Source organism: Rhizobium sp. BK049 (assembly GCF_014193135.1).
In the GTDB taxonomy this organism is placed as follows: domain Bacteria; phylum Pseudomonadota; class Alphaproteobacteria; order Rhizobiales; family Rhizobiaceae; genus Rhizobium.
Window position 1 is genome coordinate 111808 of the sequence record NZ_JACHYV010000009.1, and the last position, 57222, is coordinate 169029.

Below are 57222 nucleotides of genomic sequence, written 5' to 3' on the forward strand. Positions count from 1 at the left end.
AGGGCAGCATGTAGGCGGTGTTCTTGACGTCGCGGCCGAGCTCGAGCGCGCGCGGCGTCAGCTCCTTGGTGTGCTCCCATTTTTCGAGATAGGGCTCGAGGCTTTCGAGCATGCCGTTATTGGCATAGAGCGACAGCCAGGTATCGGGCATCTCCATCACATCGGGCACGTCACCGGCCGAGACCATGGTTGCGAATTTCTGGAAGGCTTCGTTCCAGGGCAGCGAGATGATATCGACCTTGGTGCCGGGATTGGCGGCCTCGAACTTGCCGACGATTGATTTCAGCGTTTCGGTGCGCTCCGGGCTGGTGATGACTTCGACAAGCTTGAGCGTCGTATCGGCAAAGGCCGTGCCGGCCATCATCGAAGCAAAGAACGTCGAGATTATTAGTTTTTTCATGGCTCAGTTCCCCCTTGTTAGGTTTCTCTCGGGTTTCAGGATTGTGAGGCGGCGGCGAGCGCCTCCTCGATGTCCCTCCACAGAGCCTCGGTTCCTTCGAGGCCGACATGGAGGCGTACGGATCGCGCATGGATGCCGAAGGTTTGCGCGGAGTTCGGCTGTGCCTTCTGCTGAAGCACGACCTCGCCTGGTACGATCAGGCTTTCATGCCCACCCCAGCTTACACCCAGTTTGAACAGCTTGAGATGGTCGGCGAAGGCGCGGATATCGACGCCGTCGCGGAAGATGAACGAGAACAGGCCCGAGGTGCCGTTGAGCCCCGCGGGCAGGCGGTTGGCAAGCCCGGGATGGCAGACCGTCTCCACCACCTCGAGCTTCTGCAGGCGTCTGGCGATTTCAAGCGCCGATGCCTCATGCGCCTTCATGCGCAGCGGAAGCGTGCGCAGGCCGCGGATCAGCAGCCAGGCATCGAACGGCGAAAGCTTGCCGCCGAGATAGGGATAGGCCTCGGCCTTGATGCGCGCGATCATTTCCTTCGAGCCGGCGACGACGCCCGCCACCACATCGCTGTGGCCGCCGAGATATTTCGAGGCGGAATGGATGACGAGCTCGACGCCGAGCGTCAGCGGCCGCTGGAAGAACGGGCTCGCCCAGCTGTTGTCGATCATCGAGACGACGCCGTGCCGCTTGGCGAGGGCGGCCAGCGCACCGACGTCGTGCGCCTCCATCACCCAGCTCGTCGGGCTTTCCAGGTAGAGGAGCTTGGCGCCGGGCAGCGCCCTCGCGACGGCTTCCTCGTCGCGCCCGTCGACATAGGTCACCTCGATCTTCATCCGCTTGAGGATGGTGCCGAACAGGCGGAAGGCATCCGGATAGACATGCTTCACGGCGACGATGCGGTCGCCCGGTTCGACGAAGCTCAGCACCGCCGAGGAGATCGCCGCCATGCCGCTCGCAAATCCCAGCGCATCCTCCGCACCTTCGAGCTTGGCCAGCATTTCCTCAAAGGCGCGCACCGTCGGGTTCAGCCCCCGCGTATAGGTCGGCCGCACCTTCTCGCCGCGATAGACGGTGATCATCTCGTCGTAATCGGAAAAGGTGAAAAGCGAGGTCTGGAAGATCGGCGGCACGACGGCGTCGGCGAAGTTGCCGTCGTCATGGGCGGTGATGAGGGAAGCAAGATCGAACGGATCTGCGCCGTTGCTCATTTGGACATTTCCTTGATGTCTTCCTCGACGATATCGAGAATTTTCAATGTCTCCGCGCGCGCCGCCTCCGGATCGCGGGACGCGATCGCGTTGAAAAGCGTGCGGTGAAAGGGAAAGGACCGGCGGGCGAAATCCTGCCGGTCGAACGGATGCTCCCAGAAGCGCTCGAATGTCTCGCGCATCTGCTCGAGCAGCTGGCGAAACAGCGGGTTGTGGGTGGCGTCGTAGACGGCGAGATGGAAGGCGAGATCCTCCGGCCCGGATGTGCCCTTCTCCAGGTGCACCCGCTCCATCTCGTTGAGCTTCTCCTCGATGACGACGAGGTCTCTTGTCGTGCGCCGCCGGGCGGCGACCATGCCCGCCTCGCATTCGATGCCGCGGCGAACCTCCAGCGTCTGCAGCAGCGCATCGCGCAGATGCGCCGCGTCGAAGGACAGCGGCATATGGATCGTCGCCCGGGATACCGGCTTCAGCAGATAGGTGCCGCTGCCCTTGCGCGTCTCGATGACGCCGAGCGCCTGGAAATGCCGAATGGCCTCGCGAATGGTCGAACGGCCGACGGCAAGGGCCGCCATCAGCTCCCGCTCGGCCGGCAGCCGATCACCCGCCTGCAACCGCGCTTCCTCCACATAATCCGCCAGCGCATCGGTCACCTGGCGCGCGCGGTCCATGACCGGAAGCGGCCGGATCACCGGCCTGTCGCTACGATTTGCCTTCATGGTTCCCCATTTTTTCTACCAGGCAGCCAGATCTGAATTGGTCTGACATCTTAGCATTTCGCAAACGGGGCAAGACGTCAAGCCGAGTTGTCTTTATAATAAGGCCGATCTTGCTGCGTCGCTCTCTGGGCAGAAGCGGTTCTACGGTTTGCCATTTTGCGTCGGTAGGTCACCACGTACCAGGGCAGCCTCCTGAAAGGCACCTTGAATTAAAACTCAGCTGATTTGGCCAAGCACATTATCAACAGGACCTAGGCAATGATTGCCCCGTCACCGGGAGCGCCTAAAGCGTCGGCGCCTGCGACCTGCCCGAACCGCGATTTTCACAATCTCGCGCTCCGGTTTCACGAAGTCGCAACGAACGCTGCGAAGTACGGAGCACTCTTCGTTGGCGACGGGCACGGACGGATGAATGCAGATCCGACCCAGCCCTCTTCGGCTTTGAACGCATCCTGGAGCAAAGGATAGCGCAAAACCTTGACATCCATATCGAGCGATCATGGACGCCTGATGAGTCAATTCGGCTTTCGCTTCTCCGTCTCGTGATCACGTAAGCCTTCCGGCTCGACCGGGGCTTACAAGGGAGATGCATGGCATGGCCATCGCCATACCGAATGACACCCGCAATTCGGCAGCCTCCGTTTCGCGATTTGGCCGGTGTCGTTCTCCGCGCGGCAACAGAGGCGACGCCTAGTCCCTTCATCGGTCCTTAAGAAAAGGATGGCAGCTTTACCTCAAATTTGGGGGGTGCATATGGTACATGGGTTGATGTGGCGGGCTCGCATTCAGACGAAGGTGCTCGCGCTTTTGGCGCCATTCGTCATTAGCCTATGCGCAGTAGGGTTGACGGGATACTACGCGTCGAGCCTTCTCGAAGGTCGGATGGAGATCTCCAACCATATTTTGCAGTCTCTGAACGGGTTCAAGCTTGTTTCTTCAAGCATGACCGGCTTTCTGATGAAGCCGTCGCAGGAAGCTCGTGACACCGCGCTTGCGGACGCCCGAGAGCAATTGGCAAACCTGAAGCAGACGATCGAGACTCTAAGGCCGACGACCGATGTGGGGCTTCTCGACCGGGCGCTCGATCAGTCGCAAATCATCCCGCAAAAGATCGAAGCGATCTGGCAAATCGAAACGGGACAGCAGAAAATTCTCAGCGACGTGGACGCTGCTTCCGCGGCGCTTCTTGACTTGCAAGGGCAGGTTGGCAAGCGCTCGTTCATGCTGATGGCGAGTGCGAAAAAGATGGAAAATGCCAACAAGAGCGGCCTCAGCAACGCCGTCTCCATCAGCGCGGCCGCCAGTGTTGCGACAAAACTTAGCAATGATTATACGAACGCTACAACGTCGGCTGACAAGCTTAGCCTTCTAGCGAAATATGCGCCCGATTTGCAGAAGACAAGGGAGCAGCTTTCGCCTGCGATAGGGACCGACAGAGAAGCCCTCGCGACGCAGTATTCCGCTGCGGTAGATGCCCTCCTTAACGCTTCGAAGGCGTCGCCAGACACTTTGGACGTCCCGATAATGGATACCGCCATCGCTAATCTTGCTGCTATTGGGGACAGTCTCAAGACAATTGGCGACGACCTGATGCGGACCTCCGTACTCGCGCTTGCCGCGTCGGACAAGGATATCTCTCAGGCGACGAATGTCGGCAACCAACTGCGTGCTATCGTTAACAGCAATAACGAGATCCGCGTCGGCTTCGCCGAACTTGCAGGCAAGCCAGACGACGCGCGAGTGAAGAAAGTCCAGCAATCAATCTACATGTATCAGACCGAGCTCGGCCGTCTCGCCGGCGTGGTGACCGACGATCCGGTTTTTGCCGAGATTCCGAAGAAGGCTCAACCCGTTCTCGATCTGCTTGCGGCGAACGCGGCAGCGCTCTCCGACGGTGCGCTCCGCAAGCTTGCTGAGTTCGACCGCGCCGCGGAGCAGATCGACAACACCTGGAACCTGCTTGCGCAGTTCGCCGAGACGCAGAAACAGAATGCTGGGCAGGATCGTCAACAGGCCAACAGGATATCCGGCGGCGCGATTGTCATCGGCATCCTAATTGCCATGGCCGCAGGTGCCGCGCTGGTCTTCACGCTGAAGGGACCTATCGCCCAGATTACCGCAGCGATGCGCAAGATCGCCGAGGGAAGGCTCGACACCACAATAACCGGCGAGACACGGGCCGACGAAATCGGAGAAATGGCCCGTGCGCTTTCGGTCTTCAAACAAAATGCGCTGTCGAAAGTCGAAATGGAACAACAGGCCGAGATCGCGCGTCGTGAGGCAGAATCTGAGCGCGCCCGCAACGAACTCGAGCGACGTAACGCACAGGTTCAGGTTGATGCCGCAATCGAGGCGTTGGCGGAAGGGCTCACGCGGCTGTCGCGCGGGCAGTTGAATTTTGCGATCGATACGCCCTTTGCCCCTGAGCTCGATCGGATCCGCACCGATTTCAACATGTCGGTGGCGGGTCTCAGAGAGACCCTCTGCGAGATCCGTGAGACGTCTTCCCTCATTAGCAATAATGGCCGCCAGATGGCGGAAGCTGTCGATGACTTGGCCAGTCGAACTGAAAAGCAGGCGGCTGCTCTTGAAGAAACCGCAGCGGCTGTGGAGGAGATTTCTTCCGCCGTCAACACCTCTTCAGGACGGGCAGCAGCAGCGCTGGCGCTTGTCCAACGCGCCAAACAGGGCGCCGACGCCTCGGCTTCGGTGGTCCAAAACGCAGTATCGGCTATGGGACGGATCGAGGACGCGTCGGGCAAGATCGTACAGATTGTCAGCGCCATCGATTCTATCGCTTTCCAGACCAATCTCTTGGCCCTGAATGCGGGAGTCGAAGCGGCGAGAGCGGGTGAGGCCGGCAAGGGCTTTGCAGTCGTGGCGCAGGAAGTGCGTGAGCTGGCGCAGCGATCGGCTCGCGCAGCCAAGGAAATCGGCGAGCTCATCAACAATTCTGTCCGAGAGGTTGCGTCGGGCTCCGAGTTCGTCGGCCGCACTGGCGACGCGCTGATGGAGATTTCCAGCGAGATCGTCCACATCGTCGGCCATATTGAACTGATCGCCGCGTCAAGCCGCGATCAAGCGACGACACTCAATTCGATCAATGCGTCGGTGAACGATATTGATCGTATGACGCAGCAAAATGCGGCGATGGTGGAAGAGACCAATGCCGCCACGCAACAGCTATCGTCAGAGGCGCTCGCACTTACCGAGATGATCGCACGCTTTCAGCTTGAAGGACCTGAGAGCCCGGCTTCTAAAGGCTACGAGGCCGCCGCATGATGGCAGCGTGTACGCAGACCCTGTGACCTGCCTTGAAATGTGAATCATCAGCGCCTCTGCACGTCGTCATCAGCGTGAGCTCGGTATGCCACAAAGTCCCGACGATCACGATTTGTGGCCAACGGCTATTGGTCAGGACTGAGCCAGTTAGGCGCATAAGGAGCATTGACGGTTCTGAACGCCGTCGGCATCGCTGCGGACGTGATTGTCACAGACTCATGGCCCAGTGACGCAGAAGAAGGCGAATTGGCCGCCTTATAGGTGTCGGCATCGCTCCTCGACCAAGGGCGCCGCAACACAATCCTTTTGCCTTGTCCACCAGTGGCGAGAGGCAGGAAGTGGCGCAGACGCGACATCACATCCGACATGTCGTTTCCGCGAGGCAAAGGCTTTCTTGCTTCACGCCCAGAACGCATTGATGGAGTGGGCGACCTCTTAAGCGCAGTCGAGGCAGTTATCAAAGGAGTGTCAGACGCATCATACTCGTCGGGAGCTTTCGAAACATCAGCTTAGAGATGCTACCCACCCACCGGCTTCAGATCGACAAGCGCCTTGATCGGCAGGTGGTCCGAAGCGATCCGGGCGAGCGGTGTATCATGCGCCTCCACCTCCGAAATGATCCCCTTGCGGTTGGCGATGATGCGGTCGAGCGCCAGAAGCGGCAGGCCGGCGGGAAAACTCGGCACGGCGGGCGGCAGCTCGCCGAAGGCGGATTGGAATGTGTTCAGCGACGAGCGGTCGCCGAGCCGCCATTCGTTGAGGTCGCCGAGCAGGATGGTCGGCATCTCATGCCTGTCGTTGATCAGTTCGACGAGGGTACGGGCCTGCTGGGCTCTGCTGTGGCGCAAAAGGCCGAAATGCGCGGCGATGATCCGCAGCGCGCCGCCCTCTTCCAGCTCAATTTCGACGACGAGGGCGCCGCGCGGCTCCAGCCCCGGCAGTTTCACCTGGTGCACATCATGCACCAGCCCCTTCTTGAACAGCACGACATTGCCGTGCCAGCCATGCGCCTTCGCCATGCCGGCGACCGGCACAGGGATCAGCCCCGTCTCCCGCTCCAGCCGGCCGAGATCGAGAATGCCCGTGCGCTCGCCGAAACGTGTGTCGGCCTCCTGCAGCGCGATCACGTCGGCGCCGATTTCATGGATCACCCGGCTGGTCCGCTCCGGATCGAAGCGGCGATCGGTACCGACACACTTGTGGACATTGTAGGAAGCGATCAACGTTCCGGCGCTACGCGGCCTTGCCTCAATATGCGCTGCGTCAAGCCGCTTTTTCCTGCTCCTGATCGAGGCGAGAATGCTGGCGGGAAGACTGTCTTTCCTGGCGTGCATTGGGAAGCGCACTTGTTCCGTTGATCAACGAGGCTACTCACTCGGCAGTATAGGCGGCCGCGCGGAACTTGCCATGTCGGAATGCAAAAAATCCGTCAGAGATAGGGCGAACCAAGCCACAGCACCTTCTCGATCAGCCGCACCGGGAAGGGCCGCGCGCGTAAGCCGTCCAGCGTCACCAGCGTTGCCGATTTCAGGGTTTCTTCGATATGCTCGTCGATCTCGGCGGCAAAGCCCTCATTCAGCACTTCGAGGTCGACCTCGAAATTCAGCCTGAGCGAACGTGGATCGAGGTTGGAGGAGCCGACATAGGCCCAGGTGCCGTCGATCGTCAAAAGCTTCGAATGGCTGAAGCTGCCGGTCGAGCGCCAGATGCGGCAATAATTTTTGAGAATCTGATCGAATTGCGCCGTCATCGCCCGATCGACCAGCATGAGATTGTTGAGAGCCGGTACGACGATATCGACTTCAACGCCGCGCCGCGCCGCCGTCACCAGGGCGCTGATGAGTTCGCGGTCCGGCAGGAAATAGGGCGACATGATGCGGATCGATTGACGCGCAACAGAAAAGGCGCCCATCAGCATCTTATGGTTGGTTTCCAGGCTGCGGTCCGGTCCCGAAGCGACGACGCGCATCAGGATGGGGTCGCCGGGGCTGCGCTGCGGCGGTTCGATACGCCAGGCCTCGTCGTTCAACAGTTCGTCGGTGGTGAACCGCCAGTCTTCGGCGGCAAGATCGAAGAGATCGGCGACAACGGGGCCGGTGACGCTGAAATGCGTATCACGGGCAAAAGTCTCCCCCGTCGCCTCCTCGCTAAAACCCGCCCTGATATTCATGCCGCCTGTCAGCGCAATGCGTCCGTCGACGATCAGGATCTTGCGGTGGGTGCGCAGATTGGCATAGGGCAGCCGCAAACCCATGATGACATTGCCGTTGAAGACAGCGACGGTGACGCCGCCCTCCTTGAGATGGCCAAGTATGCTCGGCACCGAATAACGCGCGCCGACGGCGTCGATCAGCACCCGGACCGTCACACCCCGTTTCACCGCGGCAATCAGCGCATCGGCGATGCGCAGGCCGATGACATCACGGTCGAAGATGTAGGTTTCGAGCAGGATGCTGCGCTCCGCTTCATCGATGGCGGATTTCATCGCGGCATAGGCCTCGTCGCCAGTCTCCAGCATGTCGATTGTATTGCCTGAGGTCAGCGGGTTGCGTGTGACGCGGTCGCCAAGCGTCTGCAGCGCCGCAAAGCGGCGGCCGAACTGACTGATCACGGTCTCGGCGTCGGCGTCGAACGTCTCCAGTTCGTCGGTCCCGGGCGCGAGCAGCAGAGCGTCGCGGCGAATGCTCAGCGATTTGCGGCGGATGCGATTGATGCCGGCAATCGCATAAAGCAGCGCACCGACAACAGGCGAGAGGATGATGACGCCGACCCAGCCGATTGCCGCGCGCACCTCCTCCTTGGTCATGGCGGCATGGATCGCCGCCGCGGCTCCCATGGCGATCGAAACGACAAAGAGGATATGCGGCCAGTAAGTCGACAGGAGATAGAACATCGCTGGCCAATATAGCCGCGAAACGGCGGCGTTCAATTATGCCGCCGCTCCCCCATGGCGCGAATTTCTCCTCGGGATTATTTTGCCGGAAGTGGCGGCCATTCGATCGCCGGAACAATCCTGGTTGAGATCGATTCCTCCTCAGAAGATAAGGATCGCCATCATGAACATCGCCGCAAGCGTCGGTCCTGCCTTGGCGCTCGAAGTCGCGGATGCCGAAAGCATTGCCGAACTCCGGCGTCAGGCCGAGGACTGCACCCGCTGTGACCTCTATCGCAATGCGACGCAGATCGTCTTCGGTGAAGGTCCGGGAAAGGCAGAGATCGTCCTTGTCGGCGAGCAGCCGGGTGACCGGGAAGATATCACCGGCAGGCCCTTTGTCGGCCCGGCAGGCCATCTGCTCGACCTCTGTCTCGATGAGGCCGGTCTGGATCGTCAACGCTGCTACGTCACCAATGCCGTCAAGCACTTCAAGTTCACGCCGCGCGGCAAACGGCGGCTGCATGCGAAACCCAATGCCGGCGAGATAAGGCGTTGCGCCTGGTGGCTCGGCGCGGAGCTCAACATCCTGCAGCCGAAACTCGTGGTGGCGCTGGGCGCAAGCGCGCTTTACGCGCTGCTTGGGCCGAAGGCGAAATTGACGCCCGAGCGCGGTCATGTCCTGCAGCCTGCAAACCACCCGCCGGTTCTGGTGACCATCCACCCCTCCTATCTCCTGAGAATCCGTGATGAGGCCGAGCAGCAAAGGCAGCGCCAGGCATTCGTGTCAGATCTGCACAGGGCGGCGGAATTTCAACTTCGATGAATGCCGATTCTCAACCTTGATATGCTGCAATGCGAAATATTTGCGGTTGCGTTCCGATTTCGCTTGAAACCGCGCCCCTCCTCTGGAACCATCCTGACAGTATCGCGTTCGAACGACGGCAAAATGTGACTGGAGATCAGCGATGGCAGAAACTCGGGAAGAGTGGATCAAAAAACGTGCATACGCCCTCTGGGAAGAAGAGGGCTATCCGACAGGACGGGATTCCATCCATTGGGAACAGGCACGCCACGAGCGCGACGCGCTCGAAGGCTCCTCTTCCAACGGCAAAGAGGCCAAACCCCGGGCCAAGCGCGCCGCAACGACCACGAAGGCCGCCCCAGGAGCCAAGACGAACGGCGTCGTCACGCCGGCGCCCAAGCGGACTGCAAGCCGCAAGACGGCGACCTGAATATTGGAATCCCGATTACATCGTTGAAAGGGCGTCAGCGTGGCGCCCTTCGGCCTTTCTTTGTCATATGTCTGAATTAGTTGTGTTTTATAGAAGCTTGCAGACGGGTTTTCCGCGCTGGGGGCGAACAATGGCCGGATGACGCTGCAAGCTTTGAAGCTTCCAAAGAATTTGAGGCTTCGCCCGCAAGCCGGGAACAAGACCGTACAAAGACTGTTTATGGCGAAACGAGGGAGGCAGCCATGAACGATCGTATCCAAATGCTCTTCGTCACGGCTCTTGCCGCCCGCAGCCACGCTTCCAACGTAATCGTGTGAGCCATGGAAATATCGCTCCTGCTCATCGCCGCTCTGCTTTATCTCGGTCTGGCGCTCGGCTTCATCCTCGTCATCGATAACCTCGTCGGACTGGTTTTCCGCGAGTCCCATACCCCGCTGCAACTGCCGTCCTTCGACATTGGCCGCGCCTTCGCAGCGTCGCAGAAATTCAAGCGGAAATAACGGTTCCCGGCTGGCGCCCACGCACGGTTAAAAAGTAGGGTGGCCTGGCGCATCGGCCCGAAAATCGGAATTGATTTTCGGAAAGCAGGATGAGATCGAGGACAATGGGACAGGCGCGAAGCGTTCAGCCGGCGACTTGGCTTTTTGCGGCGCGCTCGTTACGCGACTTCGGCGACGGTTTCGTGGCCATCCTGTTGCCGGTCTACCTCCTTGCTCTTGGATTTTCGCCCCTGCAGGTCGGTGTCATTGCAACGGCATCCCTCTTCGGATCCGCGCTTTTGACGATCATCATCGGATTTCTCGGCGCGCATCATGATCTCCGCCGCCTGCTTTTGGCAGCCGCCGGCCTGATGGTCGCCACCGGTGTCGCCATGCCCATGATCAACGACTATACCTGGCTGCTCGCCGTCGCCTTTGCCGGCACGATCAACCCGTCGGCAGGCAGCGTGAGCATCTTCGTGCCGCTTGAACATGCGGTCCTTGCCCGGGAGGCGACCAACGCCGATCGAACGAGAATGTTTGCGCGCTACAGCCTGGTCGGAGCGCTCGCAAGCGCCGGCGGCGCGCTTGCCGCGGCGCTGCCCGACGTCATGACGCGGTTCGGGATGACGCAACTGAGTTCGATCAGGCTGATGTTCGTTCTCTATGCACTCGTTGGCATTCTTGGCGGCCTTCTTTATGCCCGCATACCGCCTCGCCCGGTGACGCACGAAGACCACAAGCCGGCGGCATTCGGACCTTCGCGCGCCATCGTCATGAAGCTCGCAGCCCTCTTCAGTCTCGACGCCTTCGCCGGAGGTTTCGTGGTCCAGTCCTTGCTCGCGCTGTGGCTGTTCGAACGATTCGATCTTTCGCTGTCCGAGGCTGGAGTGTTTTTCTTCTGGACCGGAGTGCTGTCGGCGTTTTCGTTTCCTGTCGCCGCCCGGCTATCGAAGCGGATTGGTCTCGTGAACACCATGGTGTTCACCCACATTCCATCAAGCATAGCTCTCGGCCTTGCCGCATTCGCTCCCACCTTGCCGTTGGTGCTCGCCTTGCTGCTGGTTCGGGCCGCGCTTTCGCAGATGGATGTGCCAACCCGGTCTTCTTACGTGATGGCTGTTGTCACCGAGGCGGAGCGAGCCGCCGCCGCAAGTTTCACATCGATGCCGCGCAGCCTCGCATCGGCTGCCAGCCCTGCGCTGGCCGGCGCTCTTTTCGCCGCGTCTTATCGGGCCTGGCCGCTTGTCATCTGCGCCGGCCTAAAGATCATATACGACCTCTTGCTGTTGCTGCAGTTCCGCCACCTCAAGCCGCCCGAGGAATCCTGAAGTGCATTGCCTGCCTCCGGCGGAAGTTCATCGGCTACCGCCTGCGGACGCAGCGCTGACGCTGCGCCGGCGGGCGCGGGCAGCGTCAGCTGCAGCGGGCGCATGCCCCCTCAGGTCCGTACTCTGAGAGCTCGTTCCGTTCTGTCGGCGATTTGGGTCACGGCATAGGCAATCACCATGTAGATCACCACGGCGACCAGGAAGGCTTCGAGGTAGTAGAAGTTCAGCGCCGCGGTCAACTGCGACTGTGCGAATATGTCGACCACCTCGATGGCGAAGCCGAGCGACAGCGCCTTCATGATGACCATGAAGGAGTTGGCGAGATCCGGGATGGCGGCAACGATCACCTGCGGCAGCATGACCCGGCGGAAGAGCTGGCTCTTCTTGTAGCCTAGCGAATAGGCGGCGTCCGCCTGCCCCGTGTCGAAAGAATTTAGGGCGCCCTTCACGACTTCGGCCTGGAAGGCTGCGACGCAGGCGGTGAGAGCGACGATCAAGGTCACCCAGTTGGGCGTGGAGTGGCCGTTATAGTCGATGCCGACGAGCGACGTCGTGAACTGCAGAAACGACGGCAGGCCGTAGTAGGCAAGGAAGATAACGATCACCATGGGCACGCCTTTGAAGGCGACCTTGTAGGCGACGACGAGCTGGCGGAGCACCGGGATCTTCCGATACTCGACCATGGCAAACAGGCTGCCGACGATCGTCGATAGGACGAAGATTGCGAGCGCCATGGCAAGCGTCAGCGGCACAGCGCCGAGGATCTCATAAAGGTCGGGGAGAAGAACTTCGCTGTCGAAAATCATGCCTTCCCTCCTCGATCAGACGCTGGCCATCAGCGGGGCACGGATCGTCGCGTCGCCGGGCACATATCTTCCCGACCGACGCTCGAAGGACCTCACGACCGCCCAGGCGATGAGGCAAAGGACCGAGTACAGCACCGCCAGTACGAGGTAGGTCTCGAACTGGTATTGGTTGTAGTCCCGCTCCATCACGAGGTGGGCGGTGGCCATGACGTCGGCCGCGCCGATGTACATGACAAGCGCCACGTTGTGGATCAGGTAGATGATGGAGTTGCCATACCCCGGCAGCGCAATGTGGACGGCCTGCGGAGCGATGACGCGCAGTAGCTTTTGGCGGAAGGTGTAGCCCAGGCTGTCCGCCGCATCGTGCTGGCCTCGCTCGACTGCGAGGTAGGCCGGACGCATGACCTCCGAAAGATAGCCGCCATGGTAGAGGCTGAGGCCCAGCATGGCGGCTATCGTCGGCGAGACGAAGTCGCCGATACCGAACAGGCCGACGAGCACGGGAAGCCCATAGAAGGCGACGAACAACTGAAGGACGACGGGAACGCTGCGGGCATAGGAGACGTAGAGGTCGGCCAACTGGCTGATCACCGGGATCCTGCGCACCCGGAACGTCGTCGCGATCAATGCCAGCACGAAGCCGGCGGCCATGGCCGTGAATGTGATCGCAAGCGTCAGCGGCAATGCCGAGAGCAACTCGGGGATCATTATGGAAAGGTCCACTTGGGAACGCTCCTTCTTTCAGTCTTTGCCTGGTCGCCGGCTTCGAAGCCTGGGGTTACTTCATGTATGTGGTGATGTCCTCGCCGAACCACTTCTGCGAGAGCTTGGCGAGCGTGCCGTCGGCCTTGAGCTCCTTCAGTGCCTTATCGAAGCCGTCGGCGAGCGCCTTGTTCTCTTCCGAGCGGTGGATCAGCACGAAGGTGTTGTTGATCGCGACCGGCTCGCTCGCCTGAAGGTTCAGCTTCTGCTCGTCGATCACCGTCTGCTCGCCAAGATTGGACGGAAGGACGAGCGCATCGTACTTGCCGTTCTCGACTTCCTTCAGACGGTCCGGATAAGGGATGCCTGCGCTCGAAGCGGTGATCTCGATCTTGTATTCGGGATTCTTTTCCTGCCAGGCGGTCGCGAACTTGTAGATGCCGCCGCCTGCCGTCACCGGAACGATCTTCTTGCCGACCAGGTCCTTCATTTCCTTGATGCCGCTGTCCTTGCGGCTGTAGATCTTGATCAGGCTGGCGCCGATTGGAGCTTCCGGGATGAGAAACTGCTTCTCACGAGCCGGAGCACGGTAGTAGCCGCCAGTCGCGACGTCGTACTTGCCCGTCGCAAGACCGGTTTCCTGCGCGATGTCGGCCGCGCCTTCCATCACGAACTTGTACTGGGGAAGCTTGGCGTTGACGGCCTTCAGCACGTCCGGCTCGTAGCCCTGCGGCTCCACGCCGATCGCGCCCCAGGACAGCGGCTTGGATTCGGCCGCGGTGGCGATCTTGATCGTGCGGACGTCCTCTGCGAACGAGGCGGTTGCGAATGCGATCGCGACGCCTGCTACGGCGAGACCGAGACCACGGCGAGAGATTGAACTCATAGAAGTCATGTCAGGCATCCTTTCTTACTGGATCGCGCGTTCGGAATTGAGGAACTGAGCGAGGCGCGGGTTGGAAGGGCTATCGAAGATTTCGGACGGACTGCCGTCGGCTGCGACGACACCCCGGTCCATGAAGACGATGCGGTTCGAGATGTTCTTCGCAAACTGCATCTCGTGGGTGACGAGAAGTGAAGTGATGCCCGAGGACGTTACATCCTTGATCACCTTCAGCACCTCGTTCACGAGCTCGGGATCAAGCGAGGATGTAGGCTCGTCGAAGAGCATCACGTCCGGCTTGACCGCGAGTGCTCGGGCAATACCCGTTCTCTGGAGCTGTCCGCCGGAAAGCTGGGACGGATAGTTGTCGAGCTTGTCGGAAAGCCCTACCCGCTCGAGTTCCTGCAGCGCGACGCTGCGAGCCTCTTCCTTCGACTTGCCCTGCACGACGATTAGCGGATCCATGACGTTCTGGATGACCGTCATGTTCTTGAAGACATTGAACTGCTGGAACACCATCGCGGTGCGCAGGCGGATCGCCTGTACGGCCGCCTTGTCCGGGCGTGCGAAGTCCATCCTGATGTCGTCGAAGTCGATCTTCCCGGACTGCGGCTTGACGAGGTGATTTATGCACTTCAAGAGCGTCGTCTTGCCGGTCCCGCTCGGACCGATGATCGAAACTACGTCGCCTCGTTTCACCGAGAGATCGACGCCGTTCAGGATCTGGGTGCTGCCGTAGGACAGCTTCAGGTTCTTGATCTCAAGCATTTCGGGTCTCAGGTCCTTTCGGAGGATAGTTTGGGAAGCGCTTCGGTATCGTCATCGGCCCACTCGTCGCCGAGCAGTTCCGGCGTGTCGAACGCCTGGAGGTTTGCAAAGTGCTTTTCGCGGTCTTCGACGAAGAGTGATCTGACGATCCCGCGTGCCAGGCGGTCTGCACCTTCGCTGATTGCCGGGATGTCGCCCGTCAGCTTGCCGTGGCTGAGCGTTGCCGGGAAATTGAAGCAATGGATCTTCGCCAAGGTCGGGCACGAACCCGGCTCCCTCTCAAGGAACTCGAACGTGTCTCCGAGATCGGGCGACCCTTCGAGCTCTCCATTTTCCATTCCTGATGGCGTCGGGAAACGGTCCCGCCAGAGACGGATGTGTGGTTCGAAGGCCGCCAGTTCTGGCCGATTGGCCAAGTCAATCTTGAAGCCAGTACCGAAGATGAGGAAGTCGAGCGGATAGCTGCCGCGCGGCGTGGTCACGACGACGTGGTCGCCGTCCTGCCGCAGGGCGGTGATCGGGCTCTCGAGATGAAGGTGAGCCTGCTCGAACGAACTCACCCGCAGGACGCTCGGCCGCGGCGGAGGCGTCTGCTGGCCCATGGCATAGTTCAGGAAGCGCCACTTCCATTCGTCTGGCAGCCCGGCAAATCCATGTACCACGCCCTGGCTGCCGATGCCGGTGAACTTGTTGATCCGCGGCAGTTCCTTGCGCCGTACAAACATCTCGAGACGATCGGCCCCGGCTTCGAGAGCGGTCGCGGCATTGTCCATGGCCGATGCACCAGCGCCGATCACCCCTACCCGCTTGCCGCGGAGCGCCGAGAAATCGACTTCGTCGGCGGTATGCGCCCAGAACTTGCGGTCGACTTGGTCCGCGATATCAGGAACGAACGGACCGCCGAGACCATCGCGCCCGGTCGCCAGCACCACATGGCGCGCAATAATCGTGTCCTTAGCACCATCTTGACTGCACACGAGATCAAGCATGCCGTCCTCGCGGGGGAGGATCGCGTGAACCGAAACGCCGTTCCTTACGGGCAGCTCGAGCACCTTCCGGTACCAGATGAGATACTCCATCCAGATTTCACGCGGCGCCCGGTCTAGCGCGTCCCACGCCTCGCGGCCGAAGCGCGCTTCGTAGTAGGCGCGGAACGTGAGAGCTGGCAGTCCCATCGCGGGACCGGTGAGCTGCTTGGGAGACCGAAGCGTCCGCATCCGGGCGAATGTGACCCACGGCCCTTCCTGCCCTGCGGCCGCTTTGTCGAGGACAAGATGGTTGGCAACCCCGAGGCGCTTCAGCATTCCGGAGGCGACGAGGCCCGCCATGCCGCCGCCGATGATGACAACGTCGACAACATCCTGGCCATCGGCTTCACGAGCAGGAACCCAGGCCTTGGCGGGCAATTCCAACCATGAGAGGTCCTGGCGCAGGCGCTCCTCGAGGGCATCGAGGGTATCCGGGAATATGGAGAGGTCGCTCATGCCGACGCTCCTTCATCAATGGCGGCCTGCCCGTAGATGGTGTCTGCCAGCGCATCCGAGCCGTTCGCCTCCAGCAGACGGCAGCCGGGCATCGCCAGCGCTTCCGCTCGCGCCGCATCGATCACCGCAGAGACCGTCGGTGTGAGCGGCAGTGCTGCAGCGGAGATCGCGCCAAACAGGAATGGTATGGTCTGGTCAATCGCGCGCATCATGATGCCATCCAATGGCACGCCGCAGACAGTCGCAGGCTCGACGATTGCGACGCCTAGTCCTGCGCGGACGAGGGAAAGCGCTGTCAGCGAAGCATTCACGTCGATGATGCGCTCCGGCGCGACTCCTACCCGATCGAGCGCTTCGTCGATGCGATGACGGAGACGATAGGGATTGGCGAGCGTGATGATCCGTCGATCTGCGAGATCCGCCAAACGAACGACTTCGTCCGCGGCTAAAGGATCGCCAGCACTGATGGCGATGACGCAGGGCGCTTCCGCGATCCAGTGGATGTCGAGGCCGGGATGTTCGAGCGGAAGGCTCGATATCCCGAGATCCGCCGAACGGGCGACCACCGCCTGAACCACATTCTCCGCCGCGAGCGCCTGGACGTGGAGATGACGGGGAATGAGATCGCCTGGGACGGCTGCCAGCGCCTGCGGCAAGATCCCTGCGGCAAGCGACGGCGTCGCGGCGACTGTCAGCGTCGCCGGCTCGTCCCGGCCGATCGCCTCCGCCCGTTCACGGATATGGATGAGGCTGGCAAGATGACGCTCCACCTCAGCATGAAAGCGCAGACCGCGCGATGTCGGCTGGATACGGCCGCTGCTTCTGTGAAGAAGCGCGTAGCCGAGATCGGCCTCGAGGTCCTGGATCAGTCGCGAAACTGCTGGCTGGGAACGCCCGAGCAGGCGAGCCGCGCCGGTTACGCTCCCTGCGGACATTACCGCCGCGAAGGCTTCAAGCTGTCGGATGTCGATCGAGTTTCCATGCATATATGACATCAACCATTGTCCTTCATGTTATTAAAGCATGAGTTTTCTATAAAATCACTGGAGAATAGATAATTATTTCACATAGAATTCCACCGGCCATGCTAATTTGACATGGACAATGGCGAGGCCTATCTGGTGCTCTCCGCGAGATGCAAAGGAGCCTCTTTTGACACTCATCGAAACCCTCGCCGCCGTCAGACCTGGTTCGGCCCTTGCCGAAGCGATGGAGAAGCGTGCCGAGATTCTGCGCCTGAGCGAGGCCGCCCACGACGCGGTGCTTCTTCCCCGCGATCCGGGCGGACTGTCGCATGGGCTGCGAGCCGCTCTCGCCGCGCGGATGGCCCGGCACAACGGCAACGAAGCGCTTGCCGATCACTATGACGGACTGGTGAAACGGGCTGCAGAAAAGTCAACTGCGTTGCTCGCGCAACCCGGCACGAACGTTGATGACGGCCGGACGGCCGAGATCGTCCGTCACGCCGACCGACTGACCCTGGCGCCGCGCGATTCAACCCATGGCCACATCGAAGCATTGCGAAGCGTCGGCGTTGGCGACGCCGACATCGTCCGCCTTTCGGAGCTGGCCGCCTTCGTGAACTACCAGGTGCGCGTCATCGCCGGATTGGCGCTGATCGGAGCAAGACAATGAGCAACGTCGTACACAGCTTCACCACCACGGTTCCGCGCTGGCAGCCTTATGTTGTTCCAGTCGATCTTGAGACCGCCACCGAGGAACAGCGCGAAGCGATGCAGGTTACGCCGTCCAACAAGGGCATCTCGACCTATGTCCTGACACTCGCACACGACCCGGAATCGCTTGCGGTCCGCTCCCCACTGTTCAATCTGATCATGTACGGGAAGGACGGGCTTTCATTGGGCGAGCGCGAGTTGGGAGCCACGGCCGCGTCTGTCGTCAATCGCTGTGTCTACTGCGCCGCCGTCCACGCGTCCCGGTTCATCAACTATACCAAGCGGACCGACGTGATCGACGCGATCTTCGCCGATGAACTCGGTGCGGAACTCGACGAGCACCTGCAGGCGATCTTCGACTTCTCTGCACATCTGTCGACGACGCCCCCGAGAGCTACGCAGGCGGATGCCCAGGATCTAGCCAACGTCGGCCTTTCCGAGCTTGAATCCCTGGACCTTGTCCTATCGTCTGCGATCTTTGGCTGGGCGAACCGCCTGATGCATACACTTGGCGAACCCGTCAAGGATTGAGCGCTGGCGGGTCCACCCGGTTGCGTGCCGCTAATCGCGGAATAGCCCCGGGCGTTCCAAATTGACGTATCCCCTCCAGGAGGATAGGTAGGCAACTATCCCCTGGAGGTCTGCAATGTTCGCCAACGTCAAGCAATGGTTCGGCTTCGGCCACTCCGATCACGCCCACGGCCATAACCACGGCTCGCATTCTCACTCGCATGGAGACGAGGGTGGCCATGGCCACACGCACGGCGTCATCGATCCGAGCATCGCATCTTCGGAGCGGGGTATCTGGGCGATCAAATGGTCCTTCGTCATCCTGGCGATCACCGCGTTGCTGCAGCTCGTCGTCGTCTTCACTTCGGGAAGCGTCGCTCTGTTGGCAGATACCATCCACAACATCGGCGACGCCGCCACCGCCATCCCGCTCTGGATCGCCTTCACGCTCGTCCGCCGGAAGCCGACCAGGACTTTCAACTATGGCCTTGGCAGGGTCGAGGACCTTGCCGGGATGGTGATCGTTCTGATCATCCTGTTGAGCGCCATCGTCGCCGGATACGAGGCGATCGACCGCCTTATGAACCCGCAGCCCATCACGCAGCTTCTGGCGGTGGCCCTCGCCGGGGTGATCGGCTTCATCGGCAATGAGGCCGTGGCGGTGTTCCGCATCCGCGTGGGCAGACAGATGAACAGCGCCGCCCTGATCGCCGACGGCTACCACGCCCGCACAGACGGCCTCACGAGCCTGGCGGTAGTGCTCGGCGCCGTCGGGGTCTGGATGGGCTTCCCGCTCGCCGATCCGATCATCGGCCTGCTGATCACCATCGCGATCTTCGGCATCGTTTGGCAGTCGGCGCGGTCCGTCATCACCCGCAGCCTCGACGGCGTGGAGCCGGGAACGGCGGAGGAAGTCCGTCACACTGCGGAGCACGTCAATGGAATCGACCGGGTCGTCGACGTGAAGGCACGGTGGCTGGGCCACAAGCTGCATGCCGACGTCACGATCTCCGTCGACCCGTCCAAGACGGTCGCCGAGGCGAATGCGGTGGTCACCGCTCTCCGGAACGAGATGACCGCCCACCTGCCTGCGCTCGCCACGGCGACCATCCAGCTCGATTCGCCGGCGTTCCTGCCGCGGCTGATCACGGACACGGACATCACCATGCCCCGGCTCCGTTCACGGTAAGTTCCCGTTTGGCGACCGGACTGCTGGAGATTATCGATACGCCCGGGGGTGAGCGCATGCGGCTTTCGATCTCGAAGCACGCGCATGGACTGGAGGCGGTCGTCGAAATCGCCCGCGAAAGCGGCGTGGAACGGTTGCCGCTTCTTCCCTCGTGCGTGGATCATCATGCGTTGATCAGCACGCTCACACCCGCCGAACCTCACGAGTTCGACGCTGTGCTGAAGCTGATGGCGGGCATCGAGGTCGATGACCTTCCGTTCCGAATGGAAGAACCGGAAGGGCACCATCATTGACCTTCCCACGGCGGCTCCGGCGGCGTAACGTCCGGCGGGCCGCGAGGCAATGGAGCTTTCCGGACCGGAAATGGACACGATGACCGAACCGCACACGCATGCCACCCATCCCGAAATCGTCAAGCGCCTCAAGCGTGCAGAAGGCCACCTTCGCAGCGTCATCGCCATGATCGAGGGGGGCAAGCCGTGCCTCGACATCGCCCAGCAGCTCTCTGCCGTGGAGAAGGCGATCGTGAACGCCAAGCGGACGCTGATCCAGGACCATCTCGACCACTGCCTCGAGGAGACGGTCGGCGCCCTGCCGCTCGACAAGCGGCAGTCGATCGACGAGTTCAAGACGATCACGAAATACCTATAGGCCGATGCTTGATGTCGCCGCATATGGCGGACTGTTCCTCGCCGCATTCGCGGCCGCGACCATCCTGCCGATGCAGTCTGAGGCGGCCCTCGTCGGCCTCATTCTCACGGAACGGCATTCGACGATCCTGCTCGTCACCGTCGCCAGCTTCGGCAACGTCTCTGGATCGGTGGCCAACTGGTTCCTCGGGCGCTGGATCGAACGTTTCAAGGACCGCCGCTGGTTTCCCGTCTCCCCCGCCGCGCTGCAGCGGGCGCAGGAATGGTATCGGCGCTATGGCAAGTGGTCGCTGCTTGCGAGCTGGCTGCCGATAGTCGGCCATCCGATCACCGTCGTCGCCGGTGTCCTCGGGAGCCTCTCCGGACGTTCGTCCTGCTGGTGGCCGTTGCGAAGGTGGGACGCTATATCGTGCTGGCGGCCGCAACCATAGGGCTGGCCTGATGCCCTGGCAGCAGATCGTCGAATTCCAGCGGGAGATTTACCTCGCCTTTGCGGACCACATAAAGTCGTTCGCGGGCGGAGGTGGATGGCTCGCATTCCTCGCATTCCTGCCGATGGGAATTGCCTTCGGGGCAGTCCATGCCCTGACGCCGGGGCATAGCAAGTCCGTCCTCGCCACCTATCTGACAGGCTCGTCGATGAAGGCGCATCGCGCCCTCTTCGTGTCCATGGCGCTCTCCTTCACCCACGTTGCGATGGCCGTCCTCATCGCTCTGCTTGCCTTGCCGCTGGTCTCGCACTCCTTCGTTGACACGGGTTCGGCCCCCGCCCTCCAGGCGCTCAGCCGAGGACTGCTGGGCGTGATCGGTCTGTGGATGCTGGGGAGCGCGCTGTTCCGGCGTGCCCACACCCATTCGAGCGGAGAAGGCATCCTCGTCGGATTCATGGCCGGGCTGATCCCCTGCCCTTTGACGCTCTTCGTCATGACCTTCGCGATGATCCATCAGGTGGTGGTCACGGGCATCCTTTTCGCCGTCTCCATGATGATCGGCGTCGGCGTGACGCTCTCCGCGGTGGCGCTCCTCTCCGTGGCGTTCCGGGAGCAGCTCGCAAGGCTGTTGAGGACGCGTCCCAGACTGTTGGCTGTGACCTCCAAGACCATCGAGGCAGCCGCCGGCGCGATTCTGCTCGCGGTGGCTATCCATGAAATCTTCTTCTAAGAGCGCATCTCACAAGCGAGGGGCGGCTCGGACCGGCGCGGCTGATGCGGAGAGGCTTTCTGGTTGCTGGTCGATCGAAGTGCCCTAAATACGTTGTGAGGACAGATGAAGACGGCGATCCTCGCGGACGCCAAGTGAAGTCCGACGACACGGACACCCAATCCCGGTTCAGATACGCCGCAATCAGACGAAGATGGCACGCGCCACAGCAATCATGGAGTTGGCTTTCCTCTGCCTCGCGTCAGGTTCGCAGGCGGAGGACGGCGGTTCCGTGTTTCGTTTTTTCGATCGCTTCTGCTTGTCGCGCGGACCTGATTATCAGCGCACGGTCGCGATCGCCGAGACGAACCGCTGGTTGCCGCTTCCCACGGAGATGCTTGTCGGGCTTGTTCCTCTCGCTAATCTGGAAGCCGTCGAGGGATGGGCTGTATCTGGCAACGGCCTGCCGCAGCAAATGATCTTGGAGATCAGCAAGCACACCCTGAACGGCAAATCTGTGCATGCCTGCACCATGGTCGCGTTCGGTACCGACAGCATCGAATTCGAGAAGGCCTTCTTCCAACGGACGGATGGCGAGGCGATCCAACAAGTTCACAGCGCGACGCATGTTCACAAGCTTTATGATTTGGAGTTGAGCGGCCGCAGCGAACTTGTCACCCTAACTGTGCCTGCGGAATCGAATGGCGCGGATAATCTGATGGCGAGTTCGATCGCGGAAGCGGAATGGGAGAACTGACAGGAGCAAGGCCGAGTGCGCGATTGCCTGCCGGCCAGCGGTGAAGGCCTGCCAATAGAATTTGCCGCCGGCCTGGTGCCATGCCCGCTTACGTTGTTCGTGATGACCTTCGCGATGATCCACTAGGTTGTCGTCACCGGGTTGGTGTTCGTCGCCACGAGAGTTGCCCTGCCTTATCCGCCGTTGCTCTTGTGGCGGTGGTTTTCCGGGACGGGATCTTCTATCTGATGAGAAGGCATCCGCAATTGCTTGCCTCCGTCTCGCGCGCGACGGCCGGCCTGGCCGGCCTCGTGCTCGAGATAGCGAATTGGTTGAACGCGCGATGAGGATCAAAGCGATGCGAAGACTTCAGAGTATACTTGCTTCGGCAGCAATCGCGTTCGTGCCTTTCACCACCGCGCTTGCGGACGATAGCCTGCCCGCGTTCGACCGTTTCGTCGATCGCTGCCTCGACCGCGGACCGCAGTATGATCGCGCGACCGCTCTCGCGCACCGAAACAAGTGGCCGGCGCTTGCTGCCGACATGGTGTTGAGCATTCTTCCTCTTTCGGAGCCCGTGGCATTCGACGGCTGGATCACCGGGGCGGGCAGCGCGGCACCCTTCGAAGCCCTCGTCGTTGGAAGGGGTATGGTTGGCGAGAAGGCTGTCGAGAGCTGCACGATGGCCTTCGCCGGGACCGACGCCGCGGGCTTCGAGCACAGTCTTGTTTCGACAAAAGAGGCAAAACCGTCCGGCGAGCAGAACGGTGAAGGACGTATCCGGAAGTTCTTCACGATCGAGCGCGAGGGGTTGAAAGAGGCGGTGACGCTCGATCTTCCCATCTACCCTAACGGCAGCGACGAGGTGCTCGCGAGCGTCGTCGCCGAGCAGCAGACCGAGCACTGAACTTGCCCCGATGACAAAGCGCTGAATACCGAGCGGCAACCATATTTCAACCGAACCCTTTCCCCGCCATTGCAAGCCTCTATGTTGACGGTGGACGAGCTGAATCCTTACGGCGCCGCGCATCTTTTCAGGCGCCCAAGAAATGCTGTAGAACTTTGAATCGCTGCCGCTCGCACCGGCGCGGTGGCGATAGGGAAGCGGTTTTGAATGCGAAGCGTCGGCAACGGCTGGCCGAGAGGCGGCGGGAAAATCGGCGAATTGTTGCGGCATCCGGCCTTTGACGCCGCCGGTCTCGGACCGGCCGAAAGCTGGCCTGCGTCTCTCAAGCATATCGCCGAAATGGTGTTGAATTCGCGCCAGCCGAAATTCGTCGCCTGGGGTCCGGATCTCGCCTTTCTCTACAACGATGCCTACGTGCCGGTTTTCCCCGACCGGCATCCTGGCGCACTCGGAAGACCCTTTCGCGAAGTTTGGGCGGATATCTGGGAACAGTTCTCGCCGATCGTCGCCAGCACGCTTGAAGGCAGGCCGCAGCTCTTCAAGGAGCTGCTCATCCCGATGCGCCGGGACGGCCGCACCGAGGATACCTGGTTTACCTTCTCCTATACGCCGCTGCGCGACGATGACGGCGCCATCGCCGGCATCCTTTGCGCGACCCTCGACGTCACCGACCAAGTGGCGGCCAAGCGGGGCGAGAAGCTGGCGCTGGAAGAACTGCGCGCCAAATCGGAGGCGCTTGCCGTCGTCAACCAGGCGGGCGCCGCTATCACCGTCGAGCCCGATGTCGAACGCCTCACCCAGATTGTCGTCGATGCGGGTGTGACGCTGACAGGCGCCGAATTCGGCGCCTTCTTCTACAATGTCGATGATGGCGAGGGCGGCAGCTACATGCTTTATGCCCTCTCCGGCGTAGAACGGAAGAACTTCGAGAAATTCCCGATGCCACGCAATACGAAGGTCTTTGAGCCGACCTTCAGCGGTGAAGGCATCGTGCGCTCCGACGACATTCTGCTCGACCCGCGCTACGGCCAGAATCCGCCGCATGCCGGCATGCCGAAAGGGCATTTGCCGGTCAGAAGCTATCTTGCCGTGCCGGTGAAATCGCGCGACGGCAGCGTCATCGGCGGCTTGTTTTTCGGCCACGGCGAACCCGGCCGCTTCTCTCAAGCCGCCGAGGCGAGCCTCGTCAGCCTTGCCGGCCAATCGGCGGTCGCAATCGACAATATCCGGCTGTTCCGTGCCGCCAAAATCGAAATCGACCAGCGCCGCCACATGGAAGATCAGCTGCGCAAACTCAACGATATGCTCGAGGTCCGGGTCGCGGCCGAGATCGCGGATCGCCAACAGGCTGAAGCAGCGCTCCGGCAATCGCAGAAGATGGAATCGATCGGCAAGCTCACCGGCGGCGTTGCCCATGACTTCAATAATCTGCTGCAGGTTATCTCGGGCAATCTGCAGCTTCTCGGCAAGGACGTGGCGGAAAATGGCCGGGCCAGAGAGCGCATTTCGAATGCGCTTGCCGCCGTCGAACGCGGCTCGCGACTGGCAAGCCAGCTGCTCGCCTTCGGCCGCCGCCAGGCGCTGGAACCGAAGGTCGTCAATATCGGCCGCCTGGTCACCGGCATGGATGACATGCTGCGTCGCGCGCTCGGCGAGGAAATCGAAGTGGAGACCATCGTCTCCGGCGGCCTCTGGAACACCTTCGCCGATCCTGCCCAGATCGAGAACGCCCTGCTCAACCTCGCGATCAACTCGCGCGACGCAATGGGTGGTGTCGGCAAGCTGACGATCGAGGTCGGCAACGCCTTCCTCGATGATTCCTACAGCCGCACCCATCCCGAGGTGAAGGCCGGCCAATATGTCGTGCTCGCCGTCACCGATACCGGCTCCGGCATGACGCAAGAGGTGATGGAGCAGGCCTTCGAGCCGTTCTTTTCGACAAAACCGGAAGGCAAGGGCACCGGTCTCGGCCTCTCCATGGTTTACGGTTTCGTCAAGCAGTCCGGCGGTCACGTGAAGATCTACAGCGAGATCGGCGAGGGTACGACCGTCAAACTCTACCTCGCCCGCTCGTTGCGCAGCGAGGATCGCGCCGCGGCGGCCGACAACCTTCCAGCAACCGGTGGGACCGAAACCATCCTCGTCGCCGAGGACGACGAGGGCGTTCGCGCCACGGTCGTCGAGATGCTCTCGGATCTCGGCTATTACGTGCTGAAGGCGAAGGATGCGCAAAGCGCCCTCACCGTCATCGAAAGCGGTGCCCACATCGACCTGCTCTTTACCGATGTCGTCATGCCCGGTCCGTTGCGCAGCCCGGAGCTTGCCCGCATGGCGCGACAGCGCCTGCCCGACATCGCCGTGCTCTACACCTCGGGCTATACGGAAAACTCAATCGTTCATGGCGGCAGGCTCGATCCAGGCCTGGAGCTGCTCTCCAAGCCCTATACGCGCGAGGAGCTCGCCCGCAAGATCCGCCAGGTGCTCGCCAACCGGCCGCAACGCCACCAGGCAGAGGCCAATGCGCCGGTGTCCAATGCAAAGCAACCCGATCCAAAGGTTCCCGGCACGGCCGGAAAGCTGAAGCTGCTGCTCGTGGAAGACGATGCATTCATCCGGATGGATACCGCCGAAATCCTGCAGGATCTCGGCTACGCCGTCATCGAGGCGGGCAGCGGCGAACAGGCCATTGATATCCTTGGTCACACGCTCATCAACGTGATCGTCGTCGACGTCGGCCTGCCCGGCATGTCGGGCTCGGCCTTCGCCGCCAAGGCGCGGGAAGCCTTTCCTTCCGTCGGCCTGGTCTTCGCCACGGGCGACAGCGACCCGCCCGACGCCGCTCGCTTCTCCGGCTCGGTGCTGCTGATGAAACCCTACACCAGCGCTGCGCTCGACCGGGCGGTCAAGAGAGCCGTCCAGCTTTCCCAAGCTGAACCGCCCTAACCGCACCGTCGAACTCGGGATATTTGCGCATCAGGTCGACCTCGCTGGTGCAGCTGTCGTCGCGCGCCGTCAATTCGATCGAGATCGTGTCGCCAGGATCGAGGCGGCCGTCGTCATGATGGTCGCCATCGTGATGGCTGCCGCCGTCGTAACGAGTACCGTCATTGTGATAGACGGGAATGCGGGCGCCGCTCTGGCTGACAAGCACGGCATCCCTCTTGAAACCCCTCCGCAGCAGCCAGTCGCGCGGCGCCATCAGGCGGATATCGACCTCGTAGGAATGTCCCTTCCCTTGCTTGAAGCTGACCGTGTAGGTGACCGGCGATACCTGGCCGTTCACGTCGATCGTGCCGTTTCCATCGGCTTTGACGATGTGTTTTTCCATGTTCTCGGTTCCTTGCTGCATGCGGGCTTAAGTAGGCTTGCCCATCGAAAACCCGACAAAATCGGCTTTTGTTCCGGAATCTGGGACAATGACCCTATAGGGAACTTTTCCCCTCCCCACCGGTTGGATTCTCTTACAAATCGCGCTCGAGCGCTTTGCAAACCACAGGAGGCGAAGGTGCCGCGAGGAGACAAATCCGACTATACCGACAAGCAGAAACGCAAGGCCGAACACATCGAGGAGAGCTACGAGGAGCGCGGCGTCTCTGAGCAGGAGGCCGAACGGCGCGCCTGGGCGACCGTCAACAAGGAAAGCGGCGGCGGCAACAAATCCGGTTCCGGCCGCGGCAAGAAGGATACGCACGAATCCTCCAAAAGGGGCGGCCGGGCCGGCGGCGCTGCATCCGCGGCACGCTCGAAGGAGGAACGCTCCGCTTCCGCCAAGAAGGCGGCCGCGACACGCAAGCGCAACGAGCACCATAGCCACCACTAAACATGTGCCGAAGGGTGTGAGCGGTCTCGGGCGGCACCATGCTCCAACCAATCGAGAAGAGGACGGCAGGCGCCAGTTTGTCGCCAGTCCGTCCGGCAAGGATTTTTGTCATGGCCAAATCGAAGAAGAAATGGTCGCAGGACGTTACCGAACACAGCAACGCGATGGACCTCAAGGAAGGCGTGTTCAAATCGGACGATCCGAAGGAGATCGCCCGCTCGATCAAGCGCTCCGCCGAGGAGAGCGATCGCCGCAAGTCCAGCCCGTTTCGCGCTGCCATGTCGATGCTGACCTTCTACATCAACCGCGCTGGCGAGCAGCTGTCGAAAAAGCGGCGCGGCACCCTTGAAAAGGCCAAGGATGAACTGCGAAAAGACTTCGGTCGTCAATCGAGGCGTTGAGCATGGCATATGAGCTTTATTATTGGGACGGCATCCAAGGCCGCGGCGAATTCGTACGCTTGGCGCTGGAGGAAGCCGGCGCCGACTATGTCGACGTCACGCGTCAGCCCGGCCGGGGAACGGGCGCCATGCTCGAGATCATGAAGAGCGAAGGCGAGCCGCACATTCCTTTCGCTCCGCCCTTCCTGAAGGACGGCGACCTCATTATCCCGCATGTCGCCAACATCCTGTTTTACCTCGGGCCGAAGCTCGGCCTTGCGCCGGAGGACGAAAGCCTTCGCTACGTCGCCAACGGCCTGCAGCTCACCATCACCGATTTCGTTGCCGAAGTGCACGATACCCACCATCCGATCGACGTGTCGCTTTATTATGAGGACCAGAGGCAGGAAGCCAAAGTCCGTTCGGCCGCATTCATCCGCGACCGCATTCCCAAATTCCTCGGTTATTTCGAGCGCGTTCTGAAGCGCAATCCGAAAGGCGCCGATCATATAGTCGGCAATGCGGTCACCTATGTCGACCTCTCGCTTTTTCAGGTGATCGAGGGCCTCACCTATGCCTTTCCCAAGGCCATGAAGAAGAGCAAGGCCGAATACCCCGCTCTCCTTGCCCTTCATGATGCGGTGGCGAAGCGGCCGAACATCGCCCGTTATCTCGCCTCCCCTCGCCGCCTCGCCTTCAACGAGGAAGGGATTTTCAGGCACTATCCAGAACTGGACGCCGCGAGCTGAAGAGATCCCTCGGTCTCGCGTATGAGGAAATCAAGCAGCCTGTTTTCTTCGGCCCGCAAGCCCCGCAGCGGCTCGCTGCCGCCCTCGATCAAAGGATGATCATTGCCCGCCAGCGCGATGATTGCCGGATGGATATAGCTCGAGCGCGAGATCGCCGGCGTATTGTGCAGCGCCTCGGCCGCAGCCTCCGACATTTCCTTCACCGTCGGCCGTCCGCCGCCGACGATCCTTTCGCGGGCGACCCCGAAGGCCGCCAGCGATCCGGCCCAGGTGCGGAAGGTCTTGGCGGAGATCGGAATGCCCGATATTTCGGCCAAATAGGCATTCAGCCGGCCGGAGTCGACCGGTTTCAGCACGCCGCTTTCATCCTTCCAGACGAAGAGTTGGCGGCCGGGAAGGTCGGAAATCTCTTCCAGGATTTTCTGCAGCCTGGGATGCTTGAGACTGCGCTGGACGCGCTTGCCGCCCTTGGCCCGAAATTTGAGCTCGATCCGCCCGTCGACGATTTTCAGATGCCGCTTCAAGAGCGTCGTCGCGCCATAGGTGCCGTTCTCCCTGACATAGGCCTGATTGCCGACCCGCAGATGCGCCTCGTCGAGCAGTGTCGTCAGAGCAGCCAAAACGCCGTTGACATCCTCGGCACCGGTATCGAGATGCCGCAGTACGGTGCGGCGGATCTTCGGCAGCGCCTGACCGAATTCGATCAGCTGGTAGAACTTCCCGGCACTGCGGAACGATTGCCAGTCCTTGTGATAGCGGTATTGCTTGCGCCCGCGCGCATCGATGCCGGTCGCTTGCAGATGACCGTTCTCGTAGAGACAGATCCAGACATTCTCGTAGGCTGGCGGCAGTCCGAGCGCGCCGATGCGTGCCCGCTGTGATTCATCGGAAAGCGTTGTACCGTCAGGCATCACATAGCTGAAGCCCTTGCCTTTCCTTCGCCTGCGGATGCCCGGTTCGGTATCGCTGACATAGATTAGGCCAAGTTCGGTAATTGTTTCGGCATTCATGCTGTTGGCGACCTGCTATTTGCCCCAGCGGCCGAGCTGAAACCACCGGCGCCGCTGGGCTTTGGTCGCCCCTTCCGGCGGTTGGGTCTGGCCTGTTGGCGCGAAGACGGCCACGCTCTGGGTATAGACCATGACGGGATTGACCTCGTCGTGTACATCGAAAGCACCGGTCTCAGCTCCGGTGTCGAGAACCCGTGACCACTGTTTCAGTCCGTTCACGATGGGCAGATGAACTTCGCAATCACTGCCGGCGTTGAAGACGAGGAAGAGGTCATCCATCTTCTCTGTATCGAGTGCGTGCACGCTCTTCGAGAAGTACACGCCGAGGACCTGCAATCCATCGTCGTTCCAGGCCGCATCGTCCATGAAATTACCGTCCGGCTTGTACCAGGCGATCTCGATGCGCCCGTCCTCGGTGGTCTCACCGGTCAGGAACCGCTCCTGGCGCAGGACGGGATGGGCCTTGCGGAAGGCGACCGCCTGCCTGCAGAAATCGAGGAAGGGATCCTCGAGCCCATCCCAACTCGTCCAGCCGATCTCATTGTCCTGGCAATAAGCATTGTTGTTGCCGCCTTGGCTATTGCCGAGCTCGTCGCCGGCCAGGATCATCGGCACGCCCTGCGAAAGCATCAGCGTCGCCATCATGTTGCGGCGGCGGCGTGCGCGTGCCGCGTTAATATCGGCATCATCGGTGGCGCCCTCGAAGCCCATATTGTCGGAATGATTATCCGAATGCCCGTCCCTGTTATCTTCGCCGTTCGCCTCGTTGTGCTTGCCGTCGAAGGAAACCGTATCCATCAGCGTGAAGCCGTCATGAGCCGACAGAAGATTGATCGAGGAGGTCGCGCCCCGATCGGAATGGTTGAATTGCGGCGCCGAACCGGTGATGCGCGCCGCCAGCTCCGAAACCATGCCGCCGTCGCCCTTCCAGAAACGGCGCACGTCGTCGCGGAACTTGTCGTTCCACTCACGGAAGGGGTGCGGGAAACCGCCGACCTGATAGCCGCCCGCGCCGATATCCCAAGGTTCGGCGATCAGCTTGACGCCGGCAAGGATCGGATCCTGGCGAATGGCGCCGAAGAACAGCCCCTGGCGGTCGAATTCCAGATCCTGTCGCCCGAGTGTGCTGGCAAGATCGAAACGGAAACCGTCGATATGCATGACGCCGACCCAATAGCGCAGGCTGTCGAGCACCATGCGCATCACCATCGGATTGGCGACATTGAGCGTGTTGCCGGTTCCCGTCGTATCGAAGGTATGGCGGGGATCATCGGGAGAGAGGATGTAATAGCTCGCATTGTCGAGCCCGCGGAAGGACAGCGTCGGCCCTTTCTCGCTGCCTTCGGCCGTATGATTGTAGACCACGTCCATGATGACCTCGATCCCGGCCGCATGGAACCTCTTCACCATGGTCTTGATCTCGGTGATCTTGTCACTCGACAGGTAGCGCGCCTGTGGCGCGAAGAAGCCGAGCGTCTGATAGCCCCAATAGTTCCTTAGCTTCTTTTCAATAAGATAGCGGTCGTCGAGGAAATACTGGATCGGCAGCAGCTCGATCGCGGAAATGCCGAGTTTGACGAGATGATCGATGATCGGATCGCTGCACATGCCGAGAAAGGTCCCGCGCAGCCGGTCGGGCACTTTCGGATGCGTCATCGTCAGGCCGCGCACGTGCGCTTCGTAGATGATGGTATCGGTCCAGGGCCGGCGGATCGCCTCTTCCCCCGCCCAGTCGAAATCAGGATCCTGCACGACGCCCTTGACCATGAAGGGCGCACTGTCGCGGTCGTCGAAGGTCAGATCGTCCTCACCGATCCGATAGCCGAACAGCGCATCATGCCATTGCAGCTCGCCCGTCACCTGCTTGGCATAGGGATCGAGCAGCAGCTTGTTCGGATTGAAGCGATGGCCGGCGCCCGGATCATAGGGGCCATGGGCGCGATAGCCGTAGACGGTGCCCGGTTCGATACCGGCGATATAGCCCGACCAGATGTCGCCCTCGCGTTTGGGCAGGGGCAGCCGGGCAATCTCATCCTTTCCGTCGGGGGAAAACAGGCAGAGCTCGATCTGTTCCGCATGCGCCGAGAAGACGGCGAAATGAGTGCCGGAACCCGTATACTCCGCCCCCAGCTCCGGCTTGAGGAAGTCGAGTTCCGAAAATGAAAAGCTCATGGCGCCCCGCCTGATGAAAAGACCAAGCGGGAAACGTGAAGGTGGTTCGAAAGTTCCGTAGCCCCGGGGAAAGCGGACGCTGTCGTTTGCCGATCGAGGCGTCTACGGCATCAGCTGGCCGCCGTTGACCTCGATGACCTGGCCGGTGATGTAGCCCGAGAGCGTCGGCGAAGCGAGGAAGAGATAGGCTCCGACGCAATCCTCAGATGTGCCGACGAAGCCCATCGGGATCGATCTGCGCTGCAGCTCCATCTGCTCATCATTGGTATAACGCTCGTGGAAAGGCGTGGCGATGACACCCGGCGCCACCGCGTTGACGCGGATCCTGTCGGCGACGAACTCCTTCGCATGGCCGCGCGTGATGGTCGAGACGAAGCCCTTGGAGGCGGCGTAGAGGACCGCGCCATTGCCGCCGCCGTTGCGGGCGGCGATCGATGTGGTGTTGATGATGAAGCCGCCCTGTTTCTTCAGCCAGGGATGGGCCGCGCGCGTCGCCGCCAGCACCGAGCGGGCATTGAGGTCCATCACCGCGGCATAATGGGCGTCTGTATATTCGGAAGTCGGCTTACGCCCCAGCATGCCGCCGGCATTATTGATGAGCCCGTCGAGATGGCCGAAGGTCTTCGCCGTCTCCTCGACGACACGCTCCGTCTCCCCCTCCCTCGACACGTCGCCCTGGATCAGATGCACGGTGCCGCCGGCGGCGCGGATTTCTTCTGCGAGCTTCTCGGCCGGCTCACGGCTGGCATTGTAATGCACCCCGACCTTGGCCCCTTGAGCCGCAAAGGCGCGGGCGAGCGCCGCGCCGATCCCGGTCGAGGCGCCGGTGATCAGCACGGCCTTGCCGGCGAGATCCGGCAGTCTGATGGATGCGAGCAATTGAGCAAGTTCTGTCATGGCCAAGAAGCCTCCCGAAAAACCAAGGACATAGGTGATGAAACAGACGGGGGAAGTCTATCAGCCGAAATCGGCGAAGGGCAATGCACGAAAGCGGGAGATTTGGCTCGTGGGTGATGACATGGCTAGTGGGTTCGGACGGCTTGGCTGCCCCTCACCCTAACCCTCTCCCCGTAAACGGGGCGAGGGGACGTGCCACGCGAGAGGTCAGAGGAGAATGGAGACTGCGACATGGTCCCTTCGCCCCGCGTGCGGGGGTCCGAAGGACGGGTCGAGACCCGTGGCTCGACCCGGTCGGTGCCGGCAGGCGGATGAGGGGCGGACCTCGCCGATCTCCACCCTCAAGAAGACACGCCCAAGACCGCCTCCTGTTCGCGGCGGACAAGCGGCGGAAATGCGAGCGCGATCGCCGCTGCCCCGAGCCCGACCATGGCCGAGCCGATGAACAGCCAGGAATAGTTGGCGAAGGTATCGAAGATCCAGCCGCCGATCAGCGGGCCGAAGGCCATGCCGAGGCTGGAGAGCATCGTCGCCGCACCCAGCACGGTGCCGATGATGCGCTGGCCGAAATATTCCCGCGCCAGCACCGCATAGAGCGGCATGACCCCGCCATAGGCGCTGCCAAAGACGATGGCGAGCGCATAGAACTCCGTCAGCTCGCTGACCAGCAGATAGGTCGCCAATGCGCCCGCCTGCACCAGCAGGCCGGCGACGAGGACCGGCTTCACGCCGAGCCTGTCGGCGAGGCTGCCATAGAGCAGCCGGCCGCCGAGGCCCGCCAGGCCTTCGACACTGTAGATGCTGACGGCCGCCATCGGTGCGACGCCGCAGATCGTCGCATAATTCACCATGTGGAAGATCGGGCCGGAATGCGCCGCACAGCAGGCAAAAAAGGTGAGGCCAAGCACGATGAATTGCGGTGACCGGAAGACTTTCGAGAGCTGTGGCCGGGCGCCCGCCGCGGCAAATTCGGTGCCGGCATCGACGGCTTCGGCAGGCGGGCGCCTGACCAGCAGGGCGGCCGGCACCAGCAGCACCCAGGTGGCAATGCCGATGATCAACATGGCGGGGCGCCATTCATAGGCCGAGATCAGCCAGCGCGCGAAAGGCGAAATCGTCATCGGCGCCACCCCCATGCCGGCGGAGACGAGCGACACGGCAAGCCCGCGGTTCACGTCGAACCAGGCGGTGGTCGCCGCGATCATCGGCGCGAAGAAAGCGCTGGCGGCCAGTCCGACCAGAATGCCGTAGGTCAGCTGGAATTCGATGAGTGTTACGGCGCGGCTGGCGAGCACCAAGGCCAGGCCGAGCAGCACGGACCCGACCAGCACGACGATGCGAGGGCCGAAACGGTCGCTCGCCGCACCCCAGAGGAAACCGCCGAGACCCATGACGAGGAAATTCAGCGTCATGGCGCTGGCGATCCCGACATGCGACCAGCCGGTGGCGGTGGCGATCGGCTCCTGGAAAATCGCCAGCGAGAACATTGCGCCGATGGCGACGCACGACATCAGGGCGCCGACGGCGACGATGACCCAACGATAGGAAACACTCATGGCTTCATACCTCCATGCCGACAGAGTGATCGCGACGCGTGCAGCCGGTCGGCCACTTTCCGCGCCTTGCGATTAAAGACGTTCGAAGCACCGCGATTTCGACAGCGCCGTCACATCTTTTTTCCACCGGCCGTTTAGAGCGTGCGGAACATCACCAAGGCGTCAACATAACTCTCGGTTGGATGCAGGAAGACGCCGGGCAGCCGGCCGACGATTTCGAAGCCGAGGGATTGCCACAGCGCGACCGCGCGGCGATTGCTGCTGACGACGAAATTGAACTGCATGGCCCGAAAGCCCCGTGACCGGGCATGCTCGAGCGAATGTTCGTGCATGCGGCGGGCGACGCCGCGGCCGCTCGCGGCGGCATCGGTCATGTAGCCGCAATTGCAGACGTGGCGCCCGCCGCCCGACTGATTGGCCTTGATGTAGTAAGTGCCGAGGATGACGCCGTCCTCTTCCGCCACGAAGGTCTCGCGGTCCGCTCCCATCCAATAGGCGAGCGCGTCTGCTTCGGAGAGATCGCGGTCGAGCGCATAGGTCTCACCGGCGCGGATCGTCGGACCGATGATCCGCCCGATGGCGCTTCGGTCGTTATTGGCTGCGGGTCGGATCAGCATGCCCGATTTTTACAGAAGCCCGATATGGCGCGCAACAGGCGCTGCGTTCTCACACTCTTTCGAGCGCGATCGCAATCCCCTGCCCCACACCGATGCACATGGTCGACAGCGAATACCGGCCGCCGGTTTCGGCAAGTTCCAGCGCCGCCGTGCCGGTGATGCGGGCCCCCGACATGCCCAAGGGATGGCCGAGCGCAATCGCGCCGCCATTGCGGTTCACCCGCCGGTCGTCATCGGCAATGCCGAGTTCACGCAGCACCGCCAGCCCCTGGCTGGCGAAGGCCTCGTTGAGCTCGATCACGTCGAACTGGTCCTGTATCATGCCGAGCCGCGCCATCAGCTTGCGTGAGGCCGGGATCGGCCCGATGCCCATGACCCGCGGCGGAACCGCGGCGGCAGCACCTCCGAGGATGCGGGCGATCGGCGTCAAGCCGTATTTTCGCGCCGCGGCTTCTGAAGCGACGATCAGCGCCGCCGCCCCGTCATTGACGCCTGAAGCATTGCCCGCCGTCACCGTGCCTCCTTCCTTCTTGAAAGGGGTGGCGAGCTTCGCCAGAGCCTCGATCGTCGTCGCGCGCGGATGCTCGTCCTTCTCGACGACGATGGACTCACCCTTGCGCTGGGGAATGGTGACCGGGACGATCTCCTTGGCCAACCGTCCGCTCGCCTGGGCTGCCGCCGCCTTCGCCTGGCTGCGCAGCGCGAAGGCGTCCTGATCGGCGCGGCTGACATGATAGTCGGCGGCGACGTTCTCGCCCGTCTCCGGCATGGAATCGACGCCATACTGCTTCTTCATCAGCGGGTTGACGAAGCGCCAGCCGATCGTCGTGTCGTGAATTTCGGCGGCCCGCGAAAAGGCCGTCTCGGCCTTCGGCATGACGAAGGGCGCGCGCGACATGCTCTCGACGCCACCGGCGAGCATCAGTTCCGCCTCGCCGGCGCGGATGGCGCGCGCCGCCGTCATCACTGCATCCATGCCGGAGCCGCAGAGCCGGTTGATCGTCGTGCCCGGCACCGCGATCGGCAAGCCGGCCAAGAGCGCCGACATGCGGGCGACATTGCGGTTGTCCTCGCCCGCCTGGTTGGCGCAGCCGAAGATCACGTCGTCAACCGCTTCCCAGTCGACGCCGCCGTTGCGCGCCATCAGCGCCGTCAGCGGAATGGCGCCGAGATCGTCGGCGCGCACTTGGGAAAGTGAGCCGGCGAAGCGGCCGATCGGCGTCCTGATATAGTCGCAGACGAAGGCTTCGGTCATGGCTGTTTCCTTAGAGTTTCGGAACGACGAGATCGGCCACCGGGCCCTCGACGTGCAGTCGCGCGCCGGTCATCGCCTGCAGTTCTTCCAGCGAGATGGCTGCGAGCTTCTCGCGCAGGACGAAGCGTCCCTCGACGATGTTGATGACGGCGTAGCTCGTATAGACGCGGGTGATGCAGGCGACGCCGGTCAGCGGGAAGGTGCATTTCTCCACCAGCTTCGGTTCGCCTGTCTTGGTGACGTGTTCGGTGATGACGCAGACCTGCTTGGCGCCATGCACCAGGTCCATGGCGCCGCCGACGGCCGGCACGCCCTTGCTGCCGACCCGCCAATTGGCAAGATCCCCATTCTCCGCGACCTGATAGGCGCCGAGGATCGCGACGTCGAGATGGCCGCCGCGCACCATGGCGAAGCTGTCGGCGTGGTGGAAGAAGGCCGCCCCCGGCTTCAGCGTCACCGCCTTCTTGCCGGCGTTGATCAGATCCCAGTCCTCTTCACCTTCGGCTGGCGGCTCGCCAAAATTGAGGATGCCGTTTTCGGTGTGGAAGATCGCCTGACGGCCGGGCGGCTGATAGCGGGCGACCATTTCGGGAAAGCCGATGCCGAGATTGACATAGGCGCCGTCGGCAATGTCCTGCGCGGCGCGCCAGGCGATCTGCGCATTGGAAAGTTTGATGTCGTCCCTGATATCGACGGTCATACGTAGACCACTCCGGCTCGGATGAGCTCTTCTTCCTGCTGCGGATGGGGCACGGCGACGAGACGGTCGACGAAGATGCCGGGGGTGACGACATGCTCGGGATCGATGCCGCCGGCCGGCACGATCGACGAGACCTGGGCGATCGTCCTGGCGGCCGCCATGCACATCAGCGGATTAAAATTGCGGCCTGCCTTGTTGTAGGTGAGGTTGCCGTGGACATCGCCGACCGCAGCCTTGACGATCGCGAAATCGGCTTTCAGCCAGCGCTCCTGCACATAATGGCGGCCGTCGAATTCGGCTATGACCTTGCCTTCCGCGAGTTCGGTGCCGTAGCCGGTCGGCGTATAAAAGGCCGGAATGCCGGCGCCGCCGGCCCGGATGCGCTCGGCGAGCGTGCCCTGCGGCACCAGCTCGAGCTCGATCTCGCCGGCCAGGTATTTTTCGGTGAAGGCGCGCGGATCCGAGGAGCGCGGAAACGAGCAGATCATCTTCCGGACCAGGCCGGCATCGATCATCGCGGCAATGCCGATGCGGCCGTTGCCGGCATTGTTGTTGATCACGGTCAGGTTTTTCGGACCCTTGTCGATCAAGGCATGGATCAGCTCGATCGGCGCGCCCGAGCCGCCGAAGCCGCCGATCATGACCGTCGCGCCGTCGCGGATCTCGGAGACGGCCTCAGCCGTGCTCGCGATTGTCTTGTCCATGGGATCTCCTCAGCCCGTCTGCTGTCAGAAGTATACCGCCGCAGGAGCAGCCGCAAGATATTTTGTGCGATATTTGACATTTGTTCGTATATCGCACACAATGCTGGCGGAGGATCGAATCCATGCGCGAAACGGATTTCGTCAGCGGCTTTGACCGCGGCCTGAAAGTCATCGAGGCCTTCGGCGAAACGCGGCAGCGGCTGTCGATCGCGGAAGCCGCGAAGCTGACCGGGCTCGACCGCGCCACGGTGCGGCGTTCGCTGCTGACGCTCGCCGAGCTCGGCTATGCCGATTATGACGGCAAGTTCTTCACGCTGACGCCGAAGATCCTGCGGCTCGGCCATGCCTATCTCGCCGCAACGCCGCTGCCGGCGCTCCTGCAGCCGCATCTCGACCTTCTCTCGGAAAAGTCCGGCCAGAGCGCCTCGGCCTCGGTGCTCGACGGCACCGAGATCGTCTACATCGCTCGCGCCGCGCAACGAAGGGTCATGTCGATCAATCTGACCCCCGGCAGCCGCCTGCCCGCCTATTGCGCCTCGATGGGCCGGGTGCTGCTGGCGGCCCTATCGGAGACCGAGGCGCGCGCCATCCTGGCCAGTAGCGAGCTGAAGCAGAACACGGCCAATACCAAAACCGATCCGGACGAACTGATCGAAGAATTCCGCCGGGTGCGCGCAGAAGGCTACGCCGTCATCGATCAGGAGCTGGAGATCGGCCTCTGCTCGATTGCCGTGCCCGTTGAAAACGACCGCGGCGAAACAATCGCGGCGATCAATATCGGCGCCCCGGCCGCCCTCGTTCCGGCGGCCGATATGAAGGCGCGTTATCTCAAGCTTCTGCAGGCGGCGCAGGCGGCGCTGCGGCCGCTGCTGCACCGGTGACAACAGCGGGTACTACGCGTGCCGGAACCCTCGCCATCCTACGCCCTGGTCGCCGGACCGAGCTGAGCCACCTGTCAGAGGCGCATTTGGGTTGGATCGGAGAGTATCTCAGCTCAGCCGCGTTTTCACACCGGCTCGTGACAACATTCCAAACTCCCCTTAATGGTTTGTTAGCTTTGGAAGCGCCGGAGGTTTCGCATGCACGGGGGCGATGGCAAGAAGGCATTTTACCCGAACTTCAACATGATCAGGCTCGTCGCAGCCTCGACGGTGATCTTCTCGCACGCCTTCCTTATCGTGGAAAAGACCTCGGCGAACGAGCCCTTCGAGCGGTTGTTCGGAGAGGGCAATATCCTCGGCCTATTCGGCGTCTATGTGTTTTTCATCACCAGCGGCTTCCTCGTCACGCAGAGCGCGCAGTTCGGCAGCGCGGGTGGTTTTCTCTGGCGGCGGGCGCTGAGAATATACCCGGCGTTCATCGTCTGCACCCTGCTCAGCGTCTACGTCCTGGGCGCCCTGTTCAGCCCGTTGGGCGTCAGTGGCTACTTGCTGACATCGCTTCATCTGAAGACGGCGTTGCATTCGCTGCTCGACCCGAACTTTGGCATGACCCTGCCGCATGTGCAGTTTTATGATCCGGCAATCTCCTGGCTCGCCACCTCCGTCAACGGCTCTCTCTGGACGATCGGGCAGGAAATCTTCTGCTACCTGATCGTCGCGGGATTGATGGCAATCGGGCTTCTGCGAGCCCCGCTCATGGCACTTGCCGTCGCCGTGGGCGTGACATGGCAGCTTTTCTTCGATCATCCGTGGCCAAACATACGCTTCCTGACGGATTTCACCTTTATCGCTCCCTATTTCTTCTGCGGTTCGCTTCTCTGGTTCGTGATGGAAAAGCGGCAGCCCAGCATTGTCCTGGCATTGGTCTTCGCGGCGCTCGGCGTGCTCTTCCTCGTCTTCTGGCCCGGCTATCTTTACGGCCGCATGTTGTTCGCCTATCCGCTTGTCTACATCGCGACTTCGCCCTCCATTCGCCTGCCGACTCTCGAACGATTGGGCGACATCTCCTACGGGACCTATCTCTATGGCTGGCCGGTGGAGCAGGTGATGAACCATGCCCTCGGCCAGTACAGCACCTGGTGGGCCGTCTTTGCCCTTTCGCTGCCGACAGCGTGGTTGCTCGGCTGGCTTTCATGGCATCTCCTGGAGAAACGTGCGCTGCGCCTGAAGCGCACCCCGCTCCTCCAGCGACAGCCTGTCGGCCCTTGAGAAAAGCTGACTTCCGACCCACAGTTCGCAGCGACGTCTGACGCTCTGTTTGTCGCAGCCGGACCTTGGCGCGTGATTGTTCTCGCTTAGCGCATCATTCCGAACTACTCCACTTGATGCATCATAATTTCCGATATACATCATTCTATCGGAAACTATGGGGAAATGATGGAACGCTCGTTTCTAACGATTGCCGCCGGCGAGAATAGTGAGGCGATACGGGCGCTTTCGGCGCCGGCGCGGATCGAGATATTGAAGCTGCTCTGCGCCAAGGGGCCACTCAATATCAACGATATCGCCCAGACGCTTTCCCTGCCGCAATCGACCGTCGCCACCGGCATCCAGATCCTGGAAGATGCCGGACTGGTCGATTCCCGGCTGGCCAAGGCGCGCAAGGGCAACCAGAAGATCTGCTCGGCGGTCTATAGCGAGATCCTGATCAGCTTCGAGGAAAGTGCGGCGCAGCGGGCTAACAATATCATCGAGGTCGAGATGCCGGTCGGGCTTTATACGAGCTGCGATGTGCATGCGCCCTGCGGTCTCTGCTCGACCGAGAGCGTCATCGGACCGCTCGATGTGCCGGACTATTTCCTCGATCCGCAGCGCATGCAGGCCGGGCTGGTGTGGTTCGGCCGCGGTTATGTCGAATATAAATTCCCCAACAATGCCAAGGTGTTGAACAAGGATATTCGCGCTATCGAATTTTCGCTGGAGCTGTCATCCGAAGTGCCCGGCACCAATCCGGACTGGCCCTCCGACATCACGCTCTGGGTCAACGGCATGGCGATCGGCACCTGGACCTCGCCCGGCGATTATGGCGACAAGCGCGGCGCCTTCACGCCGGCCTGGTGGAAGCTCGAAGGTTCGCAATACGGGACGATGAAAACCTGGCGGATCTCGACGCGCGGCACATTCATCGACGGTATCGCCGCATCGAATATCACGCTCAGCGATCTGGCGCTCGGCCAGCATTCGTCGATCCGCCTGCGCGTCGGCATCGCCGAAAATGCCGGCCACACAGGCGGCGTCAATATTTTCGGCCGCGGCTTCGGCAATCACGGCCGCGACATCACCATGCGGCTGCATGTCTGAAAACATAATATCGGATATCCTGATTTAAAAATCGCATTTATTTCGTGTTTCAGGGGTCTCTAAACTTAATCAAGCCATTGTATTTCAATATCTTTCCTTCGGATTGGCATTAGTATGATTAAATCCGCCTTTCGGTTGACATCACGACATTCCTGATATCAAGTTAGAGGCACGAAAACAAAAATCCTGATACATAAACGGGGAGGATCCGTTGAAGACGAATGTCGTTGCCCACCGCGATTTCCGCATCGCGACCATTGACGCCAGGCTCTACAGCTCGTTTCTCGAGCATCTCGGCAGAGCGATCTACGGCGGCATCTATGAGCCCGGACATCCGACAGCCGATGAAGACGGCTTCCGCCGCGATGTGCTCGATCTGGTGCGCGAACTCGATACGCCCTACTGCCGTTATCCCGGCGGCAATTTCGTCTCGGCCTATAATTGGGAAGACGGTGTCGGTCCGCGCTTGGAACGCCCGGTGCGCCTCGACCTTGCCTGGCGCACCCGCGAGGCCAACCAGGTCGGCGTCAACGAATTCGTCGACTGGTGCAAGAAGGCCAATACCAAGCCGATGCTGGCCGTCAATTTGGGATCACGCGGCCTCGACGCTGCCCGCAACTTCCTCGAATATTGCAACCATCCCGGCGGCACCTACTGGTCGGACCTGCGCCGCAAGCACGGCTGGTCCAATCCGCATGATGTGAAACTCTGGTGCCTTGGCAACGAGATGGACGGCCCCTGGCAGGTCGGTCACAAATCGGCCTATGAATATGGCCGGCTGGCGGACGAGACGGCCAAAGCCATGCGCGGCTTCGACAAGTCGCTCGAGCTCGTCGTCTGCGGCTCGTCGAATTCCGACATGAAGACCTATCCGCAGTGGGAGGCCGAGGTTCTCGACCAGTGCTATGACAGCGCCGACTACATCTCGCTGCATATGTATTTCGCCAACCGCGAAAAGAACACCCTGAATTACCTCGCCCGGGCGACCAAGCTCGACCGCTACATCACCACGATCGGCGGCGTCATCGATTACATCAAGGCGAAGAAGCGCTCGAAGAAGACGATCGGCATTTCCTTCGACGAATGGAACGTCTGGTATCATTCCAACCAGCAGGACAAGGAGATCCTGGCGCGCGATGAGTGGCCGGATGCGCCGCATCTGCTCGAGGACGTCTATAATTTCGAGGACGTGCTGCAGGTCGGCGGCATCCTCAACACCTTCATCCGCCGCTCCGACCGGGTGCGCATCGCCTGCATCGCCCAACTCGTCAACGTCATCGCCCCGATCATGACCGAGGATGGTGGTGCGGCCTGGCGCCAGACGATCTATTATCCCTTCTATTACGCCTCGCGCTATGGCCGCGGATCGGCCCTGCAGCTCGTCGTCGACGGCCCGACCTATGACAGCGACGAGGAGAACGAGGTTCCCTATCTCGACGTCTCGGCGGTGCATTCCGAGGATGGCCGGTCGCTGACCTTCTTTGCCGTCAACCGCCACCCGGATAGCGCGCTCGATCTCGACGTGCGGCTGGAAGGTTTTGGCGGCGCTCGGCTGATCGAGCAGGTGGAGATGACCCATGGCGATCTCGAAGCCGCCAACACGGCGCGGCGGCCGGAGACGGTCGTGCCCGCCAAGGTCGAGACGGCAAGGATCGAGGATGGACGGGTGCGGGCGGCGCTGAAACCGCTGTCCTACAACGTCATCCGGCTGTCGGTGTGACAGCCGCCGCCGGTGCCGATCGGCCCGGCTGAGAAATCGGCCCCCTGCGAGGAGGCAGGCGGCCGGAGGATGGTTCGCCGAAGCGTCAGGCTCACAAGCCCGCTTCTGCGAACCGACAACCGCGACATGCCCCTGCGTGCCTCGAAGGCCGCCGCATCGTCGCTTACAAGGGAGGAGTTCATGCAAAAGTGGAAGAGGTTTGCATTCGGCTTCGTGCTGGCCACGCTCGGCCTGACCGCGGTGGCCGGAGCCCAAGACTATACCTCCTTGCCGCGCAAGGAGACGCTCATCGTCGAAAATCCGGAAGGGACGATCAAGAATCCCGGCTGGTTCAACATCTGGGTCAATGGCGGCGGCGGGGTTTCGACCGGCCTGCAGCAGCTGACCATGGATACGCTCTGGTATATCGATCCCGAACAGGGGCTTGGCGGTGCGGCCTGGGACAATTCGCTCGCCGCCGACAAGCCGCAATATAATGCCGACTTCACCGAAATGACCGTGAAACTGCGCAAGGGGCTCTATTGGAGCGACGGCGTGGAATTCACCGCCGATGACGTCGTCTATACCGTCAAGACGCAGATGGACCATCCCGGCATGGTCTGGAGCGCGGCCTTCTCGGTGCAGGTGGCCAGCGTCGAGGCGACCGATCCCCAGACCGTGGTGTTCAAGCTGAAGAAGCCGAATTCGCGCTTCCATGCGATCTTCACCGTGCGCTGGAACGGCGCCTGGATCATGCCGAAGCATGTGTTCGAGAAGGTAGAAGATCCGCTGCGCTACGATTTCGCCAATCCCGTCTCGCTCGGCGCCTACAAGCTGAAGGCCTACGATCCGCAGGGCAAATGGTATACCTGGGAGAAGCGCGACGACTGGCAGCGCACCTCGCTTGCCCGCTTCGGCGAGCCGGCTCCGAAATATGTGACCTATACCGATCCCGGCCCGCCGGATAAGCGCACGATCGCCCAGCTCGAGCACAATCTCGATATCATCCATGACAACACGCCCGAGGGCATGTTCACCCTCAAGGAGAAGTCGAAGACTGTTGATACCTGGTTCCCGGGCTTCCCCTTCGCCCATCCGGATCCGACGCTGCCGGCGGTGATCTTCAACACCCAGGAAGCGCCCTTCGACAAAGCCGATGTGCGCTGGGCGCTGGCCCTGCTGATCGACATCAAGGCCGTCGACATGGCGAGTTATCGCGGCGCGGCGACGCTTTCCGCACTCGGCGTGCCGCCGACGGCGGCGACGATGAAAGACTATCAGGCGCCGATGCAGGACTGGCTGAAGGATTTCGAGATCGATACCGGCAAGAGCAAGATCAAGCCCTATGACCCGACGGTCGGGCAACAGATCGCCGATATCCTGCGCAAGCAGCCGAAGTTCAAGGACCAGATCCCGACCGATCCGGAAGCGATCAGCGGTGCCTTCGGCTACGGCTGGTGGAAGCCAAACCCGAAAGCGGCCGGCGAACTGCTGGAGAAGGCCGGCTTCAAGAAGTCAGGCGGCAAGTGGCTGACCCCGGATGGACAGCCCTTCAAGATCCGCATGACGGTGGAAGGCGACACACGCTCGGTCTTCACCCGCGCCGGCACGCTGATTGCGCAGCAATGGGCGGCCTTCGGCATCGACGCCAAAGCCGTGCCGGCCGCGAAGCTCTGGCAGACGGCGCTGCAGCCCGGCGATTTCCAGGTGGCGATCGCCTGGAGCGTTGAAACCTGGGGCGGCGATCCCGACCTCTCCTTCTTCCTCGACAGCTGGCACTCGCAGTTCGTCGCCAAGAAGGGTGAGGTGCAGCCGCCTCGCAACTGGCAGCGCTGGTCCAATCCGGAGCTCGACAAGATCATCGAGAGCATCCGCGGCATCAGCGCCGACGATCCGAAGGGCATGGAGCTCGGCAAGGATTATCTGAAGCTGGTCGCCCGCGAAATGCCGACGATCCCGCTGATGTCCTATAACGTCTTCACCTCGATGGATACGACCTATTGGACCGGCTATCCCACCATCAAGGACCCCTATACGGATCCGGTGCCGAACTGGGCGAATTCGCGGCTGATGATGGTCAAGCTGAAGCCGGCTCAACCGCAATAACCCTCCCAACGCCGGCGCGTGAGCCATCGCGCCGGCCCCCTCATCGGCGGGCATGCGCCCCGGCTGCCATGCTCGTCGATCCTTTCAAGAAGGGAAGCAGAGAGGAACCACTGCCTTATGACGCCCTATCTGATCTTTGTGCTGAAGCGGTTTGGTCAGTTTCTGCTCGTCGTCTTTCTCGGCGTGACGATCACCTTCTTCGTCACCCACCTGACCCCGATCGATCCGGTCGAAGAAAGCATAGGCGCCATCACCCAGATGGGTCAGTCCGATCCCAATGCGATCGAGCTGATGCGCCAGTCGCTGCGCGAGCTTTACGGCATGCAGGGCTCGATCTGGCAGCAATATCTGCATTTCTGGCTGCGGCTTGCGACCGGCGATCTCGGCCCCTCGCTCTCGGCCTTTCCGACCCCCGTCTCCACCATCATCCTGCGGTCGCTGCCCTGGACGATCGGGCTGATGACGGTGTCGACGCTGATCACCTTCGTGCTCGGCAATGCGATCGGCGCGCTTGCCGGCTATTACCGCAAGGACATGGTGCTGAAGGCCGTCAGCCTCGTCTTCATCGCCATGCTGCCCATCCCCTATTACATTCTCGCTTTCGTGCTGCTCATCGTCTTCGGCTTCATCTGGCCGGTGCTGCCGATCAATGGCGGCTATGAGATGAACGCCAATCTCGACCTCTCCTTTGCCCTGGTCATCGACATCCTCAAACACTCCATCCTGCCGGCCTTGTCGCTGATCCTGGTCGGCGCCGGCAGCTGGCTGATCGGCATGCGGGCGCTGGTGTCCAACATCATCACCGACGACTATGTCGTCTTCGCCGAGCTCGGCGGCGTGCCGAAGGGAAAGATCCTGCGCTCCTACATCGCCCGCAACGCCATGGTGCCGCAATTCACCGGGCTTGCCATGTCGCTCGGCGCGATCTTCAACGGCACTGTCATCACAGAAATCGTCTTCGGCTATCCCGGCATCGGCAATCTCTTGATCGAAGCGGTGCATGCCGGCGACTACAGCCTGGTGCTCGGCCTCAGCGCGCTCTCGATCGTCGGCGTAGCCGCCGCCGTCTTCATCATCGACGTGCTGAGCCCGCTGATCGATCCGCGCATCAAGGTGGAATAGGCCATGTTTACCATCATCCGCGACCTCGCCCGCCAGAACATGGAATTTCTCTGCGGCCTGCTGCTCTTTGCCGTCATTGTCGGCCTGGTGATCCTGTCCTATTTTTCGCCCTATGGCGCGACCGACATCTATCTCCTGCCACCCGATATGCCGCCGGACGGCGAATATTGGCTGGGCACGACATCGCGCGGCCAGGACGTTTTCTGGCAGCTGACGATCGGCCTTCGCAACACCCTCTATTTCGGCATCGGCGTCGCCTTTCTCTCGCGCATCATCTCGCTGGTGGTCGGGCTGGTGGCCGGTTATGCCGGCGGCGCGGTCGACCGGGTGCTGATGGCGATCAACGACAGCGTCATGGTCATCCCGCAATTTCCGCTGTTGATCCTTTTCTATTTCGTGCTGAAGGACAACATGACCTGGGTGGCGCTGATCGTCATCATGGCCTCGCTCGGCTGGTCCTATGACGCGCGGCTGATCCGCTCGGTGGCGCTCGGCCTGAAGAGCCGGCCGTTTACCACCCAGAGCGTCTATTCCGGCATGACGATGCGCAAGATCCTGGTCGAGGAGCACCTGCCCTATGTGCTGCCGATCGTCTTCGCCACGACGATGAACAACATGATCTGGTCGATCGGCATGGAGATCACGCTTTCGGTGCTTGGGTTCACCGATATCGAGACGCCGACCATGGGCATGATGATCTACTGGGCCAATGCGCATTCGGCGCTGATCTCGGGCATCTGGTGGTGGGTGGCCGCCCCCGTCGCCGTCATCGTCATTCTCTTCCTGGCGCTCTTCCTGCTCTCCATGTCGATGAACGAATACAATGATCCGCGCAGCCGGCTGAACCGGATGGGAAGTTAGCATGGAGAATCTGGTCGAAATCGACAACTTGAAAGCCTATTACCGCGCCTTCCTCTATGGCGTCGATCGCGAGGTGCGCGCCGTCGACGATATCAGCCTGACGATCCGCCGCGGCGAGGTCTATGGCGTCGCCGGCGAATCGAGCAGCGGCAAGACGACGCTGATCAGGACCATTGCCGGCGCCATCCGGCCGCCGCTGCGGGTCGTCTCCGGCAGCGTCAAATTCCACTTCGGCGGCGGCACCCAGGATCTCTATGCGATGACGCCGGAGGAGCGCGTGGCGCTGCGCTGGAAGCATCTCTCCTACATCATGCAAGGCTCGATGAATGTGCTCAATCCGGTGCGCCGGATCCGCCATTCCTTCACCGATTTCGCCTTCCGCCACATGAAGGTGAGCAAATCCATCTTCTTCGAGAAGGTCGCCAACCACCTGCAAAGGCTGAAGCTCGATCCGCAGCTGCTCGACGCCTATCCGCACGAACTCTCCGGCGGCATGCGCCAGCGCATGACCATTGCGCTTGCCACCATCCTGACGCCGGAATTCATCATCGCCGACGAGCCGACAACGGCGCTCGACGTCATCGTGCAGCGCGACGTCTTGTCGATGATCCGCGACATCCAGCGCGAGATGTGCTCGTCCTTCCTGTTCGTCACCCATGACATGGGGGTGCACGCGACGGTCTCCGACCGCATCGGCATCGTCTATGCCGGGAGGCTGGTCGAGGAGGCGCCGACGGCCAAGCTCTTCAGCGCGCCGCTCCACCCCTATACGCAGCACCTCGTCGGCAGCCTGCCGAAGATCGGCGACCCCACCACCCGGCCCTCGCTGGAGGGACGGCCGCCGAACCTCGCCATGCCGCCGGAAGGCTGCCGTTTTCACCCGCGCTGCCCGAAGCGCATGGAGATCTGCTCACAGAAGGTTCCGCCCATGGTCACCGTCGCGCCGGAGCGGCGGGTGGCGTGTTTTGCGGTTACGGGGGATCAGGTTTGACTCTGCTTAGCCTCTCGCATGTGACGAAAATCTACCGCCAGGGCGGCATGCTCGGCCGGCGGCTGATCACCGCCGTCAAGGACGTCAGCTTCGAGATCGGCGACGAGCCGGAGATCCTCTCGATCGTCGGCGAATCCGGCTCGGGCAAATCGACGGTGGCGGCGATGATCCTCGGCCAGGCCGAACCGACCGAAGGCGAACTGCAATTTGCCGGCAAGACCGTCGCCATCCACAGCCGGGCCGAACGCACCGCCTTCATGAAGGAGGTGCAGCCGGTGCTGCAAAACCCCTTCGAAGCCTTCAACCCGCTGAAGCGGGTGGACCGCTACCTCTTCGAGACCGCCCGCAACTTCTCCGCCTCCGGCAGCCGGCCGGACCGGCGGGAGGTGGAGAAGATGGCCGACGCCGCCCTCCACCATGTCGGCCTGACGCTGGAAGAGGTGAAGGGCCGCTTCCCCCACGAACTCTCCGGCGGTCAGCTCCAGCGCGTCGCCATCGCCCGCGCGCTGATCCCCGAGCCGCGCCTGCTGGTGGCAGACGAACCGGTCTCGATGGTCGACGCGTCGCTGCGCATGGCGATCGTCAACCTGTTCGGCCGGCTGAAGAACGAGCTTGGCCTTTCGATTATCTACATCACGCATGATCTGGCGACGGCCTATTACGTCAGCGACAATATTATCATCATGCGCAAGGGTGAGATCGTGGAACGCGGGCGGGCGCGGGCGGTGCTGGATGATCCGCAGCATGCGTATTCGCGGGCGCTGAAGGATGCGGTGTTGGCGGCGAAGTTTGATGAGGTGGTGTAGTTCGCAGTAGCTGACATCAGCTTGTCTTGATGCAATGTCTAATCTCGCGCTGCTTGCGGACTGTCGGCTTTCGGGCTGTGTAAACGAAAGCAGACACATGACCGGTTCTCGATGGTCGCCATTCGCGACTGCTACCGTCAGATTGCCGATATCCGGCTGCATTTAAGTCGGTTCGTTGCGCCGAGTGTGTGTCTCGGTGACAAAATCTATGAATGCAACAGCGGCACCGACAGCAAGGCGAGCATGACGAGGTTCAAGCCCTCTGTGCTGTCCGTCTCTACCATGACCGGAGCCATATAGCCCTCGCAACTCCGCCAGATATTGAGTGAGCGACCCCAGATTTCGCAAGATCAACCGGACGGTCTCCGCTCCTTTTGCCTCGTCCGAAATACCTTCTGGGACTAACCGCAATTCCTTCGCCAAAGTTTTCGTAAGGTCCGGGAGATCGGCCTTCTTAGACACCTCGACACCTCGTTTTGCAAGGATACTCTTGCAGCATGACTCGACGAGTTCCTTTGCCGTTCCGATAGCCAGTGCAGGATCGCGTTCTACGGATTGCTCCAAGCGCTCGATCTCCTTTTGCATCCAAGCGGCGTCAAGGGCGTCTGCAACTGTCCTTGCTCTCGACACCGAACGAGCGCTCGTTCCTTGGAAGCGCATCGCGACAAAGCGCGGACGGCCCGCGATTTTTTCCTCCTCCACCAAATGCCACCCTTCTCGGCGCAATTGATCGTTAAACTGCTGAACTAGCGCCAAGGCCTCGTTCCGATCCGGCCGAACAACGGGGTGAACCATTTCGCATAGGAACCGAAGAAACAGCTCGGTCGGCCCATGCAAAAGATTGAAGTGCGAGTCGCCGTAGACCCAATCATTATCCCAATCATTGTTGTTGACGCGATGCTGCCAGATATCTCCAGCGGCATCTTTGAAGCGGTTGTCAAAAGAGCGAAGCTTCTGAAGATCATACAGTCTCTGGAGAAACTCGACTTCGTCCAGTCGTCCACTCCAGAATACTGAATCAAGCCTAAGCCCATCGAAAATGTTCTGCCGGGCGGTGACTGATACTTCTCCCTCGCGACTACGCCAATCTTCCTGTTGGGTTATCCTAGGGGCGATTTTTACCCCAAACCAGTCGGAAGTATATTGTTCAAGGATCGGATTGAGCCGCGCTGAAATCTGTTCCTCCAGCCCTTCTCTTTTCGTTCCAAGGCGGGCGTATTCCGCCGGCTCGATTAACAAATATATCGTCCATATCGCAGTCCCGCCGTTCCAGTTGTCGTACCCAGTCTCATCTATCCTTGGGGTCGACCTCTTAAGAATGTCAGCGGCCTCGTCCATACCTTCCGCAAGCAGCATATCGCATTCGGTAGCGAGGTATAGTTCAGGGTCGGCGGCTATGTCTTTGATGGTTTCTTCTCGTCCGAGCAGAGGGGCTGCCACGCCTCGATATTGGTTTGTAGGACGGCCCCCACATCAAAGTGAAGCATGGATGCGTCTCTCGGGACGTATTCACAAGATCCGTTTGCACCCCTGCACAATTTTTATTCGTTGTTCTTCTTAAGTTCTCTATCGTGCAAAGGCAGCCACTAGCAGGCGCGCTGGTCGATACGGTGGTCACTACTGCCACCTAGCCTGAAGGCAGCTTCCGAAAGAACGAACCGTTGCGACGATCTTCACGGCCGCCACGCCGGCGACGCGTCTCTTTGGCTCCTTTTCGGCCGCCGCCTCATGGCAGTCGCAACACCACACGTCAGCGGCCGGGCTTCAATTCGGAGATGTAGCGTACAATCGGGTTGACCTGCCGGTTCTCAATCTCGGCATCGTTGCGCAGGCGGATCGCCTTGCGGACGAGCCTGGCGCCGAGATAGCGGATCGGCTCCGGCGGCAGCGGCTTGCGCTTTTCAAGTCCGACAAGGCGGCTGCGGCTCCATTGATCATCCCGGCCGAGCACCAGACTTGCGAGGATGCGGCCCGCCACGGGCGTCTGGGCGATCCCGGTGCCGTTGAAGCCGATGCCGAAGAAGATATTGGGCTGGCCGGTGAGATGGCCGAAGATCGGCAGGTGATCTGCGGTGCAGTCGATCGGGCCCGACCAGTCGTGCTCGATCTTCACTGTTCCCAGTTCGGGATAGACCCGGTCCAGCTCGCGCCTGTTGTCAGCGCCCTTTTCCGTACCGCGATTGAAGGAGGGACCGATCCGATCGGCGTAGGCGATCTTGCCGCTGCCGCGGCCGAAGATCACCCGCCCCTCCGGCGTGCGCTGGTAATAGAGCACATGCGCCTGCGCGTCACAGATCGATTCGCCGCCCATCCACCCCAGGCGCTGAAGCAGATCCGGCACAGGTTCCGTGGCGACGATCTGGCTTTCGACCACATAGATGTAGCGCAGGAGCTCGGGAATGGATGCAAGCCAGGCATTCGCCGCCAGCACGACGCGGCCAGCGCGAAGGCGGCCCTGCGGCGTGTGCAGGGTGGCGACGGCGCCCGGCTCGATCGCGGTCACGGGCGTCTTTTCGTGGATGATCACATGGCGCGCGAGAGCGAGCCGGCGCAGGCCCGCGGCGAGCTTTGCCGGCTGCACCGTTCCTGCCCGCATTTCGGCAATGCCCAGATAGGAGGCGCGGGAGCCGGTGCGGCGGGCAATCTCGCCGGCATCGAGCCGGGTGAAGCGCGCTTCGCCCTGGGCCTCCGCCATATCAACCGCCTTCCGCCATGCGCCTTCCTGGGCCCTGGCGCTTGCCGTCCACAGCCATCCATCCAGCCTGAGATTCATGTCGATCGCGCCGCTTGCCTGCAGGGCCTCCAGCTCGTCGATTGCATCGGCAGTCGCCCGGCAGAGCGAAAGCGCCTCCGTCTCTCCCACCACCTCGGCGAGAAGATCAATCTCGGCAAACCAGGAGTGGACCTGGCCGCCATTCCGACCGGATGCCCCTGCCCCGCAGTAATCCGCTTCGAGCAGGACGATCTTGAGCCCGGGATCCTGCTCCTTCAGCCGCAGCGCCGTCCATAGGCCCGTATAGCCGCCGCCCACAATGGCAACATCGGCGACCTGATCGCCCTCGAGCGGCGTGGTGACGGGGGCGGCACCGGCGTCCTGGAGCCAGAAGGAGCGGTCCGCGCCGTGCGCCAGGACCGGCGGTCTCAAGGTGTAGCGCATGATGTCAGCCCTCCGCGGCAGACATTTCGGCGGCATATTTCTGCGGGAGCCATGGCGGAATGGCAGCGAGCCTCTGCGGGAAACCCCCTTCGTGCAGGCAGGTCCCGGCGGCCGCATCGGTTGCGAGGCGCATGGCCGCCGCGGCATCCATGCCTTTCAGAAGATGCGCGACAATAAAGGTGGCGATGAAACTGTCGCCGGCGCCGCAGGTATCGACGACATCGACTGGTCGCGCCGGCACATGGACGAGCTCCGCACCGTCGTCGAAGGAGGCGCCACGCGGGCCGCAGGTCAGGACGATCCTCGCGGCGCCACGATCCTTCAAGGCTCCGATGACCGGCTCGACCGGCACGTGCGGCTCATCCGGCCCGGATGCGAAGACCAGCGGCACGCCCTTGAGATCCAGTGACTGGTGCGCCGTCGAGACGTCGATGCTGAAGCGAATACGGTCCTCAATCAGCCGCTCGATGAGCTCGGCGCTGGAATTGGTGCCGAGGTGAACCCAATCGGCCCGGCGCAGCGCTGCATAGCGCTCCGGAGACGGAACGTAATTGCGCCCGACCCCAAGATCCTCAAGCAGGAACCTGCGGTCGCCATTGTGCTCCAGGAGCAGGGTGACGGCAGTGGCGCCGTCGCGCCGCTCCAGGTCCGCCCCAGGCAGACCGACGGCTTCGATCGCCTTGGCGATCAAGTCGCCCTCGGCATCCTTGCCGACCACGCCGAAATAGCGGGCATCGCAGCCTTGCCGATGCCACTGCGCCGCCACATTAAGCGCATTGCCGCCGACAGCCATGCTGTTCTTGCTGAGGTAGACGTCCAGGCAGTTGTCGCCAACTGCAATCAGCCGCATCGCCGCCATCACGCGACCTCCCCTGTCTGCTGGAGATAAGGCGCGATCCCCCGAAGTTCGATTTCGGCGAAGCCGAAGCCGCGGATGATTTCCGCGACCTTTTCGAAGGGATAGCGCTGAAAGCTGAAATTGGCGCCGATCAGCTGCCTGGCCGAGAGTTTTGGCACTTCCGGTTTCCTCATGAAATCACTTGCCGATGCCTTCGGTGAGGCCGCGGATGAAATAACGCTGGGTGAAGAAGAAGATGACGACGATCGGCAGCGCCGAGATGGTCATGGCGGCGAAGACCTCGGCGAAATTGGTGCCATGCTTGGCCATCAGCGAGGTCAGGCCGACCGGCAGGGTCTGCACGTCGATCTGGTTGGTGAAGATCATCGCGAAGATATATTCGTTCCAGGCAAACAGGATGTGCAGGATGATGCTGGAGACGATGATCGACCGGCAGAGCGGCAGCATGATCTTGCGGAAGATCTGCCCGTGGCTGGCGCCATCGATCATGGCCGCCTCGTCCAGATCGCGCGGCAAATCGAGCATATAGGCGCGGATCAGGAAGGTGGTGAAGGGCACGCGGAAGGCCGTGTAAAGGATGATCAGCGCCCAATGCGTATTGTAGAGGCCAAGGCTCTGCATCATCTGCACGAGCGGCACCAGCGCGACGGTCGGGCTGAGCATCATGCCGCCGAGCACGAAGCCGATGATGACAGGCTTGCCGAACATCTGAGTGCGGGTCAGGCCATAGGCGGTCCAGGCACTGATGAAGACCGTGGTGATTGTGGAAACGACGGTCACCAGCAGGCTCGAGAACAGGAAATTGCGCACACCCTGGTTCCAGGCCGCGACGTAATTGTCGAAGGACCAGCGGTCGGGAAGCGCGAAGGGATCGCTGAAGATCTGGCTGTTCGACTTGAAGCCGCCGAGCGCCATCCAGACCAGCGGGTAGACGACGAGAATGCCCGCCGCCACCAAGAGCGCCATCAGGACGCCCTTGCCGATGACCAGCCAGGGGTTGCGCAGCGACGCGCCCGCAGGAATGACCACCGCGCTCATGCCTCCACTCTCCGCCTCTTGGTGTACCAGAGCTGGAGCAGGCCTGTCGTCAGGGTGGCGAGGAAGATGACCACGCCGATTGCGGCCGCATAGCCCATATCGTTCTGATTGAAGCCCTGCTCGTAGAGCCACGTCCCCAGCACCTGGCTCGAATTGTTCGGCCCGCCGCCGGTCATCACCATGACTTCGTTGAAAACCTGGAAGGCGCCGGCAATGGTGACGATGATCATCATGCCGGTCATTTCGCGGGTGAGCGGAAAGGTGATGCAGAAAAGCTGGCGGAGCGGCCCGGCCCCATCGACCGTGGCGGCATCGTAGAGTTCGCGCGGGATCTTCTGGATGGCGATGGTGAAGAGCAGCGTGGAATAGCCGAAGCCCTGCCACTGGCTCATCGCGATGATCGCGTAAATCGCCGTGCGCTCGTCACCCAGCCAGGTATAAGACAGGTTCTGCAGCCCGAGCAGATGCAGCAGGGCGTCGAGAAGGCCGATATCGGGCTGGTAGATGAAATAGAAGAGCAGGCCGGTGACCGTGGTGGAGATTGCCGAGGGAATGAAATAGACGGCCCGCCAGAAATTCCGCCAGGCGCGGCTCCTGAGCCCCTCGATGATGGCGGCAAGCACGAAGGCGGCGAAGACCTGAAAGAGGACGGAGAGCACGGCATAGAGGCCGTTATTGGTCAGCGCCCGCCAGACGACCGGATCGTCGAGCAGCCGGCGGTAATTGTCGAGCCCGACGTAAGCGACCTCGCCGGTGAAGATGTCCTGGGTGGTCGTGCTGACAAACAGGTTGTCGACGATCGGATAATAGACGAACCAGCCGACGATGATCAGCGCCACGATGCCCCAGCGCAACGCCGCCAGCTGCTGCAGCAGGCCGTGCCGCAGCCATCTCCTGCGGTTGGAGACGGCGCCGCTGAGGGCGGCACCGTTCGTTGTCGGGGTTGCCGTTACGCTCGCCATCGTCATTGCCCGGCGGCAGCCGCGGCGGCTTTGCGAACGGAAGCGAGAAGATCTTCCGCCGACATGGAGCCGCCGGCGAAGGCCTGCAGACCGGAAAGCCAGGCAGCGGCGACACGCGGATGGTTGACCGTGTCGAGCCACGGCATGAGATAGCTTGCCTTGGCGATCTCCTCCATGCCTTCGGCGACATTGGGATTGATCCTGCTCTTGTCCGCGCCGCCGATCACGGCGCTCGGCTGGCCATAGGGCGGCGCCGACAGCGTCCTGCCGTTTTCCTGGGTGGTGAGGAACTTCAGGAAGTCGATCGCCAGGGGAACGTTCTTCGCCTTGGCATTGACCATGTAACCCTCGGGCGCGCCTTCGAGCGCGGTGGCCGAGCCCTTGCCATCACTCGGAGCCGGCAGCTTGAAAAAGCCGAACTCCTCCGGCTTCAGGGCGGTTTCCTTGGTCGCGGCCTGATCGAATTCGATGATCTCCTGGTAGTACATGGCCGCCTTCTTGTCGCTCATCGACTGGAGTGCGGTCTGGTAGGAGAGGCCGTTGACCTGGGCGCCGCCGGCGCAGCGCTCCTGAAGCGAGTGGTACTGCCCGAGCGCCGCGACATAGCCGGGATGATCGAACGTCGCCGTCTTCGGGTTGAAATCGTGCTCCAGCGTCTCGGTCGGCACGTTATAGGCCAGCAACTGCCCGAGATAATGGACGAGCGGCCAGGATTCCTTGTTGCCGATCGCGATCGGAACGACGCCCGAACCCTTCAGCGCATCGCAGGCCTTCAACAGCGCGTCGAAATCCTTCGGCGGCTCGATGCCGAGATCGGCGAACATCTCCTTGTTGTAGCCCATGAATTTCGCATCGAGGTAAAGCGGCACACCGAAATATTTGCCGTTATACGAAAAGGCCTTCACGGCCGCCGGGCTCAGCGCCTTGCCCCATTCGGTCTCCGGCCCAATGACCTTGGACAAATCGACGGCGCGATTGCCGCGGATGAAGTTCTCGCCCCAGGTCCCCGTCCAGGAGAAATAAATGTCCGGCAGCGAGTTCGAGGCGACCAGCGTCTTGGTCTTTCCCTTGATGCTGTCGTCGTTCTCCTGGATGAGCTCTATCTTCACGCCGGGATGCTGCGCCTCATAGGCCTTGGCGACATTGACGAAATAGGGGGAAAGCAGCTGCAGGCCGAACTTGGTCAGGATCGTCAGCTTGCCGCTGTAGTCGACCTTGGCGGCCGGATCGGCAACCGGCGCATCGCCGGCCGCAGAGGCTGTCGCCGGGAAGGCTCCCCAGGAAATCGAGATGACCGATACTGCCGCAATTATCGCAGCAGTGGAGTGGATGGACCGTTGCATGTTTCATTCCCCTTTTGCTTGTTGATCGTGCGGTAGATCGCGGCGTCCTTCCGCCACCCGCCGGTGCGAAGCGGCGAGCCACTTTCGCCGCTGACGGGCGAAGAGGCTCGCCGCAAGGCATCAGTACTCGACCCGCTTGTAGTAGCGGCGAGTGGTCAGCGGGTGCTGGCGCAGCACCTCGAGATGGGCGCTCAGCCGCTCCAGCAGGGTGGCGAGGACGACCGGCGAGATCAGACTGCGGACCTGCGGCGAAATGCCGGGAAGGGCGACCGATGCGGAATCGAGGATCCAGACCTTGTCCGTGTAGCGATGGACGAAGCGCTCGACCCGCTCGCCGAGCGGCCGCAGCGCATCCTCGCCCTTGAACAGGAACACGCTGACGCCCGGCTCGACCAGTTCCAGCGTGCCGTGGAAGAAATCGGCGGCATGAACGGGCCGCGTGCGGATCCACTGCATTTCTTCCAGGATGCACATTCCGTAATAATGCGCCTCCGGCCAGACCGAGCCGGCGCCGGTGAAGATATGGTATGACTCGTCCTTGATGGACTGGGCGAGTTTCGCCGCCTCGTCTTCATAGGCGGCCTTGGCCTCTGCGAGCAGCCCGGGCAGCCTTTTCAGCTCGGAAACGATTGCGTCGAAATTCGCGATCCTGCCTGTTTCGGCCAGGAGCGCCAGGACGATGATCATAGTCTGCAGGTAGAAGGACTCCGACGACGTGTCGTCTTCGGCGAAGTTGGTATAGGTGTGATCGGCCTGCTGCGCGAGGGGCGTGTCGGCATGGCCGGTGAGCGTCAACAAGCGCACGCCGCGTTCCTTGAGGAAAGGCAGAAGCGCGACGCTCTCCTTGGTGGTGCCCGACAATGACGGCATCACCACCAGCGCCTTTTCGTTGAGGCCGGCCGGCGGATCGAGGATCACCTGGGCCGGGAAGCAGGCCGAGACCGGAAAGGTCGTATGGCGGGCGGCGAGCTCGATCGCAGGAAAGGTCAGGAGCTGCACGCCGCCGGTGCCCATGAAGTAAAGCCGCTCGATCCCGGCATCGAGCAGTTCGCGCATCAGCGGGCGGATCCAGTCTGCAATCGCAACGGCGCCCGTCTGGATCTTCAGGAAGCGGGCTTGGTCAAAGTTCAACATTCGGGTCCCTTGTCTGTCAGTAGTAAGCACGCACACGTCCCCCACTTCAGGCGGCGGACTGCGGCGCGCAGCATGCAGTCGCCAATTCAAATGTGATATCGGTCTCACACGAAGATCAAAGGAAAGACCGGCCGCTCCTCGGGAGTGATGAGAGATCGATCTCACACGCGAATTAATGCATGGTCCGGCCGGCATGGCAAGCCAATTTTTGCAGAAATTTCATCTGATGCTGGAAAGAGCCTGTCGCGGACAAGCCAGGAGAGGCGCGGGCAGATCAGCGTCCCGGCGTGCGGGACGGCCGGGAGACGGAGCCGCGCACGACCAGGCGCGTCGGGAACTGCTCCCTGTGCGGCGGCTCCCGACTGCCGTTGATCCGCTGTATCAGCAGCTTCACCGCGAGCGGGCCGATCTGCGCGATCGGCTGCGCCACGACGGTGATCTGCGGGTCGGTGAAAGTGGCGAGGTTGAAGTCGTCGAAGCCGACCAGGGAAACGGCATGCGGCACGGCAAGGCCCATCGAGCGCAGCCCGAGAAGCGCCCCCTGGGTCATGAGGCTGTCGACGGTGAAGACCGCTGTCGGGCGCGACGGCCGGCTGAACAGCCGGATGGTGGCATCGATCGCATATTCCACCGTCGATCGTGATACGATGATCAGTGATTCGTCCACCTCGATGCCATGGCTCTGCAGCGCCTGGATATAGCCGGCGAGACGGCCGCGGGCGGTCGTGATGCGGGAATCGTCCTGAATGAGGCCGATGCGGCGATGGCCGTTGGCGATCAGATAGCTGACGGCCTCGCGGGCGCCGCCCTCATTGTCGACGGTGACGCTGTCACAGGCAAGATGCGGCAAAGCGCGGTCGATGAGGACGAGCGGCGTTCCCTCACGCACCAGCCCGACCAGGTGCTCCTTGTTGTCGGCCGAGGTCGGCGCGACGATGAAGCCGCGCACATTGAGGGACCTCAGGCTTTCGAGCAGTTCCACCTCCTGCTCCGGATCCTCCTCGCTGCTGGCGATCAGCAGGTTGTGGCGAAAGGCGCGCAGATCGACATCGACATCATGGGCGA

53 protein-coding genes and 2 pseudogenes (2 of these 55 cut by a window edge) are annotated in these 57222 nt (G+C 61.7%); 26 read left to right on the forward strand and 29 right to left on the reverse strand.

Translation table 11 applies throughout. The features are described 5' to 3' along the window. The 3 genes in view from FHT70_RS12110 to FHT70_RS12120 are tightly spaced (at most 35 nt apart) and all read right to left on the reverse strand, a layout consistent with a single transcriptional unit that may run on beyond the window. Positions 1-400, reverse strand: partial view of a sugar ABC transporter substrate-binding protein gene (locus FHT70_RS12110; protein ID WP_085781046.1) — the start only. 860 nt of this gene lie to the left of the window's left edge; only the first 400 of its 1260 coding nucleotides appear in the window; it begins with the start codon at positions 398-400; the stop codon falls past the left edge of the window. A gap of 35 nt (positions 401-435) precedes the next feature. Further along, entirely contained in the window at positions 436-1608 is a 1173-nt protein-coding gene (locus tag FHT70_RS12115) for a PLP-dependent transferase (RefSeq protein WP_183701281.1), read from the reverse strand. Further along, positions 1605-2327 carry a FadR/GntR family transcriptional regulator gene (locus FHT70_RS12120; protein WP_183701284.1) on the reverse strand — a complete coding sequence of 241 codons (723 nt, stop codon included), beginning with the start codon at positions 2325-2327 and terminating at the stop codon, positions 1605-1607. The genes FHT70_RS12115 and FHT70_RS12120 overlap by 4 nt, the downstream gene beginning before the upstream one ends. 753 nt (positions 2328-3080) lie before the next feature. Here FHT70_RS12120 and FHT70_RS12125 point away from each other — a divergent pair. Continuing rightward, positions 3081-5609: a HAMP domain-containing methyl-accepting chemotaxis protein gene (locus FHT70_RS12125; RefSeq protein ID WP_183701287.1), complete on the forward strand. Its 2529-nt coding sequence runs from the start codon at positions 3081-3083 to the stop codon at positions 5607-5609. Positions 5610-6127: 518 nt separating this feature from the next. On the opposite strand, the gene FHT70_RS12130 is transcribed toward FHT70_RS12125, so the two are convergent. Together FHT70_RS12130 and FHT70_RS12135 are read right to left on the reverse strand one after the other, a co-directional pair. After that, positions 6128-6943, reverse strand: a complete 816-nt coding sequence (locus tag FHT70_RS12130; protein WP_183701290.1) for an endonuclease/exonuclease/phosphatase family protein — start codon at positions 6941-6943, stop codon at positions 6128-6130. A 95-nt stretch (positions 6944-7038) separates the two neighbouring features. Then, positions 7039-8502, reverse strand: coding sequence for a phosphatidylserine/phosphatidylglycerophosphate/cardiolipin synthase family protein (locus FHT70_RS12135; protein WP_097600898.1), 1464 nt, complete (start codon positions 8500-8502; stop codon positions 7039-7041). A gap of 163 nt (positions 8503-8665) precedes the next feature. Here FHT70_RS12135 and FHT70_RS12140 point away from each other — a divergent pair, with 163 nt between their 5' ends. From FHT70_RS12140 to FHT70_RS12155, 4 genes are all read left to right on the forward strand, one after another. Then, positions 8666-9307 (forward strand): UdgX family uracil-DNA binding protein, encoded by a 642-nt coding sequence (locus tag FHT70_RS12140; protein ID WP_183701293.1) that lies wholly within the window; start codon positions 8666-8668, stop codon positions 9305-9307. Between the two features lie 142 nt (positions 9308-9449). Continuing rightward, a complete protein-coding gene (locus tag FHT70_RS12145) occupies positions 9450-9716 on the forward strand; it encodes a DUF2934 domain-containing protein (protein WP_097600857.1) in 267 nt (88 codons plus the stop codon). A 320-nt stretch (positions 9717-10036) separates the two neighbouring features. After that, on the forward strand, positions 10037-10216 hold the full coding sequence (locus FHT70_RS12150; RefSeq protein WP_183701297.1) for a hypothetical protein: 180 nt from the start codon (positions 10037-10039) through the stop codon (positions 10214-10216). A 104-nt stretch (positions 10217-10320) separates the two neighbouring features. Continuing rightward, positions 10321-11526 (forward strand): MFS transporter, encoded by a 1206-nt coding sequence (locus tag FHT70_RS12155; RefSeq protein WP_183701486.1) that lies wholly within the window; start codon positions 10321-10323, stop codon positions 11524-11526. 110 nt (positions 11527-11636) lie between these two features. Here the strand turns inward: FHT70_RS12155 and FHT70_RS12160 are convergent, their stop codons facing one another. Genes FHT70_RS12160 through FHT70_RS12185 form a run of 6 tightly spaced genes read right to left on the reverse strand, consistent with a single transcriptional unit; the run spans position 11637 to position 17164 of the window. Further along, positions 11637-12329 carry an amino acid ABC transporter permease gene (locus tag FHT70_RS12160; RefSeq protein WP_097600899.1) on the reverse strand — a complete coding sequence of 231 codons (693 nt, stop codon included), beginning with the start codon at positions 12327-12329 and terminating at the stop codon, positions 11637-11639. Between the two features lie 18 nt (positions 12330-12347). After that, a complete protein-coding gene (locus tag FHT70_RS12165; protein WP_183701300.1) occupies positions 12348-13055 on the reverse strand; it encodes an amino acid ABC transporter permease in 708 nt (235 codons plus the stop codon). A gap of 55 nt (positions 13056-13110) precedes the next feature. After that, on the reverse strand, positions 13111-13929 hold the full coding sequence (locus tag FHT70_RS12170) for an amino acid ABC transporter substrate-binding protein (protein ID WP_183701302.1): 819 nt from the start codon (positions 13927-13929) through the stop codon (positions 13111-13113). Between the two features lie 15 nt (positions 13930-13944). Beyond that, on the reverse strand, positions 13945-14685 hold the full coding sequence (locus FHT70_RS12175) for an amino acid ABC transporter ATP-binding protein (protein ID WP_183701305.1): 741 nt from the start codon (positions 14683-14685) through the stop codon (positions 13945-13947). 8 nt (positions 14686-14693) lie between these two features. Continuing rightward, complete coding sequence (locus FHT70_RS12180) at positions 14694-16169, reverse strand: NAD(P)/FAD-dependent oxidoreductase (RefSeq protein WP_097600862.1); 1476 nt, start codon at positions 16167-16169, stop codon at positions 14694-14696. Continuing rightward, on the reverse strand, positions 16166-17164 hold the full coding sequence (locus FHT70_RS12185) for a LysR family transcriptional regulator (RefSeq protein ID WP_183701308.1): 999 nt from the start codon (positions 17162-17164) through the stop codon (positions 16166-16168). Before FHT70_RS12185 ends, FHT70_RS12180 begins: the two co-directional genes overlap by 4 nt. 157 nt (positions 17165-17321) lie before the next feature. Between FHT70_RS12185 and FHT70_RS12190 the strand changes: the two genes are divergently transcribed. The 9 genes and pseudogenes from FHT70_RS12190 (at position 17322) to FHT70_RS12230 (ending at position 25920) form a co-directional block, all read left to right on the forward strand. Further along, positions 17322-17804: a hypothetical protein gene (locus FHT70_RS12190; protein WP_183701311.1), complete on the forward strand. Its 483-nt coding sequence runs from the start codon at positions 17322-17324 to the stop codon at positions 17802-17804. Beyond that, positions 17801-18376: a peroxidase-related enzyme gene (locus FHT70_RS12195; protein ID WP_183701314.1), complete on the forward strand. Its 576-nt coding sequence runs from the start codon at positions 17801-17803 to the stop codon at positions 18374-18376. The genes FHT70_RS12190 and FHT70_RS12195 overlap by 4 nt, the downstream gene beginning before the upstream one ends. A gap of 115 nt (positions 18377-18491) precedes the next feature. After that, positions 18492-19837, forward strand: a pseudogene (locus FHT70_RS12200) (cation diffusion facilitator family transporter). A gap of 79 nt (positions 19838-19916) precedes the next feature. Then, a complete protein-coding gene (locus tag FHT70_RS12205; RefSeq protein WP_097600902.1) occupies positions 19917-20195 on the forward strand; it encodes a metal-sensing transcriptional repressor in 279 nt (92 codons plus the stop codon). A gap of 4 nt (positions 20196-20199) precedes the next feature. Beyond that, positions 20200-20636: pseudogene (locus FHT70_RS12210) on the forward strand (YqaA family protein). Beyond that, on the forward strand, positions 20636-21355 hold the full coding sequence (locus FHT70_RS12215; RefSeq protein WP_183701317.1) for a sulfite exporter TauE/SafE family protein: 720 nt from the start codon (positions 20636-20638) through the stop codon (positions 21353-21355). Before FHT70_RS12210 ends, FHT70_RS12215 begins: the two are co-directional and overlap by 1 nt. A 193-nt stretch (positions 21356-21548) precedes the next feature. Beyond that, positions 21549-22091, forward strand: coding sequence for a hypothetical protein (locus FHT70_RS12220; RefSeq protein WP_183701320.1), 543 nt, complete (start codon positions 21549-21551; stop codon positions 22089-22091). A 307-nt stretch (positions 22092-22398) separates the two neighbouring features. Further along, complete coding sequence (locus tag FHT70_RS12225) at positions 22399-22977, forward strand: hypothetical protein (protein ID WP_246721815.1); 579 nt, start codon at positions 22399-22401, stop codon at positions 22975-22977. Positions 22978-23184: 207 nt separating this feature from the next. Continuing rightward, positions 23185-25920: a response regulator gene (locus tag FHT70_RS12230; RefSeq protein WP_183701323.1), complete on the forward strand. Its 2736-nt coding sequence runs from the start codon at positions 23185-23187 to the stop codon at positions 25918-25920. Here FHT70_RS12230 and FHT70_RS12235 read toward each other — a convergent pair. Beyond that, positions 25880-26305 (reverse strand): hypothetical protein, encoded by a 426-nt coding sequence (locus FHT70_RS12235; RefSeq protein ID WP_183701326.1) that lies wholly within the window; start codon positions 26303-26305, stop codon positions 25880-25882. The two genes, FHT70_RS12230 and FHT70_RS12235, sit on opposite strands and share 41 nt — an antisense overlap. A gap of 177 nt (positions 26306-26482) precedes the next feature. On the opposite strand from FHT70_RS12235, the gene FHT70_RS12240 reads away from it, so the two are divergent. From FHT70_RS12240 to FHT70_RS12250, 3 genes are all read left to right on the forward strand, one after another. Further along, complete coding sequence (locus FHT70_RS12240) at positions 26483-26797, forward strand: plasmid stabilization protein (RefSeq protein WP_085781032.1); 315 nt, start codon at positions 26483-26485, stop codon at positions 26795-26797. A 110-nt stretch (positions 26798-26907) separates the two neighbouring features. Next, complete coding sequence (locus tag FHT70_RS12245) at positions 26908-27198, forward strand: DUF3175 domain-containing protein (protein WP_183701329.1); 291 nt, start codon at positions 26908-26910, stop codon at positions 27196-27198. A gap of 2 nt (positions 27199-27200) precedes the next feature. After that, positions 27201-27926 carry a glutathione S-transferase gene (locus FHT70_RS12250; RefSeq protein ID WP_183701332.1) on the forward strand — a complete coding sequence of 242 codons (726 nt, stop codon included), beginning with the start codon at positions 27201-27203 and terminating at the stop codon, positions 27924-27926. Here the strand turns inward: FHT70_RS12250 and FHT70_RS12255 are convergent. From FHT70_RS12255 to FHT70_RS12290, 8 genes are all read right to left on the reverse strand, one after another. Then, entirely contained in the window at positions 27899-28936 is a 1038-nt protein-coding gene (locus FHT70_RS12255; protein WP_097600874.1) for a DNA topoisomerase IB, read from the reverse strand. The genes FHT70_RS12250 and FHT70_RS12255 overlap by 28 nt on opposite strands. Before the next feature lie 15 nt (positions 28937-28951). Further along, on the reverse strand, positions 28952-31108 hold the full coding sequence (gene glgX, locus FHT70_RS12260; RefSeq protein WP_183701335.1) for a glycogen debranching protein GlgX: 2157 nt from the start codon (positions 31106-31108) through the stop codon (positions 28952-28954). Between the two features lie 102 nt (positions 31109-31210). After that, positions 31211-32005 (reverse strand): SDR family NAD(P)-dependent oxidoreductase, encoded by a 795-nt coding sequence (locus FHT70_RS12265; RefSeq protein WP_183701338.1) that lies wholly within the window; start codon positions 32003-32005, stop codon positions 31211-31213. A gap of 341 nt (positions 32006-32346) precedes the next feature. Next, positions 32347-33561 (reverse strand): MFS transporter, encoded by a 1215-nt coding sequence (locus tag FHT70_RS12270; RefSeq protein WP_183701341.1) that lies wholly within the window; start codon positions 33559-33561, stop codon positions 32347-32349. 134 nt (positions 33562-33695) lie between these two features. Next, positions 33696-34178 carry a GNAT family N-acetyltransferase gene (locus tag FHT70_RS12275; RefSeq protein WP_183701344.1) on the reverse strand — a complete coding sequence of 161 codons (483 nt, stop codon included), beginning with the start codon at positions 34176-34178 and terminating at the stop codon, positions 33696-33698. A gap of 49 nt (positions 34179-34227) precedes the next feature. After that, positions 34228-35433 (reverse strand): 3-oxoadipyl-CoA thiolase, encoded by a 1206-nt coding sequence (gene pcaF, locus FHT70_RS12280; protein WP_183701347.1) that lies wholly within the window; start codon positions 35431-35433, stop codon positions 34228-34230. Positions 35434-35443: 10 nt separating this feature from the next. Further along, positions 35444-36133: a CoA transferase subunit B gene (locus tag FHT70_RS12285; RefSeq protein WP_183701350.1), complete on the reverse strand. Its 690-nt coding sequence runs from the start codon at positions 36131-36133 to the stop codon at positions 35444-35446. Further along, entirely contained in the window at positions 36130-36837 is a 708-nt protein-coding gene (locus tag FHT70_RS12290; RefSeq protein ID WP_183701353.1) for a 3-oxoacid CoA-transferase subunit A, read from the reverse strand. Before FHT70_RS12290 ends, FHT70_RS12285 begins: the two co-directional genes overlap by 4 nt. Before the next feature lie 122 nt (positions 36838-36959). Here FHT70_RS12290 and FHT70_RS12295 point away from each other — a divergent pair, with 122 nt between their 5' ends. From FHT70_RS12295 to FHT70_RS12335, 9 genes are all read left to right on the forward strand, one after another. Continuing rightward, the gene (locus FHT70_RS12295; protein WP_183701356.1) at positions 36960-37718 is read left to right on the forward strand and encodes an IclR family transcriptional regulator C-terminal domain-containing protein; all 759 of its coding nucleotides are present in this window, start codon (positions 36960-36962) and stop codon (positions 37716-37718) included. A 198-nt stretch (positions 37719-37916) separates the two neighbouring features. Continuing rightward, a complete protein-coding gene (locus FHT70_RS12300; RefSeq protein WP_183701359.1) occupies positions 37917-38987 on the forward strand; it encodes an acyltransferase in 1071 nt (356 codons plus the stop codon). Positions 38988-39152: 165 nt separating this feature from the next. Next, positions 39153-40079 (forward strand): ArsR family transcriptional regulator, encoded by a 927-nt coding sequence (locus tag FHT70_RS12305; RefSeq protein ID WP_183701363.1) that lies wholly within the window; start codon positions 39153-39155, stop codon positions 40077-40079. Positions 40080-40290: 211 nt separating this feature from the next. Further along, the gene (locus tag FHT70_RS12310) at positions 40291-41799 is read left to right on the forward strand and encodes an alpha-N-arabinofuranosidase (RefSeq protein ID WP_183701366.1); all 1509 of its coding nucleotides are present in this window, start codon (positions 40291-40293) and stop codon (positions 41797-41799) included. A gap of 180 nt (positions 41800-41979) precedes the next feature. Further along, the gene (locus FHT70_RS12315) at positions 41980-43884 is read left to right on the forward strand and encodes an ABC transporter substrate-binding protein (protein ID WP_183701369.1); all 1905 of its coding nucleotides are present in this window, start codon (positions 41980-41982) and stop codon (positions 43882-43884) included. A gap of 117 nt (positions 43885-44001) precedes the next feature. Beyond that, a complete protein-coding gene (locus FHT70_RS12320) occupies positions 44002-45006 on the forward strand; it encodes an ABC transporter permease (RefSeq protein ID WP_183701372.1) in 1005 nt (334 codons plus the stop codon). A gap of 3 nt (positions 45007-45009) precedes the next feature. Further along, entirely contained in the window at positions 45010-45867 is an 858-nt protein-coding gene (locus FHT70_RS12325; protein ID WP_064808333.1) for an ABC transporter permease, read from the forward strand. Between the two features lies 1 nt (position 45868). Continuing rightward, complete coding sequence (locus FHT70_RS12330) at positions 45869-46858, forward strand: ABC transporter ATP-binding protein (RefSeq protein ID WP_183701375.1); 990 nt, start codon at positions 45869-45871, stop codon at positions 46856-46858. A 47-nt stretch (positions 46859-46905) separates the two neighbouring features. Then, a complete protein-coding gene (locus FHT70_RS12335) occupies positions 46906-47664 on the forward strand; it encodes an ATP-binding cassette domain-containing protein (RefSeq protein WP_183701493.1) in 759 nt (252 codons plus the stop codon). 162 nt (positions 47665-47826) lie between these two features. Here FHT70_RS12335 and FHT70_RS12340 read toward each other — a convergent pair whose 3' ends face one another. The 9 genes from FHT70_RS12340 to FHT70_RS12380 form a co-directional block, all read right to left on the reverse strand. Continuing rightward, the gene (locus FHT70_RS12340; RefSeq protein WP_210282810.1) at positions 47827-49104 is read right to left on the reverse strand and encodes an abortive infection family protein; all 1278 of its coding nucleotides are present in this window, start codon (positions 49102-49104) and stop codon (positions 47827-47829) included. Positions 49105-49414: 310 nt separating this feature from the next. Beyond that, a complete protein-coding gene (locus FHT70_RS12345) occupies positions 49415-50821 on the reverse strand; it encodes an FAD-binding oxidoreductase (protein ID WP_183701378.1) in 1407 nt (468 codons plus the stop codon). Between the two features lie 4 nt (positions 50822-50825). Next, complete coding sequence (locus tag FHT70_RS12350) at positions 50826-51680, reverse strand: PfkB family carbohydrate kinase (RefSeq protein ID WP_183701381.1); 855 nt, start codon at positions 51678-51680, stop codon at positions 50826-50828. After that, positions 51680-51838 carry a hypothetical protein gene (locus FHT70_RS12355; RefSeq protein WP_183701383.1) on the reverse strand — a complete coding sequence of 53 codons (159 nt, stop codon included), beginning with the start codon at positions 51836-51838 and terminating at the stop codon, positions 51680-51682. Before FHT70_RS12355 ends, FHT70_RS12350 begins: the two co-directional genes overlap by 1 nt. Before the next feature lie 19 nt (positions 51839-51857). Beyond that, on the reverse strand, positions 51858-52718 hold the full coding sequence (locus FHT70_RS12360; RefSeq protein WP_183701385.1) for a carbohydrate ABC transporter permease: 861 nt from the start codon (positions 52716-52718) through the stop codon (positions 51858-51860). After that, positions 52715-53680, reverse strand: a complete 966-nt coding sequence (locus FHT70_RS12365; RefSeq protein WP_183701388.1) for a sugar ABC transporter permease — start codon at positions 53678-53680, stop codon at positions 52715-52717. Before FHT70_RS12365 ends, FHT70_RS12360 begins: the two co-directional genes overlap by 4 nt. 2 nt (positions 53681-53682) lie before the next feature. Beyond that, complete coding sequence (locus FHT70_RS12370; protein WP_183701391.1) at positions 53683-55023, reverse strand: extracellular solute-binding protein; 1341 nt, start codon at positions 55021-55023, stop codon at positions 53683-53685. Positions 55024-55143: 120 nt separating this feature from the next. Then, positions 55144-56157, reverse strand: coding sequence for an SIS domain-containing protein (locus tag FHT70_RS12375; RefSeq protein ID WP_183701394.1), 1014 nt, complete (start codon positions 56155-56157; stop codon positions 55144-55146). A 274-nt stretch (positions 56158-56431) separates the two neighbouring features. Then, positions 56432-57222, reverse strand: the 3' portion of a protein-coding gene (locus FHT70_RS12380) for a LacI family DNA-binding transcriptional regulator (RefSeq protein ID WP_183701397.1). 241 nt of this gene lie beyond the right edge of the window; 791 of the gene's 1032 nt are visible here — the last part of the coding sequence; the start codon falls outside the window, past its right edge; it ends in the stop codon at positions 56432-56434.

Bases quoted from the DNA above. Each gene is read 5' to 3' on its own strand.
- FHT70_RS12150 (WP_183701297.1), top strand. From the start codon at position 10,037: ATGGAAATATCGCTCCTGCTCATCGCCGCTCTGCTTTATCTCGGTCTG.
- FHT70_RS12285 (WP_183701350.1), bottom strand. From the start codon at position 36,133: ATGACCGTCGATATCAGGGACGACATCAAACTTTCCAATGCGCAGATC.
- FHT70_RS12315 (WP_183701369.1), top strand. From the start codon at position 41,980: ATGCAAAAGTGGAAGAGGTTTGCATTCGGCTTCGTGCTGGCCACGCTC.
- FHT70_RS12155 (WP_183701486.1), top strand. From the start codon at position 10,321: ATGGGACAGGCGCGAAGCGTTCAGCCGGCGACTTGGCTTTTTGCGGCG.
- FHT70_RS12300 (WP_183701359.1), top strand. From the start codon at position 37,917: ATGCACGGGGGCGATGGCAAGAAGGCATTTTACCCGAACTTCAACATG.
- FHT70_RS12350 (WP_183701381.1), bottom strand. From the start codon at position 51,680: ATGGCGGCGATGCGGCTGATTGCAGTTGGCGACAACTGCCTGGACGTC.
- FHT70_RS12245 (WP_183701329.1), top strand. From the start codon at position 26,908: ATGGCCAAATCGAAGAAGAAATGGTCGCAGGACGTTACCGAACACAGC.
- FHT70_RS12130 (WP_183701290.1), bottom strand. From the start codon at position 6,943: ATGCACGCCAGGAAAGACAGTCTTCCCGCCAGCATTCTCGCCTCGATC.
- FHT70_RS12265 (WP_183701338.1), bottom strand. From the start codon at position 32,005: ATGACAGAACTTGCTCAATTGCTCGCATCCATCAGACTGCCGGATCTC.
- FHT70_RS12290 (WP_183701353.1), bottom strand. From the start codon at position 36,837: ATGGACAAGACAATCGCGAGCACGGCTGAGGCCGTCTCCGAGATCCGC.
- FHT70_RS12215 (WP_183701317.1), top strand. From the start codon at position 20,636: ATGCCCTGGCAGCAGATCGTCGAATTCCAGCGGGAGATTTACCTCGCC.
- FHT70_RS12365 (WP_183701388.1), bottom strand. From the start codon at position 53,680: ATGGCGAGCGTAACGGCAACCCCGACAACGAACGGTGCCGCCCTCAGC.
- FHT70_RS12145 (WP_097600857.1), top strand. From the start codon at position 9,450: ATGGCAGAAACTCGGGAAGAGTGGATCAAAAAACGTGCATACGCCCTC.
- FHT70_RS12295 (WP_183701356.1), top strand. From the start codon at position 36,960: ATGCGCGAAACGGATTTCGTCAGCGGCTTTGACCGCGGCCTGAAAGTC.
- FHT70_RS12235 (WP_183701326.1), bottom strand. From the start codon at position 26,305: ATGGAAAAACACATCGTCAAAGCCGATGGAAACGGCACGATCGACGTG.
- FHT70_RS12220 (WP_183701320.1), top strand. From the start codon at position 21,549: ATGGCACGCGCCACAGCAATCATGGAGTTGGCTTTCCTCTGCCTCGCG.
- FHT70_RS12205 (WP_097600902.1), top strand. From the start codon at position 19,917: ATGACCGAACCGCACACGCATGCCACCCATCCCGAAATCGTCAAGCGC.
- FHT70_RS12270 (WP_183701341.1), bottom strand. From the start codon at position 33,561: ATGAGTGTTTCCTATCGTTGGGTCATCGTCGCCGTCGGCGCCCTGATG.
- FHT70_RS12175 (WP_183701305.1), bottom strand. From the start codon at position 14,685: ATGCTTGAGATCAAGAACCTGAAGCTGTCCTACGGCAGCACCCAGATC.
- FHT70_RS12195 (WP_183701314.1), top strand. From the start codon at position 17,801: ATGAGCAACGTCGTACACAGCTTCACCACCACGGTTCCGCGCTGGCAG.
- FHT70_RS12250 (WP_183701332.1), top strand. From the start codon at position 27,201: ATGGCATATGAGCTTTATTATTGGGACGGCATCCAAGGCCGCGGCGAA.
- FHT70_RS12330 (WP_183701375.1), top strand. From the start codon at position 45,869: ATGGAGAATCTGGTCGAAATCGACAACTTGAAAGCCTATTACCGCGCC.
- FHT70_RS12345 (WP_183701378.1), bottom strand. From the start codon at position 50,821: ATGCGCTACACCTTGAGACCGCCGGTCCTGGCGCACGGCGCGGACCGC.
- FHT70_RS12140 (WP_183701293.1), top strand. From the start codon at position 8,666: ATGAACATCGCCGCAAGCGTCGGTCCTGCCTTGGCGCTCGAAGTCGCG.
- FHT70_RS12125 (WP_183701287.1), top strand. From the start codon at position 3,081: ATGGTACATGGGTTGATGTGGCGGGCTCGCATTCAGACGAAGGTGCTC.
- FHT70_RS12360 (WP_183701385.1), bottom strand. From the start codon at position 52,718: ATGAGCGCGGTGGTCATTCCTGCGGGCGCGTCGCTGCGCAACCCCTGG.
- FHT70_RS12370 (WP_183701391.1), bottom strand. From the start codon at position 55,023: ATGCAACGGTCCATCCACTCCACTGCTGCGATAATTGCGGCAGTATCG.
- FHT70_RS12335 (WP_183701493.1), top strand. From the start codon at position 46,906: ATGCTCGGCCGGCGGCTGATCACCGCCGTCAAGGACGTCAGCTTCGAG.
- glgX (WP_183701335.1), bottom strand. From the start codon at position 31,108: ATGAGCTTTTCATTTTCGGAACTCGACTTCCTCAAGCCGGAGCTGGGG.
- FHT70_RS12120 (WP_183701284.1), bottom strand. From the start codon at position 2,327: ATGAAGGCAAATCGTAGCGACAGGCCGGTGATCCGGCCGCTTCCGGTC.
- pcaF (WP_183701347.1), bottom strand. From the start codon at position 35,433: ATGACCGAAGCCTTCGTCTGCGACTATATCAGGACGCCGATCGGCCGC.
- FHT70_RS12255 (WP_097600874.1), bottom strand. From the start codon at position 28,936: ATGAATGCCGAAACAATTACCGAACTTGGCCTAATCTATGTCAGCGAT.
- FHT70_RS12325 (WP_064808333.1), top strand. From the start codon at position 45,010: ATGTTTACCATCATCCGCGACCTCGCCCGCCAGAACATGGAATTTCTC.
- FHT70_RS12230 (WP_183701323.1), top strand. From the start codon at position 23,185: ATGCGAAGCGTCGGCAACGGCTGGCCGAGAGGCGGCGGGAAAATCGGC.
- FHT70_RS12275 (WP_183701344.1), bottom strand. From the start codon at position 34,178: ATGCTGATCCGACCCGCAGCCAATAACGACCGAAGCGCCATCGGGCGG.
- FHT70_RS12180 (WP_097600862.1), bottom strand. From the start codon at position 16,169: ATGAGCGACCTCTCCATATTCCCGGATACCCTCGATGCCCTCGAGGAG.
- FHT70_RS12185 (WP_183701308.1), bottom strand. From the start codon at position 17,164: ATGTCATATATGCATGGAAACTCGATCGACATCCGACAGCTTGAAGCC.
- FHT70_RS12375 (WP_183701394.1), bottom strand. From the start codon at position 56,157: ATGTTGAACTTTGACCAAGCCCGCTTCCTGAAGATCCAGACGGGCGCC.
- FHT70_RS12115 (WP_183701281.1), bottom strand. From the start codon at position 1,608: ATGAGCAACGGCGCAGATCCGTTCGATCTTGCTTCCCTCATCACCGCC.
- FHT70_RS12320 (WP_183701372.1), top strand. From the start codon at position 44,002: ATGACGCCCTATCTGATCTTTGTGCTGAAGCGGTTTGGTCAGTTTCTG.
- FHT70_RS12135 (WP_097600898.1), bottom strand. From the start codon at position 8,502: ATGTTCTATCTCCTGTCGACTTACTGGCCGCATATCCTCTTTGTCGTT.
- FHT70_RS12305 (WP_183701363.1), top strand. From the start codon at position 39,153: ATGATGGAACGCTCGTTTCTAACGATTGCCGCCGGCGAGAATAGTGAG.
- FHT70_RS12170 (WP_183701302.1), bottom strand. From the start codon at position 13,929: ATGACTTCTATGAGTTCAATCTCTCGCCGTGGTCTCGGTCTCGCCGTA.